Source organism: Synechococcus sp. N5, assembly GCF_900473925.1.
Classification (GTDB): domain Bacteria; phylum Cyanobacteriota; class Cyanobacteriia; order PCC-6307; family Cyanobiaceae; genus Parasynechococcus.
Window position 1 is genome coordinate 54,610 of sequence record NZ_UCNI01000006.1, and the last position, 56,039, is coordinate 110,648.

The 56,039-nt window shown below is 60.8% G+C and carries 57 protein-coding genes and 1 tRNA gene (1 of these 58 running past the window's edge); 25 read left to right on the top strand and 33 right to left on the bottom strand.

Translation table 11 applies throughout. From position 1 onward, the window contains the following. Both DXY03_RS05700 and purH read right to left on the bottom strand, forming a co-directional pair. Positions 1-87 carry the 5' portion of a DUF4079 domain-containing protein gene (locus tag DXY03_RS05700; RefSeq protein ID WP_114988117.1) on the bottom strand. Its footprint begins 372 nt before the window's first position, so only the first 87 of its 459 coding nucleotides appear in the window; its start codon is at positions 85-87; the stop codon falls past the left edge of the window. Between the two features lie 54 nt (positions 88-141). Continuing rightward, positions 142-1,704: a bifunctional phosphoribosylaminoimidazolecarboxamide formyltransferase/IMP cyclohydrolase gene (gene purH, locus DXY03_RS05705; protein WP_115009567.1), complete on the bottom strand. Its 1,563-nt coding sequence runs from the start codon at positions 1,702-1,704 to the stop codon at positions 142-144. A 56-nt stretch (positions 1,705-1,760) separates the two neighbouring features. Between purH and DXY03_RS05710 the strand changes: the two genes are divergently transcribed. Continuing rightward, on the top strand, positions 1,761-2,333 hold the full coding sequence (locus DXY03_RS05710; RefSeq protein ID WP_115009568.1) for an alpha/beta hydrolase: 573 nt from the start codon (positions 1,761-1,763) through the stop codon (positions 2,331-2,333). Here DXY03_RS05710 and DXY03_RS05715 read toward each other — a convergent pair whose 3' ends face one another. Beyond that, a complete protein-coding gene (locus tag DXY03_RS05715; RefSeq protein ID WP_011363271.1) occupies positions 2,334-2,702 on the bottom strand; it encodes a DUF3155 domain-containing protein in 369 nt (122 codons plus the stop codon). Between the two features lie 340 nt (positions 2,703-3,042). Here DXY03_RS05715 and DXY03_RS05720 point away from each other — a divergent pair, with 340 nt between their 5' ends. Continuing rightward, positions 3,043-4,164, top strand: a complete 1,122-nt coding sequence (locus DXY03_RS05720) for a sensor histidine kinase KdpD (protein ID WP_115009569.1) — start codon at positions 3,043-3,045, stop codon at positions 4,162-4,164. Here the strand turns inward: DXY03_RS05720 and cobS are convergent. Then, positions 4,124-4,894: an adenosylcobinamide-GDP ribazoletransferase gene (gene cobS, locus DXY03_RS05725; RefSeq protein ID WP_115009570.1), complete on the bottom strand. Its 771-nt coding sequence runs from the start codon at positions 4,892-4,894 to the stop codon at positions 4,124-4,126. The two genes, DXY03_RS05720 and cobS, sit on opposite strands and share 41 nt — an antisense overlap. Positions 4,895-4,923: 29 nt before the next feature. Between cobS and tgt the strand changes: the two genes are divergently transcribed. Next, the gene (gene tgt, locus DXY03_RS05730; RefSeq protein WP_115009571.1) at positions 4,924-6,042 is read left to right on the top strand and encodes a tRNA guanosine(34) transglycosylase Tgt; all 1,119 of its coding nucleotides are present in this window, start codon (positions 4,924-4,926) and stop codon (positions 6,040-6,042) included. 31 nt (positions 6,043-6,073) lie between these two features. Then, a complete protein-coding gene (locus DXY03_RS05735; RefSeq protein WP_025362038.1) occupies positions 6,074-6,217 on the top strand; it encodes a photosystem II reaction center protein K in 144 nt (47 codons plus the stop codon). Positions 6,218-6,221: 4 nt separating this feature from the next. Here DXY03_RS05735 and DXY03_RS05740 read toward each other — a convergent pair whose 3' ends face one another. Next, entirely contained in the window at positions 6,222-6,956 is a 735-nt protein-coding gene (locus DXY03_RS05740) for a WecB/TagA/CpsF family glycosyltransferase (RefSeq protein WP_115009572.1), read from the bottom strand. Positions 6,957-7,004: 48 nt separating this feature from the next. Here DXY03_RS05740 and DXY03_RS05745 point away from each other — a divergent pair, with 48 nt between their 5' ends. After that, the gene (locus DXY03_RS05745) at positions 7,005-10,181 is read left to right on the top strand and encodes a glycoside hydrolase family 15 protein (protein WP_170952009.1); all 3,177 of its coding nucleotides are present in this window, start codon (positions 7,005-7,007) and stop codon (positions 10,179-10,181) included. A 15-nt stretch (positions 10,182-10,196) separates the two neighbouring features. On the opposite strand, the gene DXY03_RS05750 is transcribed toward DXY03_RS05745, so the two are convergent. The 3 genes from DXY03_RS05750 to DXY03_RS12245 all read right to left on the bottom strand — a co-directional run bounded on the left by DXY03_RS05750 (position 10,197) and on the right by DXY03_RS12245 (position 12,611). Beyond that, positions 10,197-11,204, bottom strand: a complete 1,008-nt coding sequence (locus DXY03_RS05750; RefSeq protein WP_115009573.1) for a Gfo/Idh/MocA family protein — start codon at positions 11,202-11,204, stop codon at positions 10,197-10,199. A 37-nt stretch (positions 11,205-11,241) separates the two neighbouring features. Then, positions 11,242-12,525, bottom strand: a complete 1,284-nt coding sequence (locus DXY03_RS05755) for a hemolysin family protein (protein WP_115009574.1) — start codon at positions 12,523-12,525, stop codon at positions 11,242-11,244. 13 nt (positions 12,526-12,538) lie between these two features. After that, positions 12,539-12,611 (bottom strand) — tRNA-Ile (locus DXY03_RS12245). Between the two features lie 567 nt (positions 12,612-13,178). Between DXY03_RS12245 and pyrE the strand changes: the two genes are divergently transcribed. Then, positions 13,179-13,751, top strand: a complete 573-nt coding sequence (gene pyrE / locus DXY03_RS05765) for an orotate phosphoribosyltransferase (protein WP_115009575.1) — start codon at positions 13,179-13,181, stop codon at positions 13,749-13,751. Next, positions 13,748-14,542: a glycine cleavage T-protein gene (locus DXY03_RS05770; RefSeq protein ID WP_115009576.1), complete on the top strand. Its 795-nt coding sequence runs from the start codon at positions 13,748-13,750 to the stop codon at positions 14,540-14,542. Before pyrE ends, DXY03_RS05770 begins: the two co-directional genes overlap by 4 nt. Here the strand turns inward: DXY03_RS05770 and DXY03_RS05775 are convergent. Continuing rightward, positions 14,524-15,999 (bottom strand): TM0106 family RecB-like putative nuclease, encoded by a 1,476-nt coding sequence (locus tag DXY03_RS05775; RefSeq protein ID WP_115009577.1) that lies wholly within the window; start codon positions 15,997-15,999, stop codon positions 14,524-14,526. The two genes, DXY03_RS05770 and DXY03_RS05775, sit on opposite strands and share 19 nt — an antisense overlap. Positions 16,000-16,052: 53 nt before the next feature. Here DXY03_RS05775 and DXY03_RS05780 point away from each other — a divergent pair, with 53 nt between their 5' ends. The 6 genes from DXY03_RS05780 to DXY03_RS05805 all read left to right on the top strand — a co-directional run bounded on the left by DXY03_RS05780 (position 16,053) and on the right by DXY03_RS05805 (position 23,009). Then, positions 16,053-17,516: a phosphoglucomutase/phosphomannomutase family protein gene (locus DXY03_RS05780; RefSeq protein WP_115009578.1), complete on the top strand. Its 1,464-nt coding sequence runs from the start codon at positions 16,053-16,055 to the stop codon at positions 17,514-17,516. Beyond that, positions 17,513-18,094 carry an RdgB/HAM1 family non-canonical purine NTP pyrophosphatase gene (gene rdgB, locus DXY03_RS05785; RefSeq protein ID WP_115009579.1) on the top strand — a complete coding sequence of 194 codons (582 nt, stop codon included), beginning with the start codon at positions 17,513-17,515 and terminating at the stop codon, positions 18,092-18,094. Before DXY03_RS05780 ends, rdgB begins: the two co-directional genes overlap by 4 nt. 69 nt (positions 18,095-18,163) lie before the next feature. Then, positions 18,164-19,201, top strand: a complete 1,038-nt coding sequence (locus DXY03_RS05790; RefSeq protein ID WP_115009580.1) for an SAM-dependent methyltransferase — start codon at positions 18,164-18,166, stop codon at positions 19,199-19,201. Beyond that, a complete protein-coding gene (locus DXY03_RS05795) occupies positions 19,201-20,256 on the top strand; it encodes a Glu/Leu/Phe/Val dehydrogenase dimerization domain-containing protein (protein ID WP_115009581.1) in 1,056 nt (351 codons plus the stop codon). Before DXY03_RS05790 ends, DXY03_RS05795 begins: the two co-directional genes overlap by 1 nt. Continuing rightward, positions 20,253-21,443 carry an FAD-dependent oxidoreductase gene (locus DXY03_RS05800; RefSeq protein WP_115009582.1) on the top strand — a complete coding sequence of 397 codons (1,191 nt, stop codon included), beginning with the start codon at positions 20,253-20,255 and terminating at the stop codon, positions 21,441-21,443. The genes DXY03_RS05795 and DXY03_RS05800 overlap by 4 nt, the downstream gene beginning before the upstream one ends. An 18-nt stretch (positions 21,444-21,461) precedes the next feature. Beyond that, positions 21,462-23,009: a BCCT family transporter gene (locus DXY03_RS05805; protein WP_115009583.1), complete on the top strand. Its 1,548-nt coding sequence runs from the start codon at positions 21,462-21,464 to the stop codon at positions 23,007-23,009. Here DXY03_RS05805 and DXY03_RS05810 read toward each other — a convergent pair whose 3' ends face one another. From DXY03_RS05810 to fabI, 3 genes are read right to left on the bottom strand one after another with little or no spacing between them, the layout of a single operon-like run. Beyond that, a complete protein-coding gene (locus DXY03_RS05810; protein ID WP_115009584.1) occupies positions 23,010-24,479 on the bottom strand; it encodes a carotenoid oxygenase family protein in 1,470 nt (489 codons plus the stop codon). It abuts the gene before it with no gap. A gap of 60 nt (positions 24,480-24,539) precedes the next feature. Further along, positions 24,540-25,148, bottom strand: coding sequence for an imidazoleglycerol-phosphate dehydratase HisB (gene hisB, locus DXY03_RS05815; RefSeq protein WP_115009960.1), 609 nt, complete (start codon positions 25,146-25,148; stop codon positions 24,540-24,542). Positions 25,149-25,177: 29 nt separating this feature from the next. Beyond that, positions 25,178-25,960, bottom strand: coding sequence for an enoyl-ACP reductase FabI (gene fabI / locus DXY03_RS05820; RefSeq protein WP_025362030.1), 783 nt, complete (start codon positions 25,958-25,960; stop codon positions 25,178-25,180). Between the two features lie 83 nt (positions 25,961-26,043). Here fabI and DXY03_RS05825 point away from each other — a divergent pair, with 83 nt between their 5' ends. Then, on the top strand, positions 26,044-26,955 hold the full coding sequence (locus DXY03_RS05825) for an FAD-binding domain-containing protein (protein WP_115009585.1): 912 nt from the start codon (positions 26,044-26,046) through the stop codon (positions 26,953-26,955). Positions 26,956-26,970: 15 nt separating this feature from the next. Continuing rightward, the gene (locus tag DXY03_RS05830) at positions 26,971-27,411 is read left to right on the top strand and encodes a hypothetical protein (protein WP_115009586.1); all 441 of its coding nucleotides are present in this window, start codon (positions 26,971-26,973) and stop codon (positions 27,409-27,411) included. Here DXY03_RS05830 and DXY03_RS05835 read toward each other — a convergent pair. Then, a complete protein-coding gene (locus tag DXY03_RS05835) occupies positions 27,393-27,911 on the bottom strand; it encodes a hypothetical protein (RefSeq protein ID WP_115009587.1) in 519 nt (172 codons plus the stop codon). The genes DXY03_RS05830 and DXY03_RS05835 overlap by 19 nt on opposite strands. 57 nt (positions 27,912-27,968) lie before the next feature. On the opposite strand from DXY03_RS05835, the gene DXY03_RS05840 reads away from it, so the two are divergent. Together DXY03_RS05840 and DXY03_RS05845 are read left to right on the top strand one after the other, a co-directional pair. Then, complete coding sequence (locus DXY03_RS05840) at positions 27,969-28,553, top strand: thioredoxin family protein (protein ID WP_115009961.1); 585 nt, start codon at positions 27,969-27,971, stop codon at positions 28,551-28,553. 19 nt (positions 28,554-28,572) lie between these two features. Then, positions 28,573-29,814 carry a DegT/DnrJ/EryC1/StrS aminotransferase family protein gene (locus tag DXY03_RS05845; protein WP_115009588.1) on the top strand — a complete coding sequence of 414 codons (1,242 nt, stop codon included), beginning with the start codon at positions 28,573-28,575 and terminating at the stop codon, positions 29,812-29,814. Here the strand turns inward: DXY03_RS05845 and DXY03_RS05850 are convergent. Genes DXY03_RS05850 through folK form a run of 3 tightly spaced genes read right to left on the bottom strand, consistent with a single transcriptional unit; the run spans position 29,793 to position 32,296 of the window. Continuing rightward, on the bottom strand, positions 29,793-31,226 hold the full coding sequence (locus DXY03_RS05850) for an FAD-binding domain-containing protein (RefSeq protein WP_115009589.1): 1,434 nt from the start codon (positions 31,224-31,226) through the stop codon (positions 29,793-29,795). The two genes, DXY03_RS05845 and DXY03_RS05850, sit on opposite strands and share 22 nt — an antisense overlap. After that, positions 31,226-31,786 (bottom strand): NUDIX hydrolase, encoded by a 561-nt coding sequence (locus DXY03_RS05855; protein WP_115009590.1) that lies wholly within the window; start codon positions 31,784-31,786, stop codon positions 31,226-31,228. The genes DXY03_RS05850 and DXY03_RS05855 overlap by 1 nt, the downstream gene beginning before the upstream one ends. Positions 31,787-31,804: 18 nt before the next feature. After that, positions 31,805-32,296: a 2-amino-4-hydroxy-6-hydroxymethyldihydropteridine diphosphokinase gene (gene folK / locus DXY03_RS05860; RefSeq protein ID WP_115009591.1), complete on the bottom strand. Its 492-nt coding sequence runs from the start codon at positions 32,294-32,296 to the stop codon at positions 31,805-31,807. A 38-nt stretch (positions 32,297-32,334) separates the two neighbouring features. On the opposite strand from folK, the gene DXY03_RS05865 reads away from it, so the two are divergent. Further along, positions 32,335-34,452, top strand: coding sequence for a putative cobaltochelatase (locus tag DXY03_RS05865; protein WP_115009592.1), 2,118 nt, complete (start codon positions 32,335-32,337; stop codon positions 34,450-34,452). Positions 34,453-34,502: 50 nt separating this feature from the next. On the opposite strand, the gene DXY03_RS05870 is transcribed toward DXY03_RS05865, so the two are convergent. Together DXY03_RS05870 and DXY03_RS05875 are read right to left on the bottom strand one after the other, a co-directional pair. Continuing rightward, positions 34,503-35,363: an MlaD family protein gene (locus tag DXY03_RS05870; protein WP_115009593.1), complete on the bottom strand. Its 861-nt coding sequence runs from the start codon at positions 35,361-35,363 to the stop codon at positions 34,503-34,505. A 5-nt stretch (positions 35,364-35,368) separates the two neighbouring features. Further along, positions 35,369-36,127: an ABC transporter ATP-binding protein gene (locus tag DXY03_RS05875; RefSeq protein ID WP_170952010.1), complete on the bottom strand. Its 759-nt coding sequence runs from the start codon at positions 36,125-36,127 to the stop codon at positions 35,369-35,371. Between the two features lie 148 nt (positions 36,128-36,275). On the opposite strand from DXY03_RS05875, the gene yvcK reads away from it, so the two are divergent. Continuing rightward, positions 36,276-37,631: a gluconeogenesis factor YvcK family protein gene (yvcK, locus tag DXY03_RS05880; protein WP_115009962.1), complete on the top strand. Its 1,356-nt coding sequence runs from the start codon at positions 36,276-36,278 to the stop codon at positions 37,629-37,631. Here the strand turns inward: yvcK and DXY03_RS05885 are convergent. From DXY03_RS05885 to DXY03_RS05895, 3 genes are read right to left on the bottom strand one after another with little or no spacing between them, the layout of a single operon-like run. Then, the gene (locus DXY03_RS05885) at positions 37,625-38,191 is read right to left on the bottom strand and encodes an NAD(P)H-quinone oxidoreductase subunit J (protein WP_115009595.1); all 567 of its coding nucleotides are present in this window, start codon (positions 38,189-38,191) and stop codon (positions 37,625-37,627) included. The genes yvcK and DXY03_RS05885 overlap by 7 nt on opposite strands. Then, positions 38,188-38,928 carry an NADH-quinone oxidoreductase subunit NuoB gene (nuoB, locus tag DXY03_RS05890; RefSeq protein WP_115009596.1) on the bottom strand — a complete coding sequence of 247 codons (741 nt, stop codon included), beginning with the start codon at positions 38,926-38,928 and terminating at the stop codon, positions 38,188-38,190. Before nuoB ends, DXY03_RS05885 begins: the two co-directional genes overlap by 4 nt. Before the next feature lie 2 nt (positions 38,929-38,930). Next, complete coding sequence (locus DXY03_RS05895) at positions 38,931-39,293, bottom strand: NAD(P)H-quinone oxidoreductase subunit 3 (RefSeq protein WP_038551549.1); 363 nt, start codon at positions 39,291-39,293, stop codon at positions 38,931-38,933. An 83-nt stretch (positions 39,294-39,376) separates the two neighbouring features. On the opposite strand from DXY03_RS05895, the gene DXY03_RS05900 reads away from it, so the two are divergent. The 6 genes from DXY03_RS05900 (at position 39,377) to DXY03_RS05925 (ending at position 41,589) form a co-directional block, all read left to right on the top strand. Beyond that, positions 39,377-39,775, top strand: a complete 399-nt coding sequence (locus DXY03_RS05900) for a rubredoxin (protein ID WP_115009597.1) — start codon at positions 39,377-39,379, stop codon at positions 39,773-39,775. 9 nt (positions 39,776-39,784) lie between these two features. Next, positions 39,785-40,786, top strand: coding sequence for a photosynthesis system II assembly factor Ycf48 (locus DXY03_RS05905; protein ID WP_115009598.1), 1,002 nt, complete (start codon positions 39,785-39,787; stop codon positions 40,784-40,786). Positions 40,787-40,857: 71 nt separating this feature from the next. Continuing rightward, positions 40,858-41,106 (top strand): cytochrome b559 subunit alpha, encoded by a 249-nt coding sequence (psbE, locus tag DXY03_RS05910; RefSeq protein ID WP_006850675.1) that lies wholly within the window; start codon positions 40,858-40,860, stop codon positions 41,104-41,106. 3 nt (positions 41,107-41,109) lie between these two features. After that, positions 41,110-41,250, top strand: a complete 141-nt coding sequence (gene psbF / locus DXY03_RS05915) for a cytochrome b559 subunit beta (protein WP_006851435.1) — start codon at positions 41,110-41,112, stop codon at positions 41,248-41,250. A gap of 8 nt (positions 41,251-41,258) precedes the next feature. Continuing rightward, positions 41,259-41,378, top strand: a complete 120-nt coding sequence (locus DXY03_RS05920) for a photosystem II reaction center protein L (RefSeq protein WP_006852026.1) — start codon at positions 41,259-41,261, stop codon at positions 41,376-41,378. Positions 41,379-41,388: 10 nt separating this feature from the next. Beyond that, positions 41,389-41,589 (top strand): photosystem II reaction center protein J, encoded by a 201-nt coding sequence (locus DXY03_RS05925; protein ID WP_011363231.1) that lies wholly within the window; start codon positions 41,389-41,391, stop codon positions 41,587-41,589. 98 nt (positions 41,590-41,687) lie between these two features. Here the strand turns inward: DXY03_RS05925 and DXY03_RS05930 are convergent, their stop codons facing one another. The 12 genes from DXY03_RS05930 to DXY03_RS05985 form a co-directional block, all read right to left on the bottom strand. Continuing rightward, positions 41,688-42,722, bottom strand: a complete 1,035-nt coding sequence (locus DXY03_RS05930) for an NAD-dependent epimerase/dehydratase family protein (RefSeq protein WP_115009599.1) — start codon at positions 42,720-42,722, stop codon at positions 41,688-41,690. 43 nt (positions 42,723-42,765) lie between these two features. Then, complete coding sequence (locus DXY03_RS05935; RefSeq protein ID WP_115009963.1) at positions 42,766-44,217, bottom strand: nucleotide sugar dehydrogenase; 1,452 nt, start codon at positions 44,215-44,217, stop codon at positions 42,766-42,768. Between the two features lie 58 nt (positions 44,218-44,275). Beyond that, positions 44,276-45,562 carry a histidine--tRNA ligase gene (hisS, locus tag DXY03_RS05940; protein ID WP_115009600.1) on the bottom strand — a complete coding sequence of 429 codons (1,287 nt, stop codon included), beginning with the start codon at positions 45,560-45,562 and terminating at the stop codon, positions 44,276-44,278. 47 nt (positions 45,563-45,609) lie between these two features. Then, on the bottom strand, positions 45,610-46,551 hold the full coding sequence (locus DXY03_RS05945) for a UDP-glucuronic acid decarboxylase family protein (RefSeq protein WP_115009601.1): 942 nt from the start codon (positions 46,549-46,551) through the stop codon (positions 45,610-45,612). A gap of 82 nt (positions 46,552-46,633) precedes the next feature. Continuing rightward, positions 46,634-48,520 carry a nucleoside-diphosphate sugar epimerase/dehydratase gene (locus DXY03_RS05950; protein ID WP_115009602.1) on the bottom strand — a complete coding sequence of 629 codons (1,887 nt, stop codon included), beginning with the start codon at positions 48,518-48,520 and terminating at the stop codon, positions 46,634-46,636. Continuing rightward, positions 48,517-49,683: a DegT/DnrJ/EryC1/StrS aminotransferase family protein gene (locus tag DXY03_RS05955; RefSeq protein WP_115009603.1), complete on the bottom strand. Its 1,167-nt coding sequence runs from the start codon at positions 49,681-49,683 to the stop codon at positions 48,517-48,519. Before DXY03_RS05955 ends, DXY03_RS05950 begins: the two co-directional genes overlap by 4 nt. 25 nt (positions 49,684-49,708) lie before the next feature. Then, positions 49,709-50,353 carry an acetyltransferase gene (locus DXY03_RS05960; RefSeq protein WP_115009604.1) on the bottom strand — a complete coding sequence of 215 codons (645 nt, stop codon included), beginning with the start codon at positions 50,351-50,353 and terminating at the stop codon, positions 49,709-49,711. Continuing rightward, positions 50,353-50,976 carry a sugar transferase gene (locus DXY03_RS05965; protein WP_115009605.1) on the bottom strand — a complete coding sequence of 208 codons (624 nt, stop codon included), beginning with the start codon at positions 50,974-50,976 and terminating at the stop codon, positions 50,353-50,355. The genes DXY03_RS05960 and DXY03_RS05965 overlap by 1 nt, the downstream gene beginning before the upstream one ends. A 25-nt stretch (positions 50,977-51,001) precedes the next feature. After that, on the bottom strand, positions 51,002-52,231 hold the full coding sequence (locus DXY03_RS05970; RefSeq protein ID WP_115009606.1) for a glycosyltransferase family 4 protein: 1,230 nt from the start codon (positions 52,229-52,231) through the stop codon (positions 51,002-51,004). Between the two features lie 310 nt (positions 52,232-52,541). Beyond that, on the bottom strand, positions 52,542-53,666 hold the full coding sequence (locus tag DXY03_RS05975) for a glycosyltransferase family 4 protein (protein ID WP_206749727.1): 1,125 nt from the start codon (positions 53,664-53,666) through the stop codon (positions 52,542-52,544). Positions 53,667-54,138: 472 nt separating this feature from the next. Then, entirely contained in the window at positions 54,139-55,008 is an 870-nt protein-coding gene (locus DXY03_RS05980; protein WP_115009608.1) for a glycosyltransferase family 2 protein, read from the bottom strand. A gap of 63 nt (positions 55,009-55,071) precedes the next feature. Then, positions 55,072-55,980, bottom strand: coding sequence for a glycosyltransferase family 2 protein (locus DXY03_RS05985; protein ID WP_115009609.1), 909 nt, complete (start codon positions 55,978-55,980; stop codon positions 55,072-55,074). Between the last annotated feature and the right edge of the window lie 59 nt (positions 55,981-56,039).

The following is a 56,039-nucleotide window of genomic DNA, read 5'->3' on the forward strand; positions in this document are numbered from 1 at the left end:
GTAGAGAGCCCAACCACCAACGGCGAGCAGGCCCCACTCCGCTAAGGGGTGAGCGAAATTGAGGCTGAAGGGGAGAGTGGCGAGCATTGAAGGGGACTCTTCAGTCCCGCGAGGCTAGGGGGCCGGCGGCCCCCACCAGCGTCAGTGCAGGAAATGGCGGCGCCCCGTGAGCTGCATCGCCAGGCCGAGCTCATCGCAGGCTTTGATCGAATCGGCATCGCGCATGCTCCCGCCGGGATGGATCACGGCGGTGATGCCGTGGCTGGCAGCCAGACGCACCGTGTCGTCAAACGGGAAGAAACCATCACTGGCCAGAACAGCCCCCTGGGCTTTCTCACCCGCAGCCTCCAGCGCAATCCGCGCTGAGCCCACACGATTCATCTGACCAGCACCCACGCCGAGGCTCTGGCCATCCTTGGCCACAACGATGGCGTTGGAGCGAACGTGACGCACCAAGCGCCAGGCAAATTCCAGGTCCTGCTTTTCCTGCGGCGTGGGCGGCCGCTGGCTGGCCACGGTCCAGTCGGCTGGTGTGATCGCCTGGTCATCAAGGTCCTGAACCAGGAGACCACCCAGGATGCTGCGCACGTGATCGGGGCCGGCCAGGTCAATGGCCTGCGGAGCCAGTTCCAACAGGCGCAGATTGGCTTTGGCCGCCAGCACCTCCCGTGCCTCGGGCGTGAAGCCCGGTGCCACGACGCATTCCAAAAACAGACTGGTGAGCTCACGGGCCGCCGTGGCTTCCACCACACCATTGATGGCGATGATGCCGCCGAAGGCACTCACCCGATCGGCATCCAGGGCACGCGTCAGTGCAGCAGGAATGGAAGTTCCGATCGCCACACCGCAGGGGTTGGTGTGCTTGACGACCACGGCGGCAGGCTGCAAGGCCGGTGCGGAACCATCGGCTCCGTAGCCGAACTCCCGCACCGTGGCGAGGGCCGCCTCGAGATCCAGCAGGTTGTTGGTGCTCAGCTCCTTGCCCTGCAGCTGAATGGCCCCACCCCAACCCTGTTTGGGATGGCTGAACCAACGTGCTTTCTGGTGGGGATTTTCGCCGTACCGAAGGGTCTGCCGCAGCGGCACCGCCTCCAGCCAGGGGCTGTCTTCTGCGGCGGTTTGGTCGGCCATCCAGCGGCTGATCGCCGTGTCGTACGACGCCGTGTGCTGAAACGCTTCCAGGGCCAGTTGACGCCGCAGCTCCGAAGGCACGCTCCCGCCCGACTCCGCCATGGTGGTCAACAGACGGTCGTATTGGTCAGGACTGGTGAGAACAGCCACATCAGCATGGTTTTTGGCGGCCGCCCGAACCATGGCGGGGCCACCGATGTCGATGTTCTCGATCGCCTGATCCCAGGTGACGTCAGGCCGAGCAATCGTCTCGCGGAAGGGATAAAGATTGACCACCACCACATCGATAGGGGCGATGTTCTGCTGCTCAAGATCGGCCTGATGGGACGCGTCACCCCGCTTGGCCAAAATCCCGCCATGCACCCTTGGATGGAGCGTTTTCACACGACCGCCAAGAATTTCTGGAGCCCCGGTATGCTCCGACACACGGGTCACCGGAAGGCCGGCCTGCTCGAGCACCTTGGCCGTGCCCCCACTGGAGAGCAACTGATAGCCATGGGTCCGATGCAGGGCCTCCGCCAGGGGCACCAGCCCGGACTTATCGGAAACACTCAGCAGAGCGACAGGAGCCATCGAAGGGTCGTGACTGGATCGTGAGCCAACCTACGCAGCAGTGATGCTCATGCCCCATGGATGGCCGGCTGGTGCTGCTCCACGGCTGGGGAGCCAACGGAGAAGATCTCAAACCCCTGGGCGATCGCCTGGCGCGAGAGTGTTCCAAGACCCTTGATGTGGTGTGCCTGGAGGCTCCTGAGCTCCATCCCGACCAACCGGGAGGGCGTCAGTGGTACGGCCTGTTCCCAGCACAGTGGGATGCCGTGCCCGCGGCCGTTGAGCGCCTCAAGACTCAACTTCAGAGCCTGAGCAGCTCAGGCCTTGGACTCGAACGAACGGTGGTGTTCGGCTTTTCCCAGGGGGGAGCCATGGCCCTGGAAGGCGGCTGCGCCCTGCCCATCGCAGGGCTGATCAGCTGCAGCGGCTATCCACACCCCAATTGGGCTCCGCCCCAGCAACATCCCCCAGTATTGCTGATGCATGGTTCAGACGATCCCGTGGTGCCGTTCCAGGCCATGCAGTCGATCGCTACGCAGTTGCAGCCCGATCAATGTCAGACAGTTCCATTCAAAAACGGCCACACCATCCCTGATGAGACGGTGCAGCCGATCCTGATGTTTATCGAGCGTGTTCTGGAGAACGCCTGATCAAACGAAGGCGTATTCGTACTCCTCCATTTCCTCCCAATCATCAGCGCCAAGCTCGAGCCCCTCGAAGAGCTTGTCTTCACCGATGGAATCAACAATCGTGCGCAATGAGGGGAAGAGGAAATGGTTCTCTTCGGCGTATTGAGCGCTGAACAGACCTTTCTCACCCCAGAAGAAGCGGTCGGTGGTGTGCTCATTGCGGCGCACATTCAGCAACGCCGGAGGAACCAGTCCGCCCTCAGCGATGTAACGACGAGCAGCGGTCACGGGCTTGTACTCACCGGTTTCGAGGTGATGGGTTGGCACATGGGCCAGGACCCGCTGACCTGCCAGGCGACGACGGCTAATGCGCTTGCGCTTCTTGGACATGGGAGGGCTCCGGTACGAGAGGAAGAACGGGGTGGATCGTCAGAACAAACAGGTGCCGTCGGCGCGAAAACGCCAGACGCAAGGGAAGCGTCGGGGCAATTGCAGACACACCACAATCACCGGCAGGACACCAACACCCAAGCGGGAACCAGCGGAGGACACTGCAACCTCTGCTGTAGCTTTGGTTGCGAAGCAATTGCAACCGTTGTGAGAGCTGGCGGGCGTCTGTTCATGGTGAACAGCGCCTCGGTCGATAAGAGGATCTTAAGACTTTTCCCAGATTTTTCAAGTCCCCCTGGCGCAGGCTTGCCCAAGCACCTGAATTGATCGTCCGGAACTGATGCAGCTCACCGATCGATTCTTCGATTTCACCGATCAACAGCTGGCTGATCTAACCGCCAAAGAAGGCATCCAGCATCTGGGGCTGTACGTCAGTGCGCCACCCAATCAGCAAGGTCCGCCACTGCTGCTGATCCGGCAATGGTCAGCCAATGAACGATCGCTTCCCCCTGCCGACGCAGACCCGAACCTGCGCCTGCCGCACGAGAGTCGGCGCTGGTACCCCCTCCAAGATGCCGGTCTGATCCTGGGAGCCCTACGCGCGGACCTGGATCCGCAGCGGAGCTGGACGCTGACCCTGGACCAACGGATGCGGCGCAGTGCCGCCGCCATCAGCCACGCCCTGGGGCGTGACCTGGAATGCCTGCAACTTCGCCAGGAACTCAGCCAACAAAACGAGCAGCTGCGCACCCTCGTGCATCAGCTGCGCAATCCACTGGCTGCCCTGCGCACCTACGCCCAACTGCTGCTGCGGCGGCTCGAAGCCGACAGCTCCCACCGCCCACTCGTGGAGGGAATGCTCTCGGAACAACGCCAACTCGGCCAATACATCGACGTGCTCGATGGCCTCGGGCAACAACGTCTCCCCGCACAGGCCCCCCTTGGCCCCACCCTGTTGCCCCCAGGGCCTGCCGAAGGTGAGGCCACCATGCAAACCCTGCTGATGCCTCTGCTGGAGCGGGCGGAAGCGACGGCAAGCCTGCAGGGCCGACCCTGGCGGGGGCCAGACCTGTGGCCCCAGTGGATTGATCAACCGTCCCAGGACGGAACGATCGCGGAGATCGTCGCCAACCTGCTTGAGAATGCCTTCCGTTACAGCCCAGCGGGCTGCAGCGTGGGGCTGTGCCTGTTGCCCGATGGACTCTGCGTCTGGGACAACGGGCCGCCGATCTCCCTGGAGGAGCGCGACCTGATTTTCGAGCGGGGAGCACGAGGGTCCACCGGACAGGACCGGGCGGGCACCGGCCTTGGGCTCGCCCTTGCACGCTCACTGGCGGAGCAGCAGGGCCGCAAGCTCACGCTCTGCGTGGAGCCTTCCACGATCGTTCCGGATCTGCCCGCTCAGGGCAATGCATTCGTGCTCAGCTGGCCGGCAGGAGCAAGGCCAGACCCAACAACGTGACCATCTCGGTGAGCACAAGAGCTGCTCCATAGCTGTCACCGGTGTGCCCCCCCAATCGTCGCCCAAGGCTCTGGGCGACAAGGATCGCCACCACGCCCCCCAGGAGAAGGGGCATGGCCCCCACCCAACCGGCCAAGAGAACCACCACCAGAAGTGAGGGCAGAGCATCCCAGAGCGGCCTGCCGTGCTCGCGATGAAACGCCGCGGTTCCATCAGCGCGGAGGTAGTCGAAACGTGCCATGGCCCAGAGCGGCGCCACCCGGGCCCAGAACGCCGCCAGGCAGAGCCCAAGCGGGGCATGGCCCCCCAGCTGGATCAATGCCGCAACCTGTAGCAGCAGCACCATCACGAGAGCCAGCACACCACTGGCGCCCACCCGGCTGTCCTCCATCGCCTCGAGCCGCCGCTCCGCTGGCGCCCCGAGGCCATCCGCCGTGTCGATCAGGCCGTCGTGATGCAAGCCACCACTGAGCTGGATGCCGAGAGCCACCACGCAAAGGGCACAGGCCGCCGGAGGCCAGGAGAGCTTGGACAGACCAATCCAGAGCAGCCCCTGCAACGCACCGATCAGCAGCCCCATCCAGGGGGCGAAGCGGGCAATGCGCTGAAACGAGGGCTGCGGCCAGGGCCATGCTGGCAGCACCGTGTAGAAGATCCAGGCTCCCGCCAGATCGGAAAGCCAGGGCAGAACGATCCTGGGAATGGCGCGAGGGATGCAGTCGGCCCTCACCGTAGGGTCAATGCAGGGGCGGATCAGTCGTGTTCGGCTTCGAGATCAACGCGCATTGCGCCAACACATCAGCACGGTGCGGCACCTTTGAGACCCCGCATGGGCCGGTGCACACACCACGCTTCATGCCGGTGGGAACCCTGGCCACCGTCAAGGGCATCAGCACGGAGCAGCTCAGGCGCACGGGAGCCCAGATGGTGCTCTCGAACACCTACCACCTGCACTTGCAACCGGGGGAGGAGATCGTGGCGGCGGCCGGTGGCCTGCACCGGTTTATGGGCTGGAACGGCCCGATGCTCACCGACTCCGGGGGCTTTCAGGTGTTCAGCCTGGGAGACCTGAACAAAATCGATGACCGTGGGGTTGTGTTCCGAAACCCCCGCGATGGACGCACCATCGACATGACCCCGGAACATGCCACCCGGATCCAGATGGCCCTCGGGGCGGATGTGGCCATGGCCTTCGACCAGTGCCCGCCCTATCCGGCGACGGAGAACGACGTCATCGATGCCTGTCGCCGCACCCATGCCTGGCTCGAGCGCTGCGTCACAGCCCACACCCGGGAGGATCAGGCGCTTTTCGGCATCGTTCAGGGCGGCTGTTTCCCCCATCTGCGGCGGGAGAGTGCCATGGCCGTCGCCTCCTTTGATCTGCCGGGCATTGCCGTCGGTGGCGTCAGCGTTGGTGAGCCCGCTGAGGAGATGCATCGCATCGTGCGGGATGTCACGCCCCTGCTTCCTTCACACAAACCGCGCTACCTGATGGGCATCGGCACCCTGCGCGAGATGGCCATTGCCGTGGCCAACGGGATCGACCTGTTCGACTGCGTCCTGCCCACCCGACTCGGCCGTCATGGCACCGCCCTGGTGGGCGGTGAACGTTGGAACCTGCGCAATGCACGCTTCCGCCACGACCACACTCCCCTGGATCCGAGCTGCTCCTGCGTGGCCTGCACCGGTCACACCCGGGCCTACCTGCATCACCTGATTCGCAGCGAGGAGCTGCTGGGCCTCACCTTGTTGAGCATTCACAACATCACCCATCTGGTGCGTTTCACCTCGGCCATGGCACAAGCGATTCGCGACGGCTGTTTTTCAGAGGATTTCGCTCCCTGGGAGCCAGACTCGCCAGCCCATCACACGTGGTAGCGTCCAGCCCAACGCCTTTTTGATACAAGGGATGGCCGCCTTCACCCTCGACCTGCTGGCACAGCTGCCCGAGGCCTATCAGGCCTTCTCTCCGCTGATCGACATTCTCCCGTTGATTCCGGTCTTCTTCCTGCTCCTCGCCTTTGTTTGGCAGGCCTCTGTGGGCTTCCGCTGAAGCCTCAGCCCAACCGGATCACCTTCAAAGCAAACGCTGGCAGCGACAGCATGCGTCGCCAGCGTGATGGCTCCTGAATGAGCCGATACAGCCACTCAAGCTGCATCCGGCACATCCAACCGGGGGCACGTTTTTTGGTGCCGGCCCAGACGTCAAAACTGCCGCCGACACCCATCCAAAGTCCTGGCTGCCCGGCCGCCACGCGTTGCGACCAGGTTTCCTGGCGCGGCACCCCCAGGGCCACCAGCACGAGATCCGGCTTCAACGCCTTGAGCTGAGCCTCAACGCCCGGCCAGGCCTCGGGGGCTTGATAGCCGTCCACCGCGAGCGCCAGGTTGAGGCCACGGATGCGTTGCGGCAACTCCGCACGCAGTGTTGCCATCACCTCAGGTGTCGCCCCCACCAATGCCACACGCCATTGGTGGGCTGCGGCGTACTCCAGCAAGGTCCACGCCAGTTCAATGCCGGCAGTTTTGACAACCCGGATCTGCTGACGGCCCAGGGCCCAGACCACTCCCGCTCCATCCGGGATCACCAGATCAGCGGTTCCGATCGCCTGCCCCAAAGCGGCATCGGCCCGAGCCGACATCGTCATCTCAGCGTTGAGGGTGACGATGCGTCCGCCGCCCCGTGAATGCAGACCGAGTGCAGCAGCACAGACATCACGGCAGGCATCCACCGGCACGCCGAGCACCTGGCAACGGCGACGGTCGTCGGGAGCAGTGCTGACAGAGTCCATGGCCGTGGGGCTGCGTTGGAGAATTTAGGGGTGGTGATGCATGAGGGCATGGTTGTGACGACGACGGAAACCCTTCCGCAGAACCACTCCGCCACCCTTCAGCGTCTGGATCAATCCATCCAACGGGTGGTTCTCGATCGGCAGGACCCGATCAGTGGCCTGCTCCCCGCCAGCACCGCTCACACCATTCATGGCAACTACGGCGATGCCTGGGTGCGGGACTGCGTCTATTCGGTGCAGTGCGTCTGGGGACTGGCCCTGGCCCACCGCCGTGAGCAGGGGCAGAACAGCCTGCGCGCCTGGGAGCTGGAGCAGCGGGTGGTGGCCCTCATGCGCGGTCTGATGCGCTCGATGATGCGGCAGGCCCAGAAGGTGGAGCGCTTCAAGCAGAGCCTCAACCCCCTCGACGCTCTTCACGCGAAATACGACAGCTGCACCGGCGAGCCGGTGGTGGCTGACGACGCCTGGGGGCATCTCCAACTCGATGCCACCTCCCTGTTTCTGCTGCAGCTGGCGCAGTTGACCAAGGGGGGCTGCGCGGTGGTGCAAAGCCGTGACGAAGTGGATTTCCTTCAAAACCTGGTGCACTACATCGCCAGGGCTTACCGCACCCCCGACTACGGGATCTGGGAACGGGGCGACAAAGGCAACCATGGTTTACCGGAGCGCAATGCCAGCTCCATCGGCATGGCCAAAGCCGCCCTGGAGGCCCTGGATGGGCTTGACCTCTACGGCCCCCATGGCGACGGCAGCTGCATCCTGCTGATTCCCCAAGGGGCCATCGTGCGCCTCCGTCGCGCCCTGCAAGGGCTCCTGCCGCGGGAATCCGCCAGCAAGGAAGCAGACAGTGCCTGCCTCTCAGTGATTGGATATCCCGCCTGGGCCGTGGAAGATGCCGCCCTGGTGGAGCGCACCGGCCGGCGGATTCGACGGGAACTCGGCGGGGCTTATGGCTACAAACGCTTCCTACGGGATGGTCACCAGACGGCGGTGGAAGACGTCAACCGCCTGCACTACGAACCAGAGGAGCTCGCCGCCTTTGAAGGAATCGAGTCGGAGTGGCCGTTGTTTCTGGCCTTCGAACTGGTGACCGCATGCTGCGAAAGACGCTGGGAGGAGGCCCGGCGCCTGCACAGCCAGCTCAAGACCCTGGCCGTTGAACAGGACGGGGAACGTCTCTACCCCGAGCTGTATCAGGTCCCGGCCAGTGCTGTCGATCAGGAACGGCTCAATCCAGGCAGCCAAGAGCGGGTGGCCAACACCAACCTGCCGCTGATCTGGACCCAGAGCCTGGTGTGGCTTGGGGAAATGCTGCTGGACGATCTGATCCGTCCCGAGGACATTGACCCCTGTGGACGCAGGGAGCCGCAGTCGCTCGGCGCCGACAGTGTTCTTGTGGCGATGGCTGCGGAGACGGATGACGTGCGCCAGGCACTGCTGGCTGCAGAGGTGCCGATCGACCCAACCTCACTGATTTCCGTGCAGTCGTCCGACGAGCTGAAGCAACGGTTGAAAGCCGCCGGCACCAATCCGCGACTTGAGCTCACCGGGCGCCCCGGGCACCGGGTGGAAACCGAGGACACGGCTCGGGTCTACCGCCAGGACGGCGCCATCAGTGTGTTCACCCCGTCCGTACTGGAAGACGTCAGCAGCTATCTGGCCGATGACCCGGAGGAGCTGGTTGAAACCGTTGTGGACGAGCTGCATCTGCTGCAACGGCACTGGCGCGGCATGGGACGTCCCCTTCTGGTGATCCCCATCCGCGACGCAGCCCTCCTGCAGCACCGCGACGTCATCCTCAAACTGGCCCGGCGACTCGGCAGCGGCGTCATTGAAAGCATCCCCGTCCGCTTGGGCTGCCTCAGTGAACTGGTGGATCAGGCGCAGGAGGTGCAGCTTCCGCCGCTCCAACAGAAACCGGTTCCATGCTCCGAGCCAGCCAAGCCGCTTCTGCGCGACGCCACCGATCTGAGGGATCTGACCGCCGCAGAGGAGCAGGAGCTAGATGACACACCGATCGAACAATTGAGCCAGCGCCTCTGGAACAGTGCGCTGCTGCATGAACAGGCGGAAGTGCTCGAGTTGCTGCAACGGCGTCTTGGCCCCCAGGGGATTCAACGCAGCCCCGAGGGCCATCCGGTGGCCCTGCGCACCCTGCTTGAGGAGGTCTATCAACGGGGCTTGCGTTGTGAAGACTGGAATGTGGTGCGTCGCTGTGCTGGCGCCATGGGAATGGTGCATCCCCAACTCGAAGATGCCCTCACCGATCTTCTCGTTCGTCAGAAACAGGTGGTGGTGGGGCGCAACTACACCGGCGACTCCCGACTGCGTCAGCCGATGGACAGTGCCGCCATCGCCGAGCGGATTGAAAACACCAGCGGAATCGACGGCCGTGAACGCATGCTCGAACAGGAACTCCTGCTCGCCCTCGACAGCGTGGCGCGGCGGGAGCCAGCGCTGCTGAAGGGGAGCCTCACCCTGCAGCTGGGGCAGCTGATGCTGCTGCTGACATCAGAGCTGGCCGTGGAGAAAACGCTCAGTCAGGACGAAGCCTTTGAAGCCCTCTGCAGCGAAGCACCCCATGCGATTCGCAAGCGCTTGCGCGCCGTGCTCGACGATGTGGACCATGCCAGAGCAGCCCTGCAACGCGGCGAACAGCTGCACATGAGCGGCCGGGTGCAGTGGTCAGTGCCTGACCCGTTGGAGGAAACACCGGGGGGTGGGGATTGGCTTCAACACCGCATCCGCCTGGGTTCCTTCCAGAAGGTTCCCCGCGATTTCTATGCCGGGATCTGGTCGCTGCTGCAGCACTGCCGCGGCCTGGTGATTGGCGACAAGCTGGAGCGGCGCAATCGCCTTAACAGCAGCCTCGTCCTCGAGAAGACGCCAGGGGAGCGCAATTTTGCCGCCCAGGTCGACCATTTGCTCAGTCGGATCAAGGCACCGGAATACCGACAACTCTGCAGCGAATGCCTACTTTCGCTGATGGCCTTTGTCGAAGCCAATCCAGAGGTGCGCTTCGAGGATGACCTGGCCCTCGACGTGGTGATCGGTCATGCCGTCAGGGTGGGCTGGCAGCAGAGCCATCCCTCTCTTCGTCCAGAGAACTACCCGCAACACAAGGCCCAGGCCTGGGGGCAGTTTTATCGGTCCTCACCCGGTGACTGCCGACGCTGGCAGGTCACGGCGTTGCGGGAACTGGCCGAACAGCAGGGGCTGGTGTGATCCCGGTGAAAGCCCTCAGATCGGTGCGCACAGGGGCGCCCCCGTATCCGGGTGTTCAACGGCCTGCTCGATCAGGTCTGCCAGCTTGAGAGCCCGCGAGGCCTGAAGACCATCCACCGCAGGGGTCTCCCGGCCGCGAACGCACTGCAGAAAGTGCTCGAGCTCGGCATAGAGCGGTTCGATCGAGGTGGTGCTCACCTCCTCGATGAAGCCGTCATTCCGATACAGCAGCTCGCCGTGATCAGCGGAATACCACTCATGGGCCCGGCGATGAACATGCAGGGTGTGGTTGAGGAAGTCCGTCTCCACCAGGCTCGAACGGCAATGGGCACTGAGGCTGCGGATTTTGCGGTGGCTCATCTTGCTCGCCGTCAGGCTGGCCACAACACCGTTCTCGAAACCCAACGTGGCGTTGACGTAATCGATCGGGCCTTCGGCACTGCGACCGCCGGCAGCGGCAAGCCGCACCACCGGTGCCTTCGCCAGCTCCAGCACGAGGTCGATGTCATGGATCATCAGATCCAGCACCACAGAGACATCATTGGCCCGATCGGAGTGGGGGCTGTGGCGACGCGCTTCAAGAACCACCACCTCCTCGTTGGCCACCACCTTGGTGAGCTCACGGAAGGCAGGGTTGAACCGCTCGATGTGGCCCACCTGCAGCAGACACCCCGCCGCTGAAGCGGCCTCGATCAGTGCGGTGGCTTCGTCCTGACTGGCCGCAATCGGTTTTTCAATCAGAACGTGCACACCCGCACGCAGGCAGGCCAGACCGACGGGATGGTGCAGCAGCGTGGGGACCGCGATGCATACGGCCTCCACCTCCGAGAGCATGGCGTTGTAGTCGGCGAACCAGCGGCAGCCGAATTGCTCAGTGGCGAGTTTGCCGCGCTCAGCATCCGGATCCGCGACGCCCACCAGATCGGCATCCCGCAGAAGGCTGAGCACCCGCGCGTGGTGCCAGCCCATGTTGCCGATGCCGATCACCCCGACCTTGACTGGGACCATGGGGTCGGGAGACATCAGCGCAGGCGGTCGATTGGGGGAAGACTATCGGCCTTCAGTCGGAATCTTCCTCTGAGCTGGGGAGAACAAGCCTGACACGATCGATCCGCGGCCCTGCCATGGCTGTGATCTCGAACTGCAGGCCGTTGAAATGAAGCCCTTCCCCCGCGGACGGAATGTGCTGGAGCCGCTCCAGCAGGAAGCCCGCCAGGGTGTGATGGTCATCGGCCTCGGGCAGATCGAGATCGAGCTGTCGATTGAGCTCGAAAATCTCCAGATCTCCGGCCACCAGCCATGCACCGGGGCAGTCCTTCTCTTCGAGCAGATCCGGTTCATCGGTCTCGGCGGGATCCTCATCACCAACGATTTCTCCGGTGAGGTCAGCTGCGGTCACCAGACCCTCGGTGCCGCCGTGCTCATCCACCACCAGGAGGAGCGGCTGACCGCTGCGGATCATCGGCAGCAGTTCCGCCAGCGTGCAGGTCTCCAGCACGGGCACCGCAGGCTGGAGATACGGCTCGAGCAACGAATCGGCCTGGAGCTCACCCCGTGCGATCGGTTCGGCCATCTGACGCAGATCCAGCACGCCACGCACGTCATCCAATGACTGGCCGATCACCGGAAAGCGTGCATGACGGGTGTGATGCACGGCCTCCATCATTTCCGCAAAACGGACCGTGGCCGGCAGAGTGACCATCCCAGAGCGCGGCACCATCACCTCCCGCACCTGGGTGTCCCGCAGGGCGAAGACACCTTCCAGGATGTTCTTCTCATCCGGGAACAAGCCCGTGACCCGTCCAGACTCCACAAGGGTTTCCAGCTCACCAGCGGAAAGGGCTGGCACCAGCACATCCCATTGGGGAGCCAGGCCAAGCAGGCGCATCAACAGGCCCGCCAGCGCCTCAAGCAGATTGAGCAGTGGGGCCAGGCAGCGCATCACCACCTCCAGCAGCGGCACCAGGCGAAGCGCCGAGGATTCCGGACGGTTCAACACCCAGGCCTTGGGCAGCAAACCAGCCACCAGCGTCGCCAGCAACACGATGCTGAGGAACAAGGCTGTGTCGCGCCAAGCGACACCCACAGACCCATCCGACCAGAGCCGCCCCCCCAGACCACGGCCAGCCCAGCCAAGGGCCACCAGAGCAAGGGTTGCACCCAGTTGAGACACCAGCAGAGCGCGCCGCAGGCGTCGCTGAAGACGCTGGATGGAACGGGCCCCGGCCTGCTCTTCCTCAACGAGCACTTCAACGCGACTGGGGCGTAGCCGCAGCAGGGCCACCTCTGCAGCCGCGAAGAAGGCCGGCAGAACCAGCAGAACAGCCAGCAGAAGAAGCCGCATCAACAGGAGGGAATGGGGGTCGCGAGGATCGAACTCGCCTTAGGCGAATTATGAGTTCGCTGCATTCACCAGATTGCTAGACCCCCATGGGGAGAGTGTTACCACAGGGGAGTCACGCCGGGGGTGATCGTCTGAGGGCGCATCCGGCACAGCTTCGATGGTCTCGGTGGCCGCCAGGCTGCCGTTGAAACCGCTTGAGATATCCATGGTTCGCATCGGCAGCGGTGGACTCTGCTCCTCCAGCAGGGCTCCCGTCGTGTTCTGAAGTGCAGACCCATCCCAGATCAGCGTCTGGTCGGGGAAGCCGAATCCCATGACCCGATTCCCCTCGATGCCGCCAACTGCGATACCCAGAACATCGGTCAATTGATGCAGGGGGTCCACGCCCCGGGCCATGGGCGAGGTCCAGGTGTAGAAGCGACGGTTGACCAGCTCACTGGTGGTCTCCGTGGGGTAGCACACCGTGACTTCAACGGGAGCACCACCACTGCCGGGCATAGGCGCCTCAACACTGGTGGTGCAGACCAACGGGCCCGCCAACACCGATGGGCCGGCGAGCAGAAGCAGGCTCGAACCAAAGAACGACCGCAGCAGCACCGGATGAATCAGCTCTAAGCGCAAACTAAGGACATCTGCGAAGCGCGGCCAGCCCCATGTCTGAATCGTCGAGTGCCCCGACTGAGCGGGAGCAACTGCTGAACCGTCTGGCCACCCTGGCCTACCGATGCGGAGACTTCACCCTGGCTTCAGGCCGCAAGAGCGAGCACTACGTGAACTGCAAACCCGTGAGCCTGAGCGGTTCCGGCCTAGCGCTGATCAGCCGGGCGATGCTCACCCACGTGGAGGCCGATGCGCTGGCCGTGGCTGGTCTCACCCTCGGAGCAGACCCACTGGTGAGCGGTGTTGCCATGGCCGCCGCCGATCGAGGTCGGGAGCTTGATGCGCTGATCGTGCGCAAGGAAGCCAAAGGCCACGGCACCGGTGCTTGGCTGGAGGGTCCGCTCCCTGCCCCCGGGGCACGCATCACCGTGCTGGAAGACGTTGTCACCACAGGAGGCTCATCCCTGAAGGCGGTTCGGCAGCTGCGCGACGCCGGCTACAAGGTGGAGCGGGTCGTCACCATCGTCGACCGGGAAGAAGGGGGTGACGCTGCGATGACGGCTGAAAATCTTGAACTGATCAGCCTTTTCAAGCTGTCTGAAATCGCCGCCTTCACGCCGGCATGAGCAAATTGTTTTGGGACACCCAGGTTCCCTGGCTGCGCTTGAACGGCAGCGGAGCACGCCAGTTTCTTCAGGGGCAGACCAGTGCTGACCTCAACGCACTCCAATCCGGGGATCTGCTTCAGACCTGCTGGCTGACCGCAACGGGACGCTTGCGGGCCGTGCTGGAACTTCGTTTCGATGCAGAGGGGGCCGATGTGATCGTTCTGGCGGGAGAGGCCTCTGCCGTTCACGCTGGATTTGATCAGGTTATCTTTCCAGCCGATCGGGTTCGCCTCCAACCCCTGGGCCAGTTGCGCCGACTGCAGTGGCTGGAGCCCATGGCTGCAGCCGTGTGGTGCTATCCGGATGCGGCCCTGCCGGAGCCCTGGGCATCAGGGGAAGCAGCCACCGCGACGGCTCTGGAGCAATGGCGGCTGCAAACCGGATTCCCCCCGGGACCCGGTGAACTCAATGGCGAGACCAACCCCCTGGAGCTTGGGCTTATCGCGCAGGTCAGCACAGAGAAAGGCTGCTACCTCGGCCAGGAGACCATGGCCAAACTCATCGGCCAGGCAGGGGTGAAGCAACAGCTGCGCTGTTGGAGCTGCCCCAGTCCGCTGGCGGCCGCCGCAAAGCTCACGCTGGATGGCGAGCGAGCCGGGGTGATCACAAGTGCACTAGAACGCGATGGTACTTGGCTTGGGCTGGCCCTGGTGCGCCGCCAGTGCCTGGCCAGTCCAACGCTGGAAGGTCCCAACGGAGAACAGCTCCAGATCCGTCAACCTGAGGCGTTTCAGGATCCCGACGCCTGATCCTGTTCAAGCAACCAGTCGGCTACGGCCCAGGTGGCCAGGCAGTCGTCGCGGTTGTAATCGAAGATCCAGCGCAGCCCGTGCCTGGTGCCGCGTCGATCGGGCCCCTCCCCCTGCCACTGCCGCCACCAGAGCAGGGCCCTGGCCCCATCCACACCGGCCTGACTCCATTGGAACCCCTGCCAAACAGCCACGGCCTTGAGGCCATAACTGGCCAGAGGCAAGCGCCAGTGATGTCTGACCCGGGCATGCACATCCACCAACCGCTGACGAAGCTGCAGCACCTCGGCCTCTGCAGCACCCTGGCGCTCAGCCATACGCCTTAAGGCCAGGCTTTCTGTCTCCCCGTAGTGGAGGATCGGCCAACCCCGATAGCGATTCAGCAACCGTTGCAAACGGAGCCAGCAACGGGCTTCACCATGCTCCGCCAGGGCCAGGATCGGGTGATATGCCACGGATGCCAGATCCCAGTATCCGCTTTTGGTTCTGGGCAACACCAGAAAACCGTGAAGGAAGTCGTGACGGGCGTCGGGATCGGATTCGATGTCGTAGAGCAGCACACCAGGACAGTCCTGAAGTTCCGGCAGTGCCGCTGAGGCATCCAAACGCTCCACCCGTCCATCCCGCTGCGCCCGGGCCTGAGCCACAAGGGATGCGGCCACCTCACCATGCTGATCCCCAAAACGCTGCAGCTGCTCGGCGAGCTGCTCCGGATCAGCCGCGGCCAGATCGGACAAGCCGCGAATCCCAAGCTCCAGCAACATCTCGCGCCGCTTGGCGCCGATGCCGCTGACCTCGCTCAGATGCCCTTCCTCCGCCGCCACGGCATTGCAGGCGACACGCCAGCTGCAAAGTGAGCACTTGCGCCGGTCAGCGGCCAGCGGAGGAGGAACCGGACGCTCGAGGTCAGAGCGCAGTTTGCGCAGCCCCTCCGACAGCTGTCGGCGCAGACCACTGGAGAGATGCAGCCGCTCCTGTTCCAGGCGCCGGCCACCACCGCCGAGCACCAGCATCGACGGAACGTCCCCCTGCTGATGCTGCTCAAGCAACAGAGCCATCAGCGCCAGCGGCAGCTGATGTTCCCGGGTGGTGCGGCGGCCCTGACGGGCCAGCACCGGTTGATAGGCGAAGTCACCCCAGCGGCTCTTCCCCTTGACCCGCCGCAGCAGTGGAGGATGTGCCTCCAACGGCTCACCGGATGGGCCAAGCCCCTTCAGGCGCAGACCCACCACGGCCTCGGCTCCAGCAGCACAGGCAGCGATGCCATGGTCAGGCTTGCGGGGCAGCAAGGCCACAAAACAGCGCTGCTGGTCGTCCAGCAGCAGATTGCGATGGGCCGTCCAACGCCGCTCGGCAGGATTCCCGTGGCGATCGAGCCAGGCCTTGCGACGGCAACGCAGCCAACTGCGCAGCAACCGGTCGGTGAGAGCGTTGTCGGCAGCCGGGGTGTCACCCATCCGCCGACCCTACGGCTGCCAGCTGCTAGATCCACTGAAGTGCAGGCTATGCCATGGCATCGGCTCCCCTCCCTCTGAGTCCAGCTCCGATCAAGTTCGGCACCGATGGCTGGCGCGGGATCACCGGCGTCGACATCACGGTTGAGCGGTTGTTGCCCGTTGCCGCTGCCGCGGCTCAGGAGCTCGCCCATCGCGCCCCCGAAGGTCTCAACAGCCGAACGGTAGTGATCGGTTACGACCGGCGCTTTCTGGCTCCAGAACTGGCGGAAGCCATCGCGGCCGCTGTGCGGGGTTGTGAACTGGAACCCCTGCTCACCGACACCGCTGTGCCCACGCCGGCCTGCAGCTGGGCCGTGGTGAAGCGCAAAGCCCTGGGAGCGTTGGTGATCACCGCCAGCCACAACCCACCGGAATGGCTGGGGCTGAAGATCAAAGGACCCTTTGGTGGATCGGTCGAGGGAGACTTCACGGCCGCAGTCGAACGACGTCTGGCGGCCGGCGGCATCACGGCACCGATCAAGGCGGAAGTCCCCCGGTTTGATGGGCGCGGCGAACATCTGGAAGGGCTGCGCCGCAAGTTGGATCTCAGTGCCCTGGTTGATGGCCTCAAGGCCATCAACCTCAAAGTGATCGTCGATCCGATGCATGGATCAGCCGCCGGCTGTGTGACGGAGCTGCTCGGCCCTGAAGCCGCTGGCGTTGTGGAAGAGATCCACAGCGTCCGTGATCCCTTGTTTGGCGGTCATCCACCGGAACCCCTTGCGCCCTACCTCGGGGGGTTGATCGCGGCCGTGAAAGCCTCAACGACCGCCGGAACTCCTGCGGTGGGATTGGTGTTCGACGGCGATGGTGACCGCATCGCTGCCGTGGATGAAACCGGCCGGTTCTGCAGCACCCAGCTGCTGATGCCCCTGTTGATCGATCACCTGGCCCGAGCCCGCCAGCTGCCGGGCGCCGTGGTCAAAACCGTGAGCGGCTCGGATCTCATGCGGCTGGTGGCGGAGGCCCAGGGACGCAAGGTTCTGGAGCTCGCGGTGGGCTTCAAGTACATCGCCGCAGAGATGCTGGCCGGGGATGTGCTGATCGGCGGCGAGGAATCCGGTGGCGTGGGTTTCGGCATGCACCTGCCCGAGCGGGACGCCCTGTTCGCGGCGATGCTGGTGCTGGAAGCCCTGGTGGAAGGAAAGCAACCCCTGGGTGCGCGTCTGGATGCACTCCAGCAACAACATGGAGGCAGCAGTCACTACGACAGACTCGACCTGCGCCTGGCCGACATGGAGGCACGCCGACGGCTCGAGACGCTGCTGGACCAGAGCACGCCCTCGACCGTCGCCGGCGCAGACGTGCTGGAGGTGATCAGCACCGACGGGATCAAACTGAGGATGGGGCCGAACCACTGGCTGATGCTGCGCTTCTCCGGCACGGAACCGCTGCTGCGGCTCTACTGCGAAGGGCCGGATGCCGAACGGGTGAACGAGGTGCTCGCCTGGGCCCGACAGTTTGCGGAGGCCGCATGAAGACCCTTGTGATCGCCAGCGGCAACGCCGGCAAGATTCGTGAATTCCAGGGTCTGCTGCAGGCCCTGCCCGTCAGCGTGCAACCCCAGCCAGAAGGCTTGGAGGTGGAGGAGACGGGCACCACCTTTGCCGCTAATGCCCGGCTCAAGGCTCAAGCGGTTGCCGCCGCCACAGGGGAATGGGCCCTGGCCGACGATTCAGGCCTCAGCGTTGATGCGCTTGATGGCGCTCCGGGTGTTCATTCCGCCCGCTACGCCCCCACCGACCCGGAACGCATTGCCCGGCTGCTGAAGGCCCTGAACGGCTCAGACCAACGCCAGGCCTATTTCTGCGCCGCGCTCTGTGTCGCCGCCCCAGACGGCACGATCCTGCTGGAGGTGGAAGGCCGCTGCGACGGCTTGATCACGGGCGCACCCCGGGGAGATCAGGGTTTCGGCTACGACCCGATCTTCGAAGTTGCTGGAACCGGCCGCACCTTCGCCGAGATGCCCTTGGCCGAGAAGAAGCAGCACGGCCACCGCGGCAAGGCCTTCAGTCTCCTGGAACCCAGGCTCCGCCAGTTGCTCGAAGCAAGCTGAAGAAGAACCACGGATACAAAGGCTCTCGGGGCATGGTCTGTACGGTGAGGCCTGCCGCTGACGAGGTCCATGGCCATCGCCATGACCACGGGTTACAGCGCGCAGACCGAGGGCGCTCTTCTGTGCATCGAAGCCGCCTCGGACTGGGCCCTGACTTGTGTGAATCAACTGGCTGTTGCTGACAGCCATGTCCTGATCGATTACGGAGCTGCCGACGGTGGAACCGCCGTTGGGCTCTGGAACCAGGTGCTGGATCGCCTGCATGCCAACCAGCCGATGGCCCACCTGACGTTGATCGGCAACGACCTGCCGAGCAACGACAACATCGCTCTGGCCAACAACCTGGCCCTGCAGATCCCCCGGGATCCGAAACCAACGGTGCTGGTGAGTGCCCGCAGCTTCTACGAGCCCTCCGTGGCGCCGAACTCGGTGAGCTTCGGTTTTTCCGCCACGGCCATGCACTGGCTGAGCGCCTCCCCCGGCCCCCTGAACAGCCACACCCATGTGCTGGCGTCCGGTGATGCCGACGCACTTCAGCGCTTCACCGCCCAGGCGATGAAGGACTGGAACCACATCCTCGAGCTGCGCAGCCGCGAACTGAAGCTGGGCGGCCGCCTGCTGACGGTGAATCTCTCCCGTGATGAAGCAGGGCTCTATCTCGGCCACAACGGCGGCGAAACCCGCAACGTGCACGACCAGCTGCACCAGATCTGGCGGGGCATGGCCGAGGAAGGCCTGATCAGCCAGGAGCAGTACCAACAAGGCACAGTTCTCAACTTCTACAAGTCCCCCGAGGAGTTCATGGCTCCGCTGAAGGACGAGAGCAGCGCCGCCCACCGCAACGGCCTGCGGCTGGTGGACGAGCGCACCGTTTACGTGAAGTGCCCTTACCGACGCCGCTGGAACGAGAACGGCGACACGGCGACTTTCGCCGCCGGATTGATGGCGACGATCCGCAGCTGGAGCCGCCACAGCTTCGCCAGTGCTGCCGGCGACACCGCAGCAGACACGGTGTTCGAGCGGCTGCAGCAGCGCATCGCCGAAGCCCCCAGCGAGTGGAGCCTCGACTACGTCGAGCACCACCAGATGATGGAGAAGGTGGCCTGATGAGCAGCGGCAAGAAAACAGCGCCGACCGTGTCGGTGCTGGCGGAACACGTCTCCGACCACCTCTCAGTGTTCGTGGTGGCGGAAGACACCGATGCCAAGCGCCCCGCCAACGGAGGCCTGCGGGTGCTCAATTACCCCAGCGATGAGGCCTGCATCGCAGACGGCCAGCGGCTGGCGGGGTTGATGACCCACAAGCACGATCTTTACGGCACCGGTTTCGCCGGCGGCAAGATCGTTGCCCGGGCCGCTGAACCCGATGCCGTCAAGGATGAGCTGATCAGCGTCACCGCCGAGCTGCTGGAGTCGCTTGACGGCGCGATGATCACCGGCTGCGATCTCAACACCAGCCTGGAAGATATGGAGCGTCTGACGGCGCTCACCCCCCATGTGCTGGCGGCGGTCGGCAGCCCTGTGGACGCCAGTGCCGCCACCGCCCACGGCACCCTCGGTGCTGTGGAGGCCGTGCTGGACAAGGACCTCAATGACGCCCGCCCCGGCCGGGCCCTCGTGCACGGCTGCGGTGCCGTTGGTGGCACCGTTGCCCGCCATCTCGTCGAGCACGGTTGGACCGTGTTCACCGTGGATCTGGACCGCGAGAAAGCCAGTTTTCCCGGCGCAACGCCGCTGCCGGAGAGCTGCGCTTGGTGGGAACTGAACCTCGACCTGCTGCTGCCCTGCTCGATCTCCGGATTGATCAACGCCGAAATGGCGACGGCGCTGAAAACCCCCGCCGTGGTGCCTGCCGCCAATGCCCCCTTCCAGCAACCCCAATTGGCGGATGACCTGCGTCGCCGCGGTGTGCGGGTGCTGCCGGACCCCCTGGTGAATGCAGGAGCTGTGATCGCCGACTCAATCGAGCGGTTCTCCCCCGACGCCTGGAGAGACGCTGGTGCCAAGGACGTCTATGCCTTCGTTCGCGATGAGGTGCGCCGACGGGCCAGCGAGTATCTGAATCAGCGCGAACAGGGCCTGTCTGTGGGTGCAGCCCTTGAGGAGGTGGCTGCAACACCCTCCACCGAGCCCATCGGCCTCAGCTTTGGAGAAAGCGAATGAGCACACCAGCGTCCCTCCCCAGCCGGGCAGCCGTCGTAATCGTTGGCGGCGGCATGGCCGGCCTCAGCTGCGCTGCATCCCTGGCCCGTCGCGGCGTGCGCGATGTGGTGCTGCTGGAAGCTCAGACCCTGGCCCACGCCAAAGCCAGCAGCTATGGCGAAACCCGGATGTTCCGGGAGATGTATTCCGACCCGGTGCTCTGCCGTCTCGCCCAGGAGGCCAACCGCCTCTGGCGCGAGGAAGAAAACCACGCCGGTCAGCAACTGCGGGAGACCCACGGCCTGCTTTTTTACGGCGAAAGCTGGGATGAAGAGACGATCGAGGGGTCGATCCCTGGGGCCCGACGGGTCATGGACGATCAGGGCATCCCCTATGAAGCCCTCGATGCCGGCCAGATCACAGCGCGCTTCCCGTTGAAGCCGAAGCCGGGCTTCACCGGACTGTTCGAGCCCACCGCCGGTGCCGTGCGCAGCGACAGGGTCTTGGCCCACTGGATCAACACCGCCCGCAACGCCGGCCATCAGCTGATCGAGCACTGCCCCGTGGCGGGCCTCGATGCCGATGGCGGTGGCGTCACCCTGGAGAGCGGCGAACACATCGCCGCCGGACAGCTGGTGGTGGCCTGCGGGATCTGGAGCCAGCTGTTGCTGGCACCTCTAGGCCTCGCACCCAAACTGGAGGTGTGGCCCATGCTCTGGGCCCACTACACCGTCGACCCGGCACTTGCCGATCGCTACCCCCAATGGTTCTGCTTCCAGCAGGAACGCGGCGATGACGGTGGCCTCTACTACGGCTTTCCTGTTCTGAGCCAAACGGCGGATGGCCGCCCCCGGATCAAGGCGGGCATCGACTGGGCTCCGCGGGAGCTGCGCGTCGCCGAACCCAACGCCATGGTTAACGAGCCACCCGCTCGCCTGGTGGAGCTGCTCGACACCTTCCTGTTCAACGAACTGGAGGGTGTGCAGGAGCGGGTGGAGACCGTGATCAGCCCTTACTCCATGGCCAGCGACGTGAACTTCGTGCTGGACCGGCTCACCCCGAAGCTGAGCCTGTTCGCAGGAGGCTCCGGCCAGGCCTTCAAGTTCGCTCCCCTAATCGGTGATTCCCTGGCACGCCTCGCCAGTGAAGAACAACCAGCGGTGGATCTCTCCTGCTGGAGCCACCAACGCGCCGCCGTTCGCGCCTGACCCCTCACCCCCCATCCGATGTCTGACACCCCCGCGAACCAGCGCTCCTGGTGGCGCCAGCCCCCACTCTGGGTGGGCGCTATTCCCCTGCTGATCTTTCTGCTGGTGTCGGCCATCGACCTGGCGCTGGCCAAGCAATTCACCGACAACGGCAAAGCCGTGATCAGTGATGCCCTCGGCGGTGTCTGGCAGTGGATGGTGGTGCTGCTTTTTCTGATCGCGCTGATCCTGGCCATCAGCCCAGTCGGCAAACTCCGGCTTGGAGGCGAGGAGGCCAAGCCCAGTCTCAAATTCTTCGACTGGTGCGCAGTGCTGATCTGCACCCTGCTGGCGGGGGGTGGTGTGTTCTGGTCGGCAGCCGAACCGCTGTATCACTTCCAGACCCCATCACCGGTGTTTGCGGGGGTCGAGGGCAGCACAGCCGCAGCGGTGGATCCCGCCCTGGCGGTGAGTTTTCTGCATTGGGGCTTCCTCGCCTGGGCCCTGGTGGCCACCACCACCACGATCACCTTCTCGATCCTGGAGCGACGCGGGGAACCCCTGCGTCCCCGCACACTGCTGGTGAACATCGTGCCGCGCAGCTGGGTGGATGGTCCGCTCGGTCACCTGGCGGATGGGTTGTCTGTGGTGGCCGCAATCGCCGGCACGGTTGGCCCCTTGGGTTTCCTCTCGCTGCAGCTCAGCAATGCCGCAGGGCAACTGCCCTGGCTCAGCGACAGTGCCGGCCTGCAATCCCTTGTGGTGGTGCTGCTGACCGCCGTCTTCGCGACCTCCACCGTCAGCGGCATCCAAAAAGGCATCAAATGGCTGTCGGAGCTCAATGTGTGGCTCACCCTGGCCCTGGCGGCGGGCCTGCTGCTATTGGGCCCGGGCCTCTGGCTGATGCAGCACTTCTTCAGCGGCTTCATCACCTACCTGATCCACCTGCCGCAGATGGCCCTCACTCCCAATGCCGTGCCGGCGAACTGGGTGAACGGCTGGACGGTGTTCTACTGGGGCTGGTTCCTCGGCTATGCGCCCTTGATGGGGCTGTTCACCGCCGGCGTCAGCCGCGGCCGCAGTATTCGTGAACTAGTGCTGGCGGTGGCCATCCTCTGCCCGATCGTGACCAACCTTTGGTTCACCCTGCTGGGGGGCACCGGATTGCATCTCGAACTGGCGGGGGGCGGCATCAGCGAAGCCCTGGCCCAGAACGGAGCCGCCGCTGCCCTACTCACCATCCTCAGCCAACTCCCCCTGGCCGGTCTGCTGATTCCGATCGGCCTGGTGCTGGTGGTGCTGTTCATGTGCACCAGCGCCGACTCAATGAGTTACGCCGCAGCCATGGTGGTGAGCGGCCGCAACGAGCCCCCTTCTCTGCTGCGCCTGTTCTGGGCCTTGATGATCGGCAGCCTCACCTTGGTGCTGCTACGCATCGGCTCGGGCCTGGGGGACAGCACCTCCATCGATGCCCTGCAGGCCTTCATCGTGATCACCGCGGTGCCGGTGACTCCCTTGGTGCTGGCCACCCTCTGGAGCGCGCCAAGGCTGGCCTGGAGGGAAGCCAAGCGCGAAGGACTCAGCTAATCAGCTGATGGGTGCCCAGCTCCCGTGCAGGCCATGGGGAACGGCCAACGGCAGCTCAAGCACCGCCACCTCAGACAGATCACGGGCGTTGAGGATCACCAGATCGGATGCAACCCGCGCCCCGTTCCACACCAGGTCCAGCACCCAGCCGTCGTCCTCCGCCTCAGCACCGGGACGACGCACCATCAACGGCTCACTCACAAAGCCCCTGGGCGCCGCACTCCAGGTGTGGGTCTCCCCGGAATCCAGATCAAGTTTCTGGATGGCCTGCAACGGATCGTTGCCCCTCTCCCGCTCCGCCACCGCCATCCAGGCGAAGCGGGCGCTGAGGCCCTGACGCTCGGGGTTGACCATGGCGAACTCACAGGTGCGCTCGCTGATCCGCTCGGTCTGCACCGATTCCCGACTGAGGTCGAGGCGGCAACGGTGCAGGATCCCCTCCGGCACCGTGTCGAAATTCACCTCGGCGAAATCCTCATCAGGTCCGATGGACGGGAAATCGTCGTAGACGATGCTCTCCAACACAACATGATCGCCATCCTCAAAGGCATTGAGGTGATGGAAGACGAAACCGTCGGGAGCTTCGAGGATGCGGGGCTTCTGACCAGCAAAGCGGCCGGAATCGCGGGGAATCAGCCAGAAACGCCCCTTGCCGCCGGGTTGAGATGCCAGGCACTGGGCCGCACCCTTTTCGCCGGTCACAAACGGCAGGGGATTGAAGGCGATGGCGTTCTGGAGGAATACCGCCCAGTTGGGGGTGATGGCGAAGTCGTGGAGAAAGGCGAAACCGGGGAAGCTGTCAGAACGGTCGTGCAGCAAGGTGCCAGCCTCCGGGCCATCGGTGGCGAACTCCATCAGACGGATGGTGCTGCGGGGCCCGGTCTTGACCCCGAAGGTGACCATGCAGGGCCGTCCGTTGTGGCCGGGATCGAAGCGGGGGTGGGCACTGAAGGCCTCGCCCTTTTTCAACACACCATCGAGGCGTGACAGGCCACGGGTCTCCAGGCTGCGGGGATCGAGCGCATGGGGTTCCGCCGCCTCCCAGAGGGCCAACAACTGATCCCCCAGGCGCACCACGTTGGTGTTGGCGATGTTCTTCAAGCGCAGGTCAAAGGCGTTGGCCAGCCGACCACCCGGCTTCTGGCTGCCGAACACGCCGCGGTAGAGCACCTTGCCGGCCTTCTCCTCCGCCAGCCAACCCTCGGTGCGCACATAGCGGTTGCTGAGGCAGACGCTGCCGTTCTCAAACCGCATGGCCGCGATCATGCCGTCGCCATCAAAGGGGTGATGCACGCGATGCCCATCCCGCTCAAGCCGTCCGGGGCCATTGCGATAGAACGTGCCCTGAAGGTCGGCCGGCACTGCACCACGCACCGGCGTCAGCGCCACGTCAGTGAGTTCCTGCTCAACGTTCACAAAGGAGCTGGCCCAGTCGCTGCGGTCGTAGCTGCGGGCAGGGGCGACGGTCACGGGCGAACGATCAACGTTCGCCCATCTTCTCGTAACGGACTGTGAAGCGCGGAGCCGCCCTCAGCTGGCGCCGGCCTGCTCAAGCACTCCTTTGCTGCTGGGGATGGCGCCGGCCCGGCGTGGATCCACCTCCGTGGCCATGCGCAGGGCCCGGGCAAAGGCCTTGAAGCAGGCTTCAACGATGTGGTGGGAGTTAGCCCCATCCAGCTGACGGATGTGGAGGGTCAGCCCGCTGTTGTTGACCACCGCCACGAAGAACTCCTTCACCAGCTCGGTGTCGTACGTGCCGATCTTCTGGCTGGGAATCGCAAGGCTGTAGCTGAGGTGGGGGCGACCGGAACAATCCAGGGCCACCTGCACCAGGGCCTCATCCAGCGGTGCCACGAAGTGACCGAAGCGATGGATGCCGCTCCGGTCCCCCAGGGCCTGGGCCAGGGCCTGCCCCACGGCAATCCCCACGTCCTCGTTGGTGTGGTGATCGTCGATATGGGTGTCTCCCACCGCATTGATCTCCAGATCGATCAGGCCGTGGCTGCTGATCTGATGAAGCATGTGGTCAAGAAACGGCACACCGGTGCTGGCCTGGCACTGGCCGGAGCCGTCCAGATCCAGCCGCACCTTCACATCGGTTTCACCGGTGACCCGACGGATCGTTCCCAGACGTGCCATCACCCGAGCTTCAGTGCCCTCATCGTGCCTCACATTCCGGTGACGCAGTAGCCCGCATCCACGTAGATGGTCTGACCGGAGATGCCGCTGGCCAGATCGCTGAGCAGGAAGGCAGCGGTACCACCCACTTCCATCTGCGTGACGGTGCGGCGCAGGGGAGCCTTCTCCTCCACGTTGTGGATCATGTCGAGAATGCCGCCGATGGCGGAGCTGGCCAGGGTGCGGATCGGGCCGGCGCTGATGGCGTTGACGCGCACCTGCTTTTCGGGGCCCAGCTCTGCCGCCAGATAGCGAACGGACGCCTCCAGAGCAGCCTTGGCGACGCCCATCACGTTGTAGTTGGGGATCGCCCGCTCAGCACCGAGGTACGAGAGCGTGATCACGCCGGCCTTCTCGCTGAACAGCGGCTTGGCATGGGCGCAGAGGGGCGCCAGGGAATAAGCGCTGATGTCGAGGGAACGGGCAAAACCCTCAGCGGTGGTGGCGCTGTAGTCACCGATCAGCTCTTCCTTGCCGGCAAAGGCCAGGCAGTGCACCAGACCATCGAGAACGCCCCACTTCTCCTTGATCTCGCCGAAGACCTCAGCCATCTGGTCGGCATCCTGCACATTGAGAGGCAGGAACAGGCTGGGCTCCAGGGGAGCGGTGAGTTCGCGCACCTTGGCCTCAAAGCGGCCCTTGTCGTCAGGCAGGTAAGTGATGCCGAGTTCAGCACCGGCCGCCTTCAGCTGCTGAGCGATGCCCCAGGCGATCGAACGGTTGTTGGCGATGCCGGTGACGAGAATCTTCTTGCCGGTGAGATCAAGCAGCATCGGGACAGACCGGAACGGGTTGAATTCGCGCGATTCTCCCCCATCCCCCGCCAAGATCACCGCTCCTTTGCTGACAAAGGCCGGTGCCCAGCGTTGCGTCACCCCCGATCAACGGCGACCTGCCGCGGCAATTCGCGTCCCGCGATGCCCTCAACACCCTGTTGGCGCAAGAGTTCCCAGGGGCAGAAGGGGAGCTCAGCCCGATCCGCGGTGGGCGTGAAGCAGCCGAAGACAAACTGCAGCGCATTGACGCAAGGCGCTACGCCAAAAGTCGCAATCACCTCAAGGGCGCGGTCACCGGGCTGTCGCCCTACATCCGCCACGGCGTGCTGAGCCTCGCGGAGGTGCGCGATTCAGTGTTTGCACGGATCCGCAACCGTGATGAGGGCGGAAAGCTGATCAACGAACTCGGCTGGCGGGACTTCTGGCAACGGATGTGGCTCGATCTGGGGGATGGCATTCATGACGATCAGGAACCGTTCAAAACAGGCCATGACGCCGGGGCCTATGCCCGGGAACTGCCGGCCGATGTGCGCGCAGGGAGCACAGGGCTGGCCTGCATGGATGGCTTCCACGATCAACTGGTGACGACCGGCTGGCTGCACAACCACGCCCGCATGTGGATGGCCGCCTGGCTCGTGCACTGGAGACGGGTGCACTGGAAAGCCGGAGCCGACTGGTTCCTGGAGCACCTGCTGGATGGCGATCCGGCCAGCAACCATCTGAGCTGGCAGTGGGTGGCCAGCACCTTCAGCCACAAGCCCTACTTCTTCAACCGCGGCAACCTGCAGCGCTACAGCGACGGGCACTACTGCGACAGCTGCCCCAGCGCGAACAGCTGCCCCTTTGAAGGCAGCTACGACCAACTGGAGAACCAGCTGTTCGCCCCGATGCCGGCCATACGGGAGACCGGCAACAACCGCAACCAGCAGCGCAACCGCCAACGCCGGAGCAGCGGAGGCGCCAGTGCCGCCCTGGCCCGTCCCAAGCGATAAGCAGGAGATTCCTCGATGACATTTCAACGCCCGATCCTCTGGATTCACGAGGAGGCCCTTGGTGCCAACAACCCAGCGCTGCAGGCCTGGCCAGAGTCACCAGCGGTGTTCGTGTTCGACACCCGTTGGATCCAAGAGGCACGAATCAGCCGCAAACGGCTCGGCTTCCTCTACGAAAACGCCCTCGACCTTCCCCTCACCCTGCGCAAGGGGGATGTGGCCGATGAGGTGCTGGCCTTTGCCCGTCGCCATCAGGCCGATGGTGTGGTGAGCAGCAGCTCTGTGGATCCACGCCTGGAGCGGATCGGCGAGGCAATCGACGCAGAACTGCCGCTGGAACTGCTGGATCCCGAACCGTTCGTAGAACTGCCGCGGCCACCACGGCTGGGGCGGTTCAGCCGCTACTGGCGCGATGCCGAGGCGGTGGTGTGGGAGGGCTACTCACCAGCCCGTTGATCCCTCAGCAGCTGCCGGGCCCGCTTCAATTCCTCCACGGGATTGGTAAGCAGATCTTCCTCCTCGAGTGAGGGCAGCTGCACAGGAACCACCTGCTTGTCGTTCCGGGGCGGCTCGATCCACTGCCAGCGGTCTTCCGGAGCGCGGGCCTGGCACAGAGCTTTCAGCTCGCTCTTCAACAGGCCACGCACATCGCGCCGGGCCACGGCATCAAAAAACTCCTCACGGGTCGCCAACCCGGAACTGAACGGTGTGGATCCATTGCCGTTGAACAGACGGGCCGGATCCGGCAGCCATCGGGGACGACACACCCCCGGGAAACTGGTGTCTGTCTCCAGATAGATGTGGACCCCGTAGCCATCGGGCTGATTGACCACAGCTACCCCGTCATGGGGGGAATGGCGCTTTAGAGAGAACAATCGCCAGCTGGGCGGTTCCTTTGGAGAAGCGCAGGCCCCCAGCAGCAGGGCGACTCCCCAAAGCAGTTGCAGGCGCGGCATCCATCACAACCGGAGGTGGCCATCCTGAAGCAGATTCGCTGCATCTGCCTGCGCCTTATGGCCCTGACACCATCCACGATGCTGGCGCTGGGAACAGGCCTGCCTAATTTTGATATTCCCCAGGTCATGGGTGGTCGGCTGAGCAGCAGGTCTCTGGACCAACGGCCCGTGCTGCTGATGGTGCTTTGTGCCCATTGCCCCTTTGTGAAACATGTGGAGCCCGAAATCACTCAGCTGAACCACGACTTCAGCAATGCGGTGCAACTGATCGGTGTGAGCAGCAACAGCCTGATCACCCACCCCCAGGATGGGCCAGAACAACTGGCGGACCAGGCCAGGCGCCATGGCTGGAGCTTCCCTTACCTGCTGGATGAGCAGCAAAGCCTGGCCCGAGCGCTCAGGGCAGCATGTACGCCGGAATTCTACCTGTTTTCACCTGATGGCGAGGGCTTCCAGAGCCTGCGCTACCGCGGCCAATTGGACGGCAGCCGACCCGGCAACGATCACCCCCTCGACGGCCGAGACCTGAGAGCCGCCCTCGATGCCGTACTGGCGGGATCTCCCGTCAACCCAGACCAGACCGCCTCGGTGGGCTGCAATGTGAAGTGGAACCCCGGACACGAACCGGAGTGGTTCGGCTGAGCCACTTAAGCTTTGCTTTATGCAGGTTCCTCCCTTCAGCCTCAGCCAGCAGATCGACGATCTTGGTGTAGACCTCGAAGAGGCGGTGCTCGAGGTGTTGCGCAGCGGCCAGTACATCGGTGGACCGCAAATCAAACGCTTCGAAGAGGCCTTTGCCGCCAGCGTTGGCTGCAAGCACGCCGTGGGCTGCAACAGCGGCACCGATGCGTTGATCCTCGCCCTACGCGGCCTGGGGATCGGTGCAGGCGATGAGGTGATCACCTGCTCGTTCAGTTTTTTCGCTACAGCTGAGGCCATCAGCGCCGTCGGCGCCACGCCGGTGTTCGTGGATGTCGACCCCAGCACCTACCTGATCGATTTTGATCAGATCGAAGCCGCGATCACCCCCGCCACCAGGGCCCTGATGCCGGTGCACCTGTTCGGGCGTGCAGTGAACATGACCCGGCTGATGGCCATTGCCGAACGCCATCAGCTGAAGGTGATCGAAGACTGCGCCCAGGCGACGGGAGCCCGCTGGCAGGGCCAGGCGGTGGGCAGCTTCGGCGATGCAGGCTGCTTCAGCTTCTTCCCCACCAAGAACCTCGGTGCAGCGGGAGACGGCGGTGCGATTACCACCAGCGATGCCCACCTAGCCCAGGCCATGCGTGAGCTGGCCGTGCACGGCATGCCCAAGCGCTACCTCCACACCAGCCTTGGCTACAACAGCCGACTGGATGCGATCCAGGCCGCGGTGCTGAACGTGAAGCTGCCGAAGCTCAAGCGGTGGATCAGCAAACGCACCAGCATTGCCGAGAGTTACCGGGATGCCCTTGGCGATCTAAACGGCCTCACCCTGCCGACAGCCGACGACGGCCACAGCTGGAACCAATTCGTGGTGCGCATCGGCAGTTGCCCCAGCGGCCAGCCGCTCTGCAACGCCAGCTGCGCCCCCTCCAACACCAGTGCACGCCACGGCATCCCCGAAAGCTGCTGCCGCGACTGGGTCAAGCAGACCCTGCAGGAGCGTGGGGTGAGCACAATCATCTACTACCCCATTCCAATCCACAGACAGCCGGCCTACGCCCATCTGGGCTTGCAACAGGGCTCCTTACCGGTGACGGAACAGCTCTGCAGCCAGGTGCTGAGCCTGCCGATCTTCCCGGAGCTAACTGTCGACCAGCAACAGGCAGTGATCGACACCGTGCGCCAGTTGCTGGGATCCAACGCACCAGCTGAATTCCGCCGCGGCGACGACCGTGATCAGGACCGGATTGTGGCGTAAAGCGCCTTGAACCTGGCCTGCTGGGTTTTGTGATTCACGAGAGGCTCGGGGTAATCGCGTCTCTCGAGAGCTCCGATCTCACCGCTGAGCAAATCCTTGGTGTTCACATGGCGCAGTTCCGGCACCCACTGGCGGATGTAATCGCCGGCTGAATCGAATTTGGAGGCCTGGGTGGCGGGGTTGAAGATGCGCAGGGGCTTGGGATCCATGCCACTGCTGGCGCTCCACTGCCAGCCACCGTTGTTGGCGGCCAGGTCACCGTCCACCTCCAGTTCCATGAAGGCGCGCTCGCCCCAGCGCCAGTCGCAGATCAGGTCTTTGACCAGATAGGAGGCCACGATCATGCGGCAGCGGTTGTGCATCCAGCCGGTTTGGTTGAGCTGGCGCATGGCGGCATCGATGATCGGCATGCCGGTCTGCCCCTCCTTCCAGAAGTCGAACCAGTCCTCGTTGTTCTCCCAGGGGAAGCGGCGCCACTGCTCGCGGTAGGGGCCATCGGCCAGTTCCGGAAAATGAAACAGAGCCTGCTGGTAAAACTCGCGCCAGCCCAGCTCCTGCTCCCACACGGCGATGGCCTGCAAATGCTCCTCGCTGCGGGCTTGCTCACGGGAGTCCTGGGCCGCACACCAGGCCTGGCGAGGGCTGAGGGTGCCGAGGCTCAGGGCAGCACTGAGGGTGGAGGTGCCTGCGGTACCGGGGAAATTGCGGTCAGGCTCATAGCCGAGCAAGGGCCCATCACAGAAGCTGTTGAGTTGGGCCAGCGCCGCCGCTTCTCCAGGGCGGCAGGGGCAGATCTCAGCGCCCTTGAAACCATGACTCTCCCGCAGAGCCTCCAGGGACTCACCGGCCGGCAGCTGTGCAGGATCGAGATCCACCAACCCGGTGGGGGCGGCAACGGTGCTGGGTTGCTTGGCCAGCACCTGGCCGCGCCAGTTGCGCAGGAACGGGCCATAGACGCGGTATGGATCACCACCACCGGTCTTGAGCAGCTCTGGAGCGATCAGCAGCTGATCCCAATCCACCACCACTTTGCGGCCATCGGCCTGCAGTTTTTTGGCCACCTGGCGGTCCCGCTCACGGGCATAGGGCTCCACATCGCGGTTCCACACCACAGCCTCAGCACCGATCTGCTGCGCCAGCTGCGGCAACACCGCCACCGGATCTCCCTTGACGACCAGCAATCGGCTGCCGGCCTCCCGCCAGCGCTGCTGCAGTTCCACCAGGCTCTCGATCAGAAACCACAGCCGGGCCGGCGCCATCGGCGGCAGATGATCCGGCGGGTTGATCAGCTGCGGGTCGAGCACGTACACCCCCGTCACCGCCGGACTGATGTCCGTAGCAGCCACCAAACCCAGGTTGTCCGCCAAGCGCAGGTCGCGGCGGTGCCAGAACAGAACGCGAGAGCTGGTCATCAGAGGCCGAGAAGCTGCTTGGCACGGAACCAGGCGGTCACACTTTTGCCATCGAGCCATTCATCGCCCGAGGCCAACGCTGCATCCAGCTGAGCTGGGCTCATCAGCACAACCTCCAGATCTTCGTCGTCATCGCCGGCTGGCGGGTTCTCCAGGGGCATGAGCTCCCGGGCAAGGAAGCAATGGATCACTTCATCGGAATAACCAGGGCAGGGGAGCATCGGCCCCAGCACATCCCACTGCGCAGCGCTGTAGCCGGCTTCCTCCCCCAGCTCCCGCTGCATCGATTCCAGGGGGTCTTCGCCATCTTCAAGCGTGCCGGCAGGGAATTCGAGCAGGCGGGCCTGAACCGCAAAGCGGTACTGACGCAGAAGCACCACCTGGCCGTCATTCGTGATCGGCACCGCCAAGGAAGCGCCGGGGTGGCGGATCATCCCGAAGGTGGCCTCGACACCCATCGGCAGCTTGATCCGGTTGCGCTCGAAACGGAGCTTGCGAGCGTCCACCACCTCAACGGTGTCCAGCAGCTCAAAGGGCTCCGGGGCGGGCAGTGGCGCCATGGGATCAGGCGAGAAGTCTCACCAGCATGGCGGGTAAGTGCCCTGCATCGCTTCCAGCAACGGCGCCAGCACAAAGCTGCGCAGGTGCATCCGCGGGTGGGGAAGCATCAGGTCAGGATGATCCAGCCGCAGTTCTCCCCAGAACAGCAGATCCAGATCGAGGCTGCGCGGGCCCCAGCGCTGTTCCTGCGATCGGTTTCGGCCGAACTGCTGTTCCAAACCCTGTAAGGCATCCAACAGTTCCAGGGCGGCGGCCACGCTCGGCGGGGCCTGCAGCCCCTCCACCAGCATCACGGCATTGCAGTAACGGGGCTGGTCGGGGGGACCACCAACGGGGGGGGTGTCGTGCAGGGATGACCAGCGGTAAACCAGCTCCTGAGCAGACCAGACCCTGAGCAAATCCTCCAGCAAAGGCCGCACCGCCACCAACGTCTCGCGCGGCGATCCCACCCCACTGGGCTGGTTCGCCCCTAGCGCCACCGCAACAGAAGCGTCATCGATGGAGGGCATCAGCGAGACTGGCGCGCACGAACGGGCTAAACGCGTCCATGGTGGCAACCGGAGTAGCGGTGAAGGACGACCAGGCCACCCGTGCCTTTCCGCTGGCAGCGATCACGGGCCATGGGACGTTGAAGTTGGCCCTTCTGCTGGCGGCCGTGGACCCTGGGTTGGGCGGTGTGGTGATCGCGGGGGGACGCGGCACCGGCAAATCTGTCTTGGCGCGGGGCCTGCATGCCCTGCTGCCCCCGATCGACATCCTCGATGCCGAAGGAGGTGTGGGCCGCAATCTCGATCCCCAGAACCCGGATGAATGGGACGACGCCACCCGTGAACGGATCACAGGCGAAGCACCCTCCACGGTGATTCCCGCCCCCTTCGTGCAGATCCCCCTCGGCATCACCGAAGACCGCCTGGTGGGCGCTGTGGATGTCGCTGCCTCCCTATCCAGCGGCAGCGCCGTCTTTCAGCCGGGTCTGCTGGCAGACGCCCACCGCGGCGTGCTTTACGTCGACGAGCTCAATCTTCTGGATGACGGCATCGTCAACCTGATGCTGGCGGCGGTGGGCAGCGGCGAGAACCGTGTGGAGCGAGAGGGGCTCAGCCTCAGCCACCCCTGCCGGCCGCTGCTGATCGCCACGTACAACCCGGAGGAGGGCAACGTTCGTGATCACCTGCTTGATCGCTTCGCGATTGCGCTCTCCGCCAACCAGTTGGTGAGCACCGAGCAGCGGGTGGAGATCACCAACGCAGTAATCAGCCATGGCCAATGCAGCCGCAGCTTTGCTGAGAAATGGAGCGAGGAAACCGATGCGCTGGCAACCCAGCTGTTGCTGGCCCGCCAGTGGCTCCCGGATGTTCAGATCAGCGGCGAGCAAATCGAATACCTCGTGACCGAAGCCATCCGCGGCGGCGTTGAAGGGCACCGCTCCGAGCTCTACGCGGTGCGGGTGGCCAAGGCCCATGCCGCCCTCAGCGGACGGGATCAGGTGGAAGCTGACGACCTCCAGGTGGCCGTGGCCCTGGTGATCGCTCCGCGAGCGTCCCAGATGCCACCACCGGACCAGCAGATGGAACCACCGCCGCCGGAGGACCAGGAACCGCCACCGCCGCCCCCCGAACAGCCCCAGGACCAGGGCGATCAGCAACAGGAGAATCCGCCGCCGCCGGAGGGATCCGACGAGGAGGAGAACGACCCTCCGGAGGACAACAGCGATGACGACACCAGCGACGATGACGAGAGTGACGGCGAGGAGGATCAGGCTCCACCGGCGGTACCCGAGGAGTTCATGCTCGATCCCGAAGCGATCGAGGTGGACCCTGATCTGCTGCTGTTCAATGCCGCGAAGGCGAAAAGCGGCAACAGCGGCAGCCGGTCTGTGGTTCTCAGCGACAGCCGCGGCCGCTATGTGAAACCGATGCTGCCCCGCGGACCGGTGCGCCGGATCGCCGTGGACGCCACCCTGAGAGCAGCGGCGCCTTACCAAAAGATTCGCCGCGAACGGGAACCAGGCCGCTCGGTGATCGTGGAGGAGGGCGATCTGAGGGCCAAGCTGCTGCAGCGCAAGGCCGGCGCCCTGGTGGTGTTCCTGGTGGACGCCAGCGGCTCAATGGCCCTGAACCGGATGCAAAGCGCCAAGGGTGCCGTGATCCGCCTGCTCACCGAGGCCTACGAAAACCGCGACGAAGTGGCCCTGATCCCCTTCCGTGGCGATCAAGCCGAAGTGCTGCTCCCTCCCACCCGCTCGATAACGGCGGCCCGCCGCCGGCTGGAATCAATGCCCTGTGGCGGTGGTTCACCCCTGGCCCATGGCCTCACCCAGGCGGCCCGAGTCGGCGCCAATGCCTTGGCCACGGGTGATCTGGGCCAGGTTGTGGTGGTGGCCATCACCGACGGTCGCGGCAACGTGCCCCTAAGCACCTCTCTCGGTCAGCCCGAACTTGAAGGCGAAGAGAAACCCGACCTCAAACAAGAAGTGCTGGACGTCGCCACCCGCTACCGCATGCTCGGGATCAAGCTGCTGGTGATCGACACCGAGCGCAAGTTCATCGGCAGCGGCATGGGCAGAGACCTGGCTGAAGCCGCAGGCGGCAAATACGTGCAGCTGCCCAAGGCCAGCGATCAGGCGATTGCAGCGGTTGCGATGAACGCCATCAGCAACATCTAAAACGCACGATATCGGGCCGAAATCACACCAATATCGACCCAATATGGTGCCTATTGAGAAATTTGCGCTGGAAAGATTTCGCCAAACAATTCCCCCAAGCCGATGGTGAGATTGCGAACACCCTTCATGAACTCAGGATCACTGGTGAGTTGAACCACATCGCCACCCACGGCATCGATCGTGGCCATGAGCTGGGCGGCATTGGCGGCCGTCTGCTTGAGGTCACTCAGGGTCTGGGGATTATCGAGGGACGCGGCAATGTTGTTCAGATGTGCCGTGGCCACCTCCAGATTGCGAATCACAGGCGCGGCCTTGGCCAATTCATCCTGCAATTGCACCGTCAACGCCTCGAATTCCTTCGTGGAGGCCTCAATCTGCTCAAGCGAGGCCGCCACATTGGGAATCACCCGCTCGTCCTGAACCTGTGCCAACAGCTCCTGCATGGTTGCAGTCACGGTGGAAAGGCTGGGGATCTCTTGCCCCACAACAATTCCACCGTTGCAGAGCTGGAGCGTTGGCTGACAGCCAGGCGCTTGAGGGACGGGTGCATCCGGCGGAAGCGGAGCTCCACGGCTGACCAAGGCCACCCGGGCGCTCCCTCCCAACAAGGAAGCCGAGCCCACCGTGGCGGTCACGGGCAGCGGCAGGCGCAGATCAGCTTTGTTGATTTCGAGCTCAGCCACCACCGCTTCGGGCGTCACCGCAATCGAGCGCACTGAACCCACCACGATGCCCCGATAGGTGACCGGAGAACGCTCGGCCAAACCTGCCGCATCGTTAAAACGGGCGGTCAGCGTCCAATGGCTTGATCCCAAACGAACCCCGCGAAGCCAGAAGGCGGTGGAGGAGAATCCAATGATGCCGCCGATCAAGGTAAATCCGACGATGGCATCACGAACGCTGCGTCGCATGGTGGTCAGTGCTCCGCCGGTTGCATCGGTCCGCGCAGGCTACCCGTCCTGAACTGGACGACATAGGGGTTCTCTGTGGTGCGAAACGCCTCCACCGACCCTTCCCACCGGAACTGTCCGTCGTAGAGCATCAACACCCGTTCCGCAGAGCGTTCGATCGTGCTGCGCACATGACTCACCACCACGGAACATCCCTGGGCCACGGTGGTGGTTTTGACAATCAAATCTTCGATCCGCGTACAAGCCACGGGATCAAGCCCTGCAGTGGGCTCGTCGTACAACAACAGGGGCATCGACTGATTCCCCCGCTGAGGATCATCAATCAGGGCACGGGCAAAGCTCACCCGCTTCTGCATGCCACCACTCAATTCACCGGCATAGAGGTGGGCCACGTCATAGAGCCCCACCGCCTCCAGGCAGGCATGCACACGGTCACGAATCTCTTGCCGCGACAGCTGCGTGCGTTCGCGCAAGAGAAAGCCAACGTTTTCCTCAACCGTGAGCGATGCCAACAGAGCGGGATTTTGAAACACCAGCCGCACATCCGGCGGATCGGTCTGGTCCAGCCGCAGGTAGGTCTGCGGCTGATTGAACAGGCGCAGCTCACCACCGGTAGGCAGCTGCAAACCAGCCAGAAGACGCAGCACCGTGGACTTTCCGGCCCCGGATGGGCCCACCACGGCCAACCGCTCCCCGGCACGCAAGGTCAAGTTGACCCGATCCAGAACAGGCCGAGGTCCCCACTGCATCGTGAGGTCCCGCATCTCCACGACGGGTTGAGACTGCGGCACGGTCTGGGCCAAAAACACAGCCATCCTGCCGCCTTTCCACAAGCTCCGTACAGTTCGGTGAACATGCTCATCAAGCCGTTCCTTGGCGCTGAAGCCTCCGACAAGCAAACGCCAAGCCCGGATGATGCGCAATCAGCGGCGACGGGATCTGATGACCCGCTCCCAACGGGCGGTTCGCTGGCTGCAGCCTGGCTTGGTGGTGAAGCGCTGGCTGCTCACCTCCGGCCTGGGCCTGTTGACGGCACTGCTGGGGGCCGCCGTCTGGGCCGATCTGAAGCCGATCTACTGGATCCTGGAAACCCTCAGCTGGCTGCTGAGCACCATCACCACCGTGCTGCCCCGCGAGATCACCGGACCCCTGGTGCTGCTAATCGGCAGCGGTCTTTTGCTATGGGGACAGAGCCGCAGCTTCGGCTCGATTCAGCAGGCTCTCGCCCCTGACAAGGACACCGTTCTGGTGGATGCCCTGCGGGCCAAAAGCCGCTTGAACCGGGGGCCCAACATCGTGGCCATCGGCGGAGGGACAGGCTTATCGACCCTGCTGAGCGGTCTGAAGCGATACAGCAGCCGCATCACCGCCATCGTCACCGTCGCTGACGACGGCGGAAGCAGTGGGGTGCTCCGGCGGGAACTGGGGGTGCTGCCCCCAGGTGACATCCGCAATTGTCTGGCAGCCCTTTCCACCGAAGAGCCACTGCTCACCCGCCTGTTCCAATACCGCTTTGCGGCCGGGAGCGGTCTGGAGGGGCACAGCTTCGGCAATCTTTTTCTCTCTGCCCTCTCAGCGATTACGGGCAATCTGGAAACCGCCATCACCGCATCAAGTCGTGTGCTGGCGGTGCAAGGTCAGGTGGTGCCCGCCACCAACGTGGATGTGCAGCTCTGGGCCGAACTTGAAAACGGCCAACGGATCGAAGGCGAGAGCAACATCGGCCACGCCCCCAGCCCCATTGTTCGCCTGGGCTGCAGTCCTGAACGACCACCGGCCCTGCCCCGGGCTCTCGAAGCGATCGCCAATGCCGACCTGATCGTGCTCGGACCGGGGAGCCTCTACACATCCCTGCTCCCCAATTTGCTGGTGCCGGAACTGGTGGGCGCCATCAAACGCAGCAAGGCCCCCATGCTCTACATCTGCAACCTGATGACACAACCAGGCGAGACCGATGGCCTGGATGTGCGAGGACACATCCGAGCGATCGAGGCACAGCTCGCCACTCTCGGCATTGAGCCCAGACTGTTCAATGCCGTCCTGGCCCAAGACGATCTGCCCGAGTCTGATCTGGTTCGCTATTACCAAAGCCGCGGCGCTGATCCCGTGCGTTGTGATGCGGAAGGGCTCCGCTCAGACGGCTACGACGTCACTCAGGCTCCACTGCAGGGAGTACGACCGACTGCAACACTGCGCCACGATTCCCGCAGACTTGCCCTTGCGGTAATGCGCTTCTACCGAACCCATCGACGCGAACGCGATCAATAGGCGTCCTGCATTTCATAAAAATCGGGCTGGACGTAGTCCTTGCGCAGCGGCCATCCCTTCCAGTCCTCCGGCATCAACAAGCGTTTGGGATGCGGATGCCCCTCGAATTGAATGCCGTACATGTCGAAGGTTTCACGCTCCTGCCAATCGGCGCCGCGGAACAGACCATAGATCGACGGCAGCGAGGGGGTGCCTTCTCGATTAAGAAAGACCTTGATCCTCACTTCCCGCAGCTTGGCTGAGGGATCTGCCGCCATGGCCTCCACCTGTTCCGCCATCGCCAGCAGGTGATAGAAGCAAACCAGTTGCTCTCCGGGGCCTTCGTCGTAGCCCCCTTGGCACTGGAGGTAGTCGAAACCGTTGCTCTTGAGCGCCGCAGCAATCATCGGGAGAACGTCAGCTTCAACACCGATCTGCTCAACACCGAGATGATCAGGCTCGAGGCTGTTGTGATCAAAGCCTTGTTTGTTCAGCCATTGGCTCACCGGACCAGGCTCGGGAGCAAGAACCGCACCCGCGTCATCCGAGGCGGCTGTCTTCTTGGAAGGGGTTTCGCTCATGACTCGACAGGTTCAGCAGCAGGGGTAAGCACGGCGGCATCGGTAGCCAGGGTCTGCCCTGCCGGCGCTGCAGCCAGGGCAGCCTTCTGAGATTCGGCCCGAAGGTAAGAACCGGTCACCACAGGTTCAACACGCTTCATCTGGTGGGAGACCATCATGTAGCGGTGGGTCTGCTGATGCTTACGCCGCTCCGCCAGCGACTCATCCCCAACTTTCTTGCGCAGCTTGATCACGGCATCAAAGATGGCTTCCGGGCGGGGCGGACAGCCGGGCAGATAAAGATCCACCGGAATTAACTTGTCGACGCTGCGCACTGCGGTGGTGGAATCAGCGCTGAACATGCCGCCGGTGATGGTGCAGGCACCCATGGCGATCACGTACTTCGGCTCGGGCATCTGCTCATACAGCCGCACCAGGGCGGGCGCCATTTTCATGGTGACCGTGCCGGCCACGATTAAAAGGTCGGCCTGACGCGGGGAACTGCGGGGTACCAGACCGAAGCGGTCAAAATCGAAACGAGATCCGAGCAGCGCGGCAAATTCAATGAAGCAGCAGGCTGTTCCATAAAGAAGAGGCCAGAGACTGCTCAAGCGAGCCCAGTTGTGCAGGTCATCCAGACTGGTGAGGATGACATTCTCGCTGAGATCGTTGGTGACCGTTGGGGCACCAATCGGACCGCAGCTGGCTTCGCGCAGATCGCGAACAGCAGCAATAGAGGGGGATGTGTTCTCAGGCATGACTAGCTCCACTCAAGGGCGCCTTTGCGCCAGGCGTAGGCCAAAGCCACCAGCAGGATGGCGATGAAGATCAAGGCCTCAATGAAGGCCAACAAGCCGAGACGGTTGAACGCCACAGCCCAGGGATAAAGGAACACGGTCTCGACATCGAAGATGACGAAGACCAGCGCAAACATGTAGTAGCGGATATTGAATTGAATCCAAGCCCCACCAATGGGCTCCATGCCGGATTCATAGGTGAGCTGGCGCTCACCGGCACGGCTTTTCGGCGCCACCAATTTGTTGGTGATCAGCGCCAGGGCCGGCACTGCAGCCGCAATCAGCAGAAACCCCAGAAAGGCGTCGTAGCCGGGCAGGGCAAACATGGAGGTCCCCGTAGACCGGGCCAGTCTGGCATTCACCGCCTGGAGTTGTCGTCGATAGAGTCGCTTGGCCCAGCAACACAGCGGTGAGCGACGAACAACAGTCCGTCCAGCCGGTCGAAGCCACCGAAGCGGTGGAACCAGCGGTTGAAACCGCTCCGGAGAGTGACCCACGGACCCACCGTTTCGAATGTCGCAGCTGCGGCTACGTCTATGACCCCGACGAAGGGGTCAAGAAAGTTGGGATTGAACCCGGCACAGCCTTCGAGGATCTCGACGCGCTGGCTTTCCGCTGCCCCGTCTGCCGCAGCAAAGTGGCCGCCTTCCGCGATATCGGCCCGCGGGCGAAAGCCAGTGGTTTCGACGAGAACCTCGATTTCGGCCTTGGGGTGAACCGGATGACGCCCGGGCAGAAGAATGTTCTGATCTTCGGCAGCCTTGCCCTCGGCTTCGCCTTTTTCCTGTCCCTTTATTCCCTGCGCTGAGGCCCAGCCATGAAACGTCTTTTGAACTCTTTAAGCCAGCTCCTGCTGGTGCTGGTGCTTGGGGTCAGCCTCAGCGGCTGCGTCACCACCCACGTGCCCACGGCCAGCACGAGCCCCTGGCAGGCCGAGGATCTCGACACCCAGGCCAACCCCCTGGATGTGGCCTTCACCGACAGCCGCCACGGCTATCTGGTGGGCAGCAACCGGATGATCCGGGAAACCAACGACGGGGGCGCCCATTGGAATGAGCGCAGCCTGGACTTACCCGACGAGGAGAACTTCCGCCTGATCAGCATCGATTTCGATGGCGATGAAGGCTGGATCGCAGGACAGCCAGGTCTGCTGATGCACAGCGACGACGGTGGCCAGAACTGGACTCGCCTGTTCCTCGACACCAAACTGCCCGGCGAGCCCTATCTGATCACTGCCCTGGGCAGCCATTCCGCAGAGTTGGCAACCAACGTGGGTGCGGTCTACGAGACCCACAACGACGGCAACAGCTGGGAAGCCAAGGTGACGGATGCGGCGGGTGCGGTCCGGGATCTTCGTCGCAGCAAGGACGGCAGCTACGTGAGCGTGAGCGGCCTCGGCAACTTCTACGCCACATGGGAACCGGGTGATTCCGTCTGGCAGGTTCACCAACGGGTGAGTAGCCAGCGGCTGCAGAGCATCGGCTTCCAGCCCGACGGCAATCTCTGGATGGTGGCCCGCGGGGCACAGATTCGCCTCAACGATGAGCCAGGCAACTTCGACAGCTGGAGCAAAGCCATCATCCCGATCACCAATGGCTATGGCTACATGGATCTGGCCTGGGATGACGACGGCGCCATCTGGGCCGGCGGTGGCAACGGCACCCTGCTGGTAAGCCGGGACGGAGGCGACAGCTGGGAGAACGACCCCGTGGGAGACCGTCAACCCAGCAACTTCACCCGCATGGTGTTCGACGGAGAGCACGCCTTTGTGCTGGGTGAGCGGGGCAATCTGCTCCGCTGGGTCGGCAACGCTGTGTAACTGAGGCTCTTCCTCAGCCCCGACTCACCAGAACCACCTCCTAAGATCATTTTCCTGATACGCCCAACGCCATGGCCGCCGGCTCAACAGGAGAACGTCCGTTCTTCGAAATCATCACGAGCATCCGTTACTGGGTGATCCACGCCGTGACACTTCCTTCCATCTTTTTGGCAGGCTTCCTGTTCGTGTCCACCGGCCTGGCCTATGACGCCTTCGGAACACCTCGACCCGATGCATACTTCCAGGCCTCGGAAAGCAAAGCACCCGTGGTGAGCCAGCGCTACGAGGGCAAATCTGAACTCGACATCCGTTTGAAATAAGCCATGACTCAAGCTCCTCCTGTCGCCACAACGCCACGCAACTATCCAATTTTCACGGTGCGTTGGCTTGCATTGCACACCCTCGGTATCCCGACGGTGTTTTTCCTTGGCGCCCTCGCCGCGATGCAGTTCATCCGCCGCTGATCTAAACCATGGAACGCAATCCCAATCCCAACAATCTGCCGGTTGAACTCAACCGCACCAGCCTGTACCTGGGTCTGCTGTTTGTCTTCGTGACCGGGGTGCTCATGTCCAGTTACTTCTTCAACTGAGGATTATTCGATGAGCGGAAAAAAATCCCCATATCCCGACGGTCGTATTCCCGATCGCAATCCTGATGGCACACCGGCTGTGCCCTGGAGAAGCCGCTGGACCGAAGGCGTTCTTCCCCTCTGGCTTGTGGCCACTGCAGGTGGCATGGCTGTTTTGTTCGTTGTGGGTCTGTTCTTTTATGGCTCCTACACCGGTGTTGGTTCCGCTTGATCGGAAGCCACTTACGAAATAAAAGCCCTCTGGTCTCTTTCCAGGGGGCTTTTTGATGCAACAACGCTGCGACGACGTTGCTGCCTAACGACAGGCGATCAGACGCCGTAAAAGGAGCGATACCAATCAGCAAAACGCTGGACGCCGCTTTCGATCGGCGTTGAGGGCTTGAAGCCCACCCACGCCTCCAGAGCTGCGGTATTGGCTGCAGTGGCCACCACATCGCCCGGCTGCATGGGCTGGAAATCCATAATGGCTTCGCAACCCAGAGCCTCCTCCATCACCTCGATGAAGCGCAGCAGAGGCGTGGGCTGGCTGTTGCCAATGTTGAACACCCGGTGCGGTGCCGCGGCCGTGGCGGGATCAGGAGCCAGGGGGTCGAACTCGGGGTTCGCGGTGGCGGATTTGTCGCAGCAGCGCAGCACCCCCTCCACGATGTCGTCGATATAGGTGAAGTCGCGCTGCATCTGGCCTTGGTTGAACACCCGGATCGGGTTCCCCGCCAGGATCGCTTTGGCGAACAACATCGGTGCCATGTCGGGCCGGCCCCAGGGGCCATACACGGTGAAAAAGCGCAGACCCGTGGCCGGCAGCCCATAGAGATGGCTGTAGGTGTGGGCCATCAATTCGTTGGCCTTCTTGCTGGCGGCATAGAGGCTCACCGGGTGATTCACCGGTTGGCGCTCATCGAAGGGCAGGTTGCGGTTGCCGCCATACACCGAGCTACTGGAGGCATACACCAGGTGTTCCACGCCGTTGTGGCGGCACCCCTCAAGGATGTGACCGAAGCCCACCAGGTTGCTCTGGATGTAGGCCGCAGGGTTCTCAAGCGAGTAGCGAACGCCTGCCTGGGCGGCGAGATTCACGACCACCCGGGGCCGTTCGGTCGCGAACAGCCCAAGCAACGCCTCAACCTCTTCCAGGCCAATCTGCTCAAAACGCCAGGCACCGGCAGGGGCCATGGCCGCGATCGCCGCGAGGCGCGCCTGCTTGAGGGCGGGGTCGTAATAGCTGTTGAGGTTGTCGATGCCGATCACGCGATCACCGCGCTGCAACAGCCGCTGGCAGAGAGCAGCCCCAATGAAACCGGCAGCACCGGTCACCAGAACCGGTCGGGAATGAATGGCAGTCATGGCAGATCAGCGAACGGTGGGAAGCAAACAGACGTGATGCGAATCAGCGCGTGATCGGGTCGCCACCATCCCCGACGCGCCACAACTGCAGCCCGGCGGTGGCGACGGCTGCAGGATCCACCACGGAACGGGCATCAAAGATCCAGGCGGGCTGACGCAGCAAGGGAGCCAGGGCCTGCCAATCGAGCTGGCGATACTGCTTCCACTCGGTGAGGATCAGCACCGCGTCAGCTCCCGACACGGTGGAGGCCACGTCGTCTGTTTTCCACCAGGTGCCCTCGCCGCTGAGAGCCGCCCTGGAAGGGCCGGCGTTGGGATCGGGAACCGCGCTGGCCTCCAGGTGCAGATCACGGGCGATCTGATCGGTCTCCACCTTGGGGTCGTGGATCGCGAGCTGAGCTCCCTCCTCCAACAGATCGCGGCAGATGCGGATCGCCGGCGCTTCGCGGGTGTCGTTGGTGTCGGCCTTGAAGGCAAAACCGAGCACAGCCAAGCGCTTGCCGGTCACGGTGCCGAACAATTTCTGCACCACGAGGCGCGAGATGCGGTGCTGCTGCCAGGTGTTGAGCGTCACCACGCTCTCCCAGTAATCGGCCACTTCTGGCAAGCCGAAATGGCGGCAGAGATACACCAGATTGAGGATGTCTTTCTGGAAGCAGCTACCGCCAAAACCAGGGCCGGCCTGCAGAAATTTGGGGCCGATGCGGCTGTCGGTGCCGATGGCCCGCGCCACCTCGCGCACATCAGCGCCAGTCGCCTCGCAGAAGGCGGCAATGGAATTGATCGAGCTGATGCGCTGGGCCAAAAAGGCATTGGCCGTGAGCTTGGAGAGCTCACTGCTCCAGAGGTTGGTGCGCAGGATCTTCTCCTGGGGCACCCAATGGGCGTACACCGCAGCCAGGGCATCAATGGCCGCCGCATCCTCCCCACCAATCAGCACCCGGTCAGGGCCTTCCAGATCGCTGATGGCAGTGCCTTCCGCCAGAAACTCCGGATTGGAAAGCACCGAAAAGGTGCGTCCGTCGCTGCCTTCCCCCTGGGCTGACGCCAGGATCTCCTTGATGGCCTGAGCGGTGCGCACCGGCAAGGTGCTCTTTTCCACCACGATCGTGTGGGCCGTCGCCACCTTGGCCACCTGGCGGGCACAGGCCTCCACCCAGCGCAAGTCACTGGCCTGGCCAGCCCCTAAGCCCTTGGTTTTGGTGGGCGTGTTCACGGAGATGAACACCATGTCGGCGGCGGCGATCGCCTCATCCACCGCCGTGGAGAAGCTGAGGTTGCGGCCACGGGCCCGCTCCACCACAGCATCCAAGCCGGGCTCATACACCGGCAGCTTGCTGAGATCGCTGTCGTTCCAAGCGGCGATGCGCTGCTCATTTAGGTCCACCACCGTGACGTGGAGGTCAGGGCAGCGGTCGGCAATCACGGCCATGGTCGGCCCGCCCACATAGCCGGCGCCGATACAGCAGATACTGCGCACAGAAGACAGTGTCATCGGCAGATCGAGCATGCCCAGAGCGGTCCTGCCAGGCTATCGGCAGTTTCTAAAGGGATTACCCCAAGGCCTCCAGCAAGGCAGGGATTGCATCAAGCGCCAAGGTCTGCTCGTCGGCTTCCGCGCGTAGCGACTTGAGGCGCACGCAGCCCTGCTCCGCCTCTTGATCGCCGATCACCAGGGCCCAAGGGGCACCGCAGCGGTCGGCGCGTTTGAACTGTTTGCCGAAGGCAGCTCCTGAGCCATCAAGCTCCACGGCAACACCGGCCTGCCTGAGGCTGCGGGCCAAGCCCAAAGCTGCGGCCTCAGCGGCCTCACCGCGATTCACCAGATAAACAGTGGGGGGCAGCTGAGCAGTGAGCCGGGCCGCTACACCATCGGGATCGGCTTTGGCGGCCGCCTCCAGCACAAGCAGCAGACGTTCCATGCCCAGAGCCCAGCCGATCGCCGGCGTTGGCGAGCCACCCAGCTGCTCCACGAGGCCGTCGTAACGGCCACCGCCACACACGGTGGCCTGGGCTCCGAGCTGGTCGCTGGTGATTTCAAAGGCGGTGTGACCGTAGTAATCGAGGCCACGCACCAAACGGGTGTTCACCTGGAAAGGAATCGCCAGCTGACGCAGCAAAGCCTGAACCTCAGCGAAGCGAGCGGCACTCTCCTCCGATAATGCCTCCAGCAGGGTGGGGGCATCGGCCAACAGCGCCTGGGTGGTTGGGTTCTTGCTGTCGAGGATGCGCAGGGGGTTGGTGGTGAGCCGCTCCTGAGAATCGGAATCGAGCTGATCCACCCGCTCCTCAAGCCAAGCCACCAGTTGGGCGCGATAACGCTGGCGGTCGTTTGGGGTGCCGAGGCTGTTGATCTCCAGCTCAAGCCCCTGGACCCCCAGGGCTGCCAACAGATCCCAGGCCAAGGCGATCACCTCCACATCACTGCGGGCACTGCTCACCCCCAGGCACTCCACCCCGATCTGGTGAAACTGGCGCTGGCGCCCCGCCTGGGGGCGCTCGTAGCGGAACATCGGCCCGCCATACCAGAGCTTCTGGGCTCCCTGGCTCAGCAAACCGTGCTGCACCGCCGCACGAACCACCGATGCGGTGCCTTCTGGCCGCAACGTGCAGGCGCGCTCGCCACGATCAAGGAAGGAATACATCTCCTTGCCCACCACGTCGGTGCCTTCGCCGATGCCCCGGGCAAACAGTTCGGTGACCTCCAGCAGGGGCGTGCGGATCTCCTCGATGCCAGCGCGGCGGAAATGCTCGCGGGCCACCGCCTCCACCGCCTGCCAGCGCCGGGTTTGTTCCGGCCGCAAATCCACCATGCCGCGCAGGCTCTGCAGCTGACTCACACCCTTCCCGCTTCAGTGGGGCCAGTCTGCCGTTCAACCGCGCAGCCTTAGCCCAGCAACTCCTGAAACCAGGCGATGGTGGGTTCGAGTCCCTGCTCAAGGCTCACCTGAGGCTGCCAGCCGAGTGCTCGTTGCGCCAAGACAATGTCGGGCTGACGTTGTCGGGGGTCATCAGCGGGAAGGGGCTTTTCTATGAGTGGCAGCTCCGGATTGATGCGGGCGCGCACCTGTTCAGCAAGCTGGCGAATGGTGAACTCATGGGGATTTCCCAGGTTGATGGGCCCGGTGGAGGTGCCATTCATCAAGCGGATCAAGCCCTCGACCAGATCGTCGACATAACAAAAGGAACGGCTCTGGCTGCCGTCGCCATAGAGGGTGATCGGCTCACCGCGCAGGGCCTGCACGATGAAATTGCTCACCACACGGCCGTCGTCGGCGAGCATGCGCGGACCGTAGGTGTTGAAGATGCGAGCGATGCGGATCTCGCTGCCATGCATGCGCTGGTAGTCGAAGCAGAGGGTTTCAGCGATGCGCTTGCCCTCGTCGTAACAAGCGCGGATGCCGATCGGATTCACACAGCCGCGGTAGCTCTCGAGCTGGGGGTGAACGTCAGGGTCGCCATACACCTCACTGGTGGAAGCCAGCAACAAGCGGGCCTTCACCCGGCGGGCCAAGCCGAGCATGTTGTAGGTGCCGAGGAAGCTGGTTTTGGCGGTTTTGACCGGATTGGTCTGGTAGTGAATCGGGGAGGCGGGACAGGCGAGGTGCCAGATGCGGTCGACTTCGAGCTTGATCGGTTCGGTGACGTCGTGGCGGATGAACTCAAAGCGGGGGTGATCCCACCACTGACGCACGTTGGCCTTGCGGCCGGTGAAGGTGTTGTCGAGGCAGAGCACCTCCTCACCGGCCTGCATCAATCGATCCACAAGATGGGAACCGAGAAAACCAGCTCCGCCTGTGACCAGGTTGCGCATCGGACCGGAAGGCATCAACAACTTCGGCGGATGGGCTGACGTTAAGCAGGGATCACCAACTGCGATAAGCCAAGCGGCCAATCAGATCACCCAATGCTCAAGAGCCTTTAAGCCTTTGCCACTCCGGAACCAAATCCGCCAAGAGAGCCAGCGCAGCGTCAACGTCGTGCGCCTCAATCGCTGTTGCCAAGACTTCCAATTGCGGCCAGAGCTCATAGGGTGCTATCGACCGTTCCTGAGCCCGATAAATCAAGGGATGGGCTGTGGGCTGGGATTCAGCCTCAATCAGCAGCTCTTCATAGAGCTTCTCGCCAGGGCGCAAGCCGGTGCAGATGATCTCGATATCCCCATCGGGATTGGCAGCATCACGCAGTGACAAACCACTTAGGCGCACCATCTGCTCAGCTAGTGCTTTGATTCGCACGGGTTCACCCATATCGAGCAGGAATACATCTCCACCCTGGGCGAGCACAGAAGATTGCAGGACCAAAGTGGCCGCCTCGGGGATGGTCATGAAATAACGAATGATCTCCGGGTGAGTGAGAGTGATCGGCCCACCTGCAGCGATCTGGCGGCGAAACAAGGGCACCACCGAACCTGAGGAACCGAGCACATTGCCAAAACGCACCATGGAGAAACGAGTGTTGCTGCCCTCAGCGGCATATGCCTGCACCACCAATTCAGCCAGACGCTTGGAAGCTCCCATCACATTGGTGGGACGCACAGCTTTGTCGGTGGAGATAAGAACCACCTGACCTACGCCGCTGGCAACTGCGGCACGGCATACCTGATCGGTGGAGCCCACGTTGTTGGCCAGACCCGCCAACGGATTGGCCTCCACAATGGGAACGTGTTTGTAAGCAGCGGCGTGGAACACCAACTCAACCGCCTGATCAGCAAACAAACGCTGCAGCAACGATCGGTCGGTGGCACTACCCAACACTGGCTGGAGCACCACTCCATGCCGCAATAGGGAACGGAGGTTCTGATCTATGGCATAGAGCGCGGGTTCACTGCACTCCAACAAGATCAGCCGCGCCGGCGACAACGCCAGAATCTGGCGGCAGAGCTCCGAACCAATAGAGCCACCAGCACCGGTGACGCAGACCACAGAACCGCTGATACCCGGCCCTATGAGCTTTGTAATGGCCGGCACCTCGTCACGACCGAGCAGATCTTCAATCGCGATTGGCCGCAAAGCATCGATGCGAGCGCGACCTGAAGTGAGGTCATCCACCGAAGGCACTTGCAATACGGGGATGCCACGACTCTGAAGCTGATCGACAATGCGCCGGCGATCCCCTCGAGACAGTGAGGGAATGGCCAGGAGCACCTGATCAATCGAGTCCTCCATTTCCATCAATTTATGGGGCGATTGAATGCCAACTCCGTTGATCGATCGGCTCCAATAGGCGGGATTGTCGTCAAGGAAGCTGACGATCCTGTGGTTACCCGCTAACCGCAGAGCAGCCGCCAATTGAGCACCTGCTTCTCCAGCCCCATAGATGGCGACACGCAATTGCTGCTTGTGCTGAGTGGAACGCAAACTGAGCAACACATCCCGCAAGGCGAAGCGCACAGCTCCAGTGAAAGCGGTTAGAAGCAACCACAACAGAATCCAACTGCTGCGGGGCGGCATCGACAGCTGAAGCATCAAACCAAGAGCGATCAGCAATAGCACTAGAAGGCCGTTGCGGCCTGCCAGGCGATAGAGAGCAGTACTACCTACGTAGCGAGTTAGACCCTTGTATTGCCCAGTGAATGCATAAAGAGTCAGGCCAATCAGGAGAATGCCCGGCACCAACCACCTGCCAGCGGCGATAAAGCTGGGATGGAACATATCTGCCAGGCGTAACCAGAAACTCAGCCATACCGCGAGGGGGAGAAGGAGAGCATCAAGCCCTATGAGCAGAACTCTGCGAAGGAGAGGGCTAAGGTTCATCAGCGGCTGAATCACCACAAAAGAAGCAGGAAACAACTTCATCGGCAGGCTCTTTGAACCACTGACTGCACAGCTTCGGCATATCCCGCCATCTGCTCAAGGGTGATGGTGGGGTGCACCAAGAACATCAGGCTGGTCTCACCAAGCTTCCGTGCCACAGGGAGTCGTTCAGTGGGAAACAGACCAGCATCTTGAAAACATCTCTCTAAATAAATCTCGCTGCAGCTACCGGAAAACGCGGGGTAGCCGAGTGCAGACACCTCCAAGAGGATGCGATCACGGCTCCAGCCATCTGCCAAAGCCTCAGGCTGCACAAAGGCATAAAACTTGTACCAAGCATGGGTGAGGTGTGCTGGTGGGAGGGGCACACGTACGGCCGGCATGTCACTAAGTGCTCCTGCAAGCAAGAGAGCATTACGAGTGCGAACGGCATTCCACTCAGGAAGACGCTTGAGCTGAATTCGTCCGATGGCGCTCTGTAGCTCAGTAAGGCGAAAATTGGAGCCGAAACGTTGATGCAGCCAGCGAAATCCCGGTAGGTGCTCCCGCCCAAAAACCGCTTCATATGTTTTGCCGTGATCTTTAAAAGACCACATCACGTCCCAGAGTTCAGAACGAGAGGTGCTCACCATGCCACCCTCGCCGGCAGTCGTCATGATTTTGTCCTGGCAGAAGCTCCAGGCAGCCACATCGCCAAAACTGCCAACTGATTGGCCATAGATACGAGCACCATGAGCCTGAGCACAGTCTTCGATCACAGCGATGCCGTGAGAACGGGCTAAGTCACAGATGGCCGGCATATCCGCGGGCCACCCACCCAGATGGACAACAGCGATGGCCTTAGTGCGTGATGTGATGAGTGGAGCAATAGTTGCAGCAGTAATGGCTCCAGAATCAGCATCAACATCAGCGAAAACCGGATTAGCACCGAGCAACACGGCACTAGAAGCTGTGGCAATGAAAGTCCGCGGCGTGGTGATGACTTCATCCCCTTTCCCCAAACCGATGGCTAAGTAAGCAGCAGAAAGAGCCAAGGAGCCATTGGCCAAGGCGATCGCGTGGTCAGTGCCGACCCACTCGGAGAACTCCTGCTCAAAAGCTTTGGTTTCCAAACCAGTCCACGCATTGACCTTGCCGGAGGCGAGCAATTGACTGGCAACGTTGATCTGATCGGCGTCGAAGTGGGGCCAGAGGGCGAGAGGCACGCGATGAACAAATGAAAATGAGTAACTAGGAGGTGGGCAACTCCCTAGCCGGCACCCCCACGGCGGTGACGCCGTCAGGCAGGTCACGCACTACAGCAGCTCCTGCTCCAACAATGACATCGGAACCGATGCGGATTCGTTGAATCACCGATGAACCGATACCAATCCAGCTGCGGTCACCAACCTGCACTTCGCCCGCCAAGCGAGCACCAGGGCAGATGTGGACACCATCACCAATTAGTACGTCGTGGTCGACCGAGCAACAATTATTGAGAATGACACCTCTACCAATCACGGTCTGGGACTGGATGACGGCCTGTGCACAAACCACTGAACCAGCATTCAGCTGAGCCGACGGCGACACCCAGGCAGTGGGGTGAGATAGAACGGGAAGGTGAAAGCCAACCGAGGCGAGGCGCGTCAGCCATTGCAAGCGCAAAGAAGCATTACCGATGGCCACAAGCGCATTTGGATATTGCTGGCGAATATGGGGATCAAGGGAAACAGCCAAAGGGCCAATCACTGGCCAGCCAAGTTGATCGGGTAATGGAGCAAGAGTGCTCCAACGGTCATCAAGAAAGGCAATGCTGCTGTAAAGACCTGAGGCCAAGGCAGTTTCAGCAACGACCAGGGCATGACCACCGGCGCCAAGTAGAAGTAAGCCTGCCATCAGCGCGGCTCGGAATCCACACAAGAGCCCGTGAAGGGCACCGTGGTGGCTTCTCCAGGGGCAGAGACTCCTTCGCGACGGATAACCTTCCAAATAGTGATGAGAAAAATGCGAAGATCCAGCCAGAAGCTCTGGTGATCCACGTACCAGACATCGAGGATGAACTTCTCATCCCAGGAGAGAGCATTGCGACCATTAATTTGAGCCAGACCACTGAAACCAGGCTTGACGTCATGGCGGCGGGACTGGTCGGGGGAATAAAAATCCAGATACTGCATAAGAAGCGGCCGCGGGCCAATAAAGCTCATCTCACCACGAAGGATATTGAGTAGTTCGGGTAGCTCATCGATAGAGGTATCGCGTAACCAACGACCGAATGGCGTAAGTCTCTGGACATCGGGTAGAAGAGCGCCTGAGGAATCACGAATATTGGTCATAGTACGGAATTTGAGCAACTGAAAGGGACGCTCGCGATAGCCAGGCCGCTGCTGGGTAAAAAACACAGGAGAACCCAAGCGCCAACGAACTATAAATACGACAACAATAAGCAATGGCGATAAAACAATTAGAGAAAATAAGGCCACGAAAAAGTCAAGGAAAGATTTTAAGCGGAAGTAAAACATTTAACAAACAAGCAAAAATCTAGAGTTAAAGGCAACCATTCATGATTTTGGCAAGTTTGTACGCCAAGAAACGTGAATCATGATGCTGTTCCACATAGGTCCTTCCAGCTTTTCCCATCTTATTACGCACAACAGGATCGAGTTGCGCCATACGGACAAAAGCGTCAGCTAAAGCAGAGACATCACCCGGACCAACGCTAAAACCTGCACCAGCCTCAGCAATAGGGTTATTAACAGCACCGCTAGCAATTATCACAGGCTTACTTGCCGCCATATAGTCATACAACTTATTCAGACTGATGCCATAGTTGTATAAGGGAGAATCCATTAAAGCAACGACAAAACAATCGGCTTCTGCTGCTAAGGAAGGAATATCTTTTTTCATAACTGGTTTTTCAAATATGACATTTGTAAGCTTCAGACGAACAGCCAAAGATTCAAGGGAAGACTTCATTGGGCCATCTCCGATAAGCCTTAAACGGACTAGTGGTGGATTGTCTCGCTCAGAAAGTGCATGCATGGCATACAAAAGAGTCTCCAAACTGTTAGCCAAACCAAAAGAACCGAAATACATCAAGCACAATCCATCTCGATCTCGATAGCTGGGTTTTTGTGACAAATCCCATCGAGAAAGATCAACACCGTTAGGAACCCAATAAACCCGATCTCGCTTAATACCAAATCGCTGAATATAACGATAGGCGTTGGGAAGAAGTGTGATAATGGCATTGGATTTATGATAAAGAAAAGCCTCAAGCTTACGAAGAAGGATTGCAGCAATACCACGATTCCGTAGCTTGCCAAAGTCAATTAATGTTTGAGGCCAAAGATCTCTAACCTCAAATATGAAAGGTACTCGGTACTTCCTAGACAATAAGTACGCCGACCAAACAGCAAAAGGATGAACGCTTGATCCAATAATCAAGTCAGGGGGTGGCAAGAGGCGAACAGGCCTTGGCTTAAGCAACTGTATTGAGAATATAAGCATGTTCAAAATGCGACCAAGACCATTTCCTTTATAAGAGGGTGCAAACAACCAAAGAAAAGGTACCCTCTCAACGGTATCAAGTCGAAATGTCTGATTACTATCTAATCGTTGATGACCAGTATGGTGTTCTGTGCTCGCAGCTAAAATAAATGGTTTCCATCCGTATTCCGGGAGAAATTGAGAGAGTTGAAAATGTCGAGTTCCACCTGGACCAGAGGGTGTTTGTGCATAGTGGTTAACAATCCAGACGTTTTTTTTGGATTTCATGCGCAGAACAGCGAGCGGAAAACGTTAACGGAGCGAGGCGTATAGAGTCGAGAATTGAAAAGTTGCATTGCGTTCAAATTTATAATAAGCAATATAGGATGATACCAAATAACCAACACAAAAAGACACAAGCCAAATGACTAAGGCCAAAGGCAAAAGCAAGAAAAAAATAAACATATAATAGACAAATTATTTGAGCAACCTAAATAAAATAAGTTCACCTAGAAGGAGGACGGAAAGGTGGTGGGGGAATAACAGGTCTAAAGCTGAAGGAGCCAGTCATAAACCGAAAGACACGCAAAGGCAATAACTAATTAGAATAGAGGGATAAATATTTCTTTGCAATATGGCTCCAAAGGAAGGGATGCAAAAAGTCGTTGTGCATCAAGCTAACAGAATCAAGCCTGTAAAATAAGCAACGAATTCCTCTAGCGATATCTGATATTGATGATGGATTAACTAGTTCTACAACAGAATTAGGTGGAAAAAAACCATCAATACCCTGTCCTTTAGAGCATAAGACAGGAAGACCCTGTGACAATGCCTCTAAATACACTAATCCAAAAGTTTCGGTAATGGATGGCATTAGAAAAAGATCATGGTTTTGATATATGGTCTTCAGATAGTCATGATCATCTATCCGACCTAAATAGTTAACCCATGATCTCGACATCAAGAATTTAAGATACAGTGAGTTAACAAAATTATTCTTTTTGCTCCAGCCACCAACTATTGTCAATGAAATAGGGAATGAATAATTACGCAAGAGTTGAATAGCTCGGATAAGTCTTACTAAGTTTTTGTTAGGTGAAAAATCTCCAACATATAAAGCCTGAATACTAGGGTTTTTAACAGTAATCTGAGAGAGTCTAGGCGAGACAGTATTAAGCCAGGAAGGAGAAATTCCATTACTAATTACAACTGACTTAGCATCAATAACCTTAGAAAGGGCAGGTGGCAAATCAGAAAGAAATTTCTCCTTATAGGATGGTGTCAAAAATACAACATGCTTGGCGCATGCAAGTATTTCATGCATAAATGGATCCAAGTCTCTTCTGTACTTTTTATAGACGTTTAGATCGGTATTTCGAATTGTACAAATAAAGGGTATAGAGAATTTTTTGTAAAGATCGAGAGCAACACCTCCATCTGTATACAGAAAATGCGCATGAATAATAGTAATAGAGGAAAGATCTATACTATCAATTAGAGACTGGCAAGTGTCGCGAATTCTCTGTCGAAAAAAGATAGAGTGGTAATATCTTAATAGATTAGGAGAAAAGAATTGACCGGTCAAATACTCAGGAATTACAATTTTATTTATATTTGTTTTCCTCAAAGGTGTAAAAATAGTCTGCTTTATACCAAATGCGTGAAGAGCATCAACCAATTCGAGATACAACTTAGAAAAAACAAAAGAAGAACTGATGTGCAAAACGTGAGCCACACTGATTACCTCGTTGAAAGTTATGTATCAGAACTAAAGAGAAAGGATGAGAAACTGTGGACGGGGAAAGCTAATAAAAACAACTGAATAGAAGAGGTCGATAATTAATTTTTAAAAAAAAGGACTATGGAAATAAGTATATTAATAGGATGAGAGCTCTCAAGTGTATTCAAATAATTGAATATGAAGCAAAAGGGAAAAATATTGTGTGAATTGCCCTATTTGCACCATAAGGTCGACATCCTAGTTATGTCAAGTTAGTTTGAATAAGAAATGAATGAAAATAACGGGAGAAAAGCCAAAAAGGAATAGCTTGCCGCCTGCAGGGACGGGGATGACCATTGGCATCGACAACAGACACAAGAGACCAAGGATAAAGTATTTTAGAGCGATTAAAATAAATAATTGCGAGAAAGATAGGCAAGTCCTTAGGATTCATAAATATATTAGGGAGGAGAGCTTAAAGAGCGTGCTTTTTAATTCTATAGAGTATAAACTTGAAAGGCAAAGAAATGTAAGGCAGAAGGAATAATATAAACCATGCAGCACCTCCATGGCTACGGTAATAATGAAACCGAGAGTTTATTGGCTGGTGCTTAGCTGAACACAGAGTTCGATAGGAATCTAGTAAGGAAGAGGAAGCTAAGAGCCAGTTTTCTTTATGAAAGTTGCGTGAACAAGTACCGACATAAGAGTTGGATAAGTTGATATAAAAACCACGCTTCCGTGCTCGGAGACCAAAGTCATAATCGGCACCACCATGAATAAAGTAAGCGGGAATAAACTCAATTGTATTTAGAATATGAAATGGAATAAGTGCACTATTCATATTTAATGTATCTAGAGAAAGAGACTGAGTTTTATGTGGTTCTACTAAAGAAAACTTTAATGGGTGCAGCCATGAGGAACGACGGAGACCACCATAGGTCACTTGATTAGTTATACCATCGCAAAAAGCACCAACAACTATATGACTGTTGGGATCATGAAAAGACTGGCTGAGTTTAAGAAGCTCGTAAATTGCATTCGAGAAAAGATTAATATCATCATTATAGACATACAGGTAGTCTATAGAAAATATATTGTCAGTAATATAATTCCAACCAAGCCGCATTGAACCTGACCAATACAAATCACCATTTCCCTTAAGAACATGAACAGAAGGGAATCGTGATTCCACAGCTTCGAGAGTACCATCACTGCTATTGTCGTCAACAAGTACATGCACTAGCTCAACAGACGATAAAAGAGTTTGCCTGTGGAGCGAAGCTAAAGATTCAAGAGTATATTTTTTTCGATTAAATGAGGAAGCAAGTGTAACAATCTTCACGGTAAAGGAAAAAAGGGGGCTAGATCAGAAGATGAGAAAAGAGTAAGAAAATACTTTTTACCACTAAGGCTGAAAAGATTTAAACTGATTACAGGTTCGGTAGCCAAAATATTTTTTGAACACTTTAATCAGGCAAAATAAACCCAAGTACGGTGCTTTATAGAAACGTAGAAATACATTTAACCAATCACTCCTCTGAATGGAAAACTGCAGAAATCGAAAATCAAGATATTGCTGATAACACATGCAAAAATGAATGTAAAAATCAATTGAGAAATTCCGGGTTAAAAGAGGTTGCCATGCTTCTAGTGAATGAGATATGCCCTGCCTTCTAGATGTTTCCAAGGTGGTGAGGCGAGATACACTAGAATCAGTATTTGTTATGGGAACAATTCCCCATGCGACGCTAACCAATGGATTAATGGTAGTCAGTGAAATCCACAAATCATGGTCAACTCCAGACTTAATGATTGGATTGTATCCACCTATTTTTTTTAAGACACAAGATCTATAAGCTTGACCGCTAACAGGAGGAGTAACACCGGCGTACATTATTTCCTTAAGTGTAGGAAGGCTTGGAAAGAGGTGATACCAAGATTTCTGATATAATTTAGGTAAAGCAATTACAACATTAGCATCCGAATAAGTAAGAGATCGGACAAAAGCTTCGGCTAAAGTAGAGGGCCATATATCATCATCATCACAAAATGAGAAATAATCTCCAGTCGAAGCCTCAAGTGCTGTATTCCTAGCCGAAGCCAGACCCATATTTACAGGGTGACGAATAAACTTGGCACAGTGCAACGAGAGCTCATTAAAAATCTCCGTTGGAGGGCTGTCAGAAGATGCATCATCGACCAAAATAATCTCGATGTGCTTATATGTACTTTTAGAAACAGCTCTTACTGCCTGAAGACAACTAGTCCACCGATTGAAAGTTGTAATGGCTATAGAAATGACAGGATTACTCATACATGAGTCACAAAGAGCTATAAAACAAACAGAAGATTTGCTTAATCATACAATAGATG

Coding starts and splice junctions, on each gene's coding strand:
- DXY03_RS05945 (WP_115009601.1), bottom strand. CDS start 46,551: ATGCCTTCCGGTCCGATGCGCAACCTGGTCACAGGCGGAGCTGGTTTT.
- DXY03_RS05905 (WP_115009598.1), top strand. CDS start 39,785: ATGAAACGTCTTTTGAACTCTTTAAGCCAGCTCCTGCTGGTGCTGGTG.
- DXY03_RS05855 (WP_115009590.1), bottom strand. CDS start 31,786: ATGGCGCCACTGCCCGCCCCGGAGCCCTTTGAGCTGCTGGACACCGTT.
- DXY03_RS05740 (WP_115009572.1), bottom strand. CDS start 6,956: ATGGACTCTGTCAGCACTGCTCCCGACGACCGTCGCCGTTGCCAGGTG.
- psbF (WP_006851435.1), top strand. CDS start 41,110: ATGACTCAAGCTCCTCCTGTCGCCACAACGCCACGCAACTATCCAATT.
- DXY03_RS05755 (WP_115009574.1), bottom strand. CDS start 12,525: ATGCGGCTTCTTCTGCTGGCTGTTCTGCTGGTTCTGCCGGCCTTCTTC.
- DXY03_RS05835 (WP_115009587.1), bottom strand. CDS start 27,911: ATGCCGCGCCTGCAACTGCTTTGGGGAGTCGCCCTGCTGCTGGGGGCC.
- DXY03_RS05960 (WP_115009604.1), bottom strand. CDS start 50,353: ATGGCAGGCTTACTTCTACTTGGCGCCGGTGGTCATGCCCTGGTCGTT.
- DXY03_RS05845 (WP_115009588.1), top strand. CDS start 28,573: ATGCAGGTTCCTCCCTTCAGCCTCAGCCAGCAGATCGACGATCTTGGT.
- DXY03_RS05770 (WP_115009576.1), top strand. CDS start 13,748: ATGAGCAAATTGTTTTGGGACACCCAGGTTCCCTGGCTGCGCTTGAAC.
- DXY03_RS05925 (WP_011363231.1), top strand. CDS start 41,389: ATGAGCGGAAAAAAATCCCCATATCCCGACGGTCGTATTCCCGATCGC.
- pyrE (WP_115009575.1), top strand. CDS start 13,179: ATGTCTGAATCGTCGAGTGCCCCGACTGAGCGGGAGCAACTGCTGAAC.
- DXY03_RS05865 (WP_115009592.1), top strand. CDS start 32,335: ATGGTGGCAACCGGAGTAGCGGTGAAGGACGACCAGGCCACCCGTGCC.
- DXY03_RS05970 (WP_115009606.1), bottom strand. CDS start 52,231: ATGAAATCCAAAAAAAACGTCTGGATTGTTAACCACTATGCACAAACA.
- DXY03_RS05840 (WP_115009961.1), top strand. CDS start 27,969: ATGGCCCTGACACCATCCACGATGCTGGCGCTGGGAACAGGCCTGCCT.
- DXY03_RS05850 (WP_115009589.1), bottom strand. CDS start 31,226: ATGACCAGCTCTCGCGTTCTGTTCTGGCACCGCCGCGACCTGCGCTTG.
- psbE (WP_006850675.1), top strand. CDS start 40,858: ATGGCCGCCGGCTCAACAGGAGAACGTCCGTTCTTCGAAATCATCACG.
- DXY03_RS05745 (WP_170952009.1), top strand. CDS start 7,005: ATGGTTGTGACGACGACGGAAACCCTTCCGCAGAACCACTCCGCCACC.
- nuoB (WP_115009596.1), bottom strand. CDS start 38,928: ATGCCTGAGAACACATCCCCCTCTATTGCTGCTGTTCGCGATCTGCGC.
- DXY03_RS05800 (WP_115009582.1), top strand. CDS start 20,253: ATGAGCACACCAGCGTCCCTCCCCAGCCGGGCAGCCGTCGTAATCGTT.
- DXY03_RS05920 (WP_006852026.1), top strand. CDS start 41,259: ATGGAACGCAATCCCAATCCCAACAATCTGCCGGTTGAACTCAACCGC.
- DXY03_RS05805 (WP_115009583.1), top strand. CDS start 21,462: ATGTCTGACACCCCCGCGAACCAGCGCTCCTGGTGGCGCCAGCCCCCA.
- DXY03_RS05750 (WP_115009573.1), bottom strand. CDS start 11,204: ATGTCTCCCGACCCCATGGTCCCAGTCAAGGTCGGGGTGATCGGCATC.
- DXY03_RS05930 (WP_115009599.1), bottom strand. CDS start 42,722: ATGACTGCCATTCATTCCCGACCGGTTCTGGTGACCGGTGCTGCCGGT.
- DXY03_RS05950 (WP_115009602.1), bottom strand. CDS start 48,520: ATGAAGTTGTTTCCTGCTTCTTTTGTGGTGATTCAGCCGCTGATGAAC.
- hisB (WP_115009960.1), bottom strand. CDS start 25,148: ATGGCACGTCTGGGAACGATCCGTCGGGTCACCGGTGAAACCGATGTG.
- DXY03_RS05715 (WP_011363271.1), bottom strand. CDS start 2,702: ATGTCCAAGAAGCGCAAGCGCATTAGCCGTCGTCGCCTGGCAGGTCAG.
- fabI (WP_025362030.1), bottom strand. CDS start 25,960: ATGCTGCTTGATCTCACCGGCAAGAAGATTCTCGTCACCGGCATCGCC.
- DXY03_RS05985 (WP_115009609.1), bottom strand. CDS start 55,980: ATGAGTAATCCTGTCATTTCTATAGCCATTACAACTTTCAATCGGTGG.
- DXY03_RS05895 (WP_038551549.1), bottom strand. CDS start 39,293: ATGTTTGCCCTGCCCGGCTACGACGCCTTTCTGGGGTTTCTGCTGATT.
- DXY03_RS05710 (WP_115009568.1), top strand. CDS start 1,761: ATGGATGGCCGGCTGGTGCTGCTCCACGGCTGGGGAGCCAACGGAGAA.
- yvcK (WP_115009962.1), top strand. CDS start 36,276: ATGATGCGCAATCAGCGGCGACGGGATCTGATGACCCGCTCCCAACGG.
- DXY03_RS05885 (WP_115009595.1), bottom strand. CDS start 38,191: ATGAGCGAAACCCCTTCCAAGAAGACAGCCGCCTCGGATGACGCGGGT.
- DXY03_RS05875 (WP_170952010.1), bottom strand. CDS start 36,127: ATGCGGGACCTCACGATGCAGTGGGGACCTCGGCCTGTTCTGGATCGG.
- DXY03_RS05965 (WP_115009605.1), bottom strand. CDS start 50,976: ATGTTTTACTTCCGCTTAAAATCTTTCCTTGACTTTTTCGTGGCCTTA.
- DXY03_RS05720 (WP_115009569.1), top strand. CDS start 3,043: ATGCAGCTCACCGATCGATTCTTCGATTTCACCGATCAACAGCTGGCT.
- DXY03_RS05830 (WP_115009586.1), top strand. CDS start 26,971: ATGACATTTCAACGCCCGATCCTCTGGATTCACGAGGAGGCCCTTGGT.
- DXY03_RS05775 (WP_115009577.1), bottom strand. CDS start 15,999: ATGGGTGACACCCCGGCTGCCGACAACGCTCTCACCGACCGGTTGCTG.
- DXY03_RS05790 (WP_115009580.1), top strand. CDS start 18,164: ATGGCCATCGCCATGACCACGGGTTACAGCGCGCAGACCGAGGGCGCT.
- folK (WP_115009591.1), bottom strand. CDS start 32,296: ATGCCCTCCATCGATGACGCTTCTGTTGCGGTGGCGCTAGGGGCGAAC.
- DXY03_RS05735 (WP_025362038.1), top strand. CDS start 6,074: ATGGCCGCCTTCACCCTCGACCTGCTGGCACAGCTGCCCGAGGCCTAT.
- rdgB (WP_115009579.1), top strand. CDS start 17,513: ATGAAGACCCTTGTGATCGCCAGCGGCAACGCCGGCAAGATTCGTGAA.
- DXY03_RS05795 (WP_115009581.1), top strand. CDS start 19,201: ATGAGCAGCGGCAAGAAAACAGCGCCGACCGTGTCGGTGCTGGCGGAA.
- DXY03_RS05780 (WP_115009578.1), top strand. CDS start 16,053: ATGGCATCGGCTCCCCTCCCTCTGAGTCCAGCTCCGATCAAGTTCGGC.
- DXY03_RS05935 (WP_115009963.1), bottom strand. CDS start 44,217: ATGACACTGTCTTCTGTGCGCAGTATCTGCTGTATCGGCGCCGGCTAT.
- DXY03_RS05870 (WP_115009593.1), bottom strand. CDS start 35,363: ATGCGACGCAGCGTTCGTGATGCCATCGTCGGATTTACCTTGATCGGC.
- purH (WP_115009567.1), bottom strand. CDS start 1,704: ATGGCTCCTGTCGCTCTGCTGAGTGTTTCCGATAAGTCCGGGCTGGTG.